The following is a 57,671-nucleotide window of genomic DNA, read 5'->3' as shown; positions in this document are numbered from 1 at the left end:
TTAACAATTTCTGGATGCTTTTCCATTTGCTCACCAATACAGAAAAAGCAAGCCTTAGCATCATATTTTTCTAATAAATCCAAAATCATAGGAGTAACTTCTGTTGGACCGTCGTCAAAGCTTAAACATACCTCTTTTCTTGGATGATTTTTTTGATCATGAAATCCTTTAACGAAGACATTCCATCTGATATTTGTAGAAATTGTTATTAAAAAAATAGGATACAAAAGAGAAATAATGGCGATGGGCCACAACGGGAGTCCGTTTACTCCGCAATACATCGCCACTGCGATTAATACGATCCAGATAAAGAAATTTAGAATGCGGAATTTCAAAGACTTCGAAGCAAAGTTAGACTGTGATTTTTACCAAGATACTGATTATAAATTAAAATCGATTTTGGTTTTTTTACTGAAATTGCATTCAATTTTAATTGCTGCGGAATTATATTTCTTTTTAAAATTTCGGCGCCTAACCAACATGCATAAGCAGTCACCGTGTTATAATCGCCTACCAAATGCTTATAGCCTAATTGAAGAGTATTTTCAAAAATTCCTTTTTGTAGTTGATGATAAAAATGATCGAATCTTGCGTCTCCATTATTTCCAAGAATAATCGCATCAAGATCTTCAACTTCAAGATTGTTTTTCTTTAAAAACCAGCTAATCTCTTCAGAAAGCTTTTCTTCAGAAATAACCCTATAAATTGCACAATCTGAAATTTCAGCATACGAATTTTGAGTTCGAATTTCTGAAAGTAAAAAGAAAGCAGCACCTTCCGAAGTGATCGTACCACCCGATTGAGATTGTAATAATTCCGAAGAATTTATTTTGCCCGATTTTAACTGTTCATCTAAATTATAAAATGGCGTACTGGTTTTTGCAAGTTCATCTACTCCCCCAACCAAAACTGAGCGCGTATCCATACCTTCAGTAAATTGAAGTTTTGCGTCAATCAAAGCCGACTCGAACGATGCGCTGTTTTGGGTGTAGGTCATATTATATCCGGTACATTTTAAATCTAACGCAATCTGCCCACCAACCGTATTATGCGTACTTTGAATGAACGAGGTTGGTGTTGAAAATTGCTCATTTTCGTTTAAGATATTCTCCAAAAATTTTTCAGTATCCTGTTTGCAGCCCTCACCTGTTCCAACAATAATACTATCGGGAATTTCTACTGAAGCTTCATTTAAAACGTTCTTGGCGGTAACCAAACCCATTTTAATCGCTTTCGACATGCGACGAAGCATCATAGGTTTGATGTGCTCTTTATAATTTACTTCTCTGGCAGGAAAGATGTTTTCGCGAAAAACTTTAGCTTTTTCTGAAAAAATTTCTTCTTCGGTTTGTGCAGATATACTTGCTGCTCCATTGATGTAAATCTTTCTATCCATTTTTACTGAAGATTAAAGAAGTACAATTTCCACCGAAACCAAAAGAATTAGATAAAACATGCTCAATATTCGCATTCTTAAGCTGAGTTACCGGTTCTAATTTGGTATCCTCTACCTGAGTTTCAAAATTAAGATTGGGATATATTTCCTGGTTTTTTATGGCTAACAAACTAAAAACCGCTTCGATTGCTCCGGCCGCAGCTAGCGTATGCCGGTAAAAGACTTAGTACTACTAAAAGCCGGCATTTCTTTGAAGGTTCTTATCAACGCTCTACTTTCAGAAAGGTCATTGTTTAGCGTCGCCGTACCGTGTGCATTAATATATTCTATGTGATGCGGATTAAGATTGGCCGTTTTCAATGCCTTCTGCATGGCAAGATAAGCACCTTCCCCATTCTCTGAAGATGCTGTTTGATGAAAAGCATCATTCGCATTTCCATAACCAGAAACATAACCTAAGATCTCCTTATCACCAACAGAAGCTTCAGATTCTAAGATTAAATAGGCCGCTGCTTCTCCCAGATTCAATCCCTCGCGATTTTTATCAAAAGGTTTCGGGAAGTTTTCAGAATAGATCTTTAAAGAATTAAAACCATTAAGTGTAAAACGAGAAAGGCAATCGGTACCACCCACAATTACTTTATCTAAGCGACCGGATCTTATAAGTCTCGCGCCCATCATAATGGCATTTGCGGCAGAAGAACATGCGGTACTTATAGTGGTCACGTAAGCATTAATTCCAAAATAAGCTGCAATTTTTTCGGTAGTAAAACCTGGATGCTGCGCTTGTATAAACCGATGATTAGTACTGTCTTTTTCGTATTCTCGATAAAAACGCTCGGTCATATCCATCCCACCAACACTCGTACCGTTTACAAATCCAATATTGGTAAAATCCTTAATTCCAGAAGCTTCCACAGCTTCCTTTAAAGCTAGCGTTCCTAAAAGAGCTGCTCTGGTAAATGCATGATCTTTATCCAAATTAAGCATTTCAGCAAGATCATTATTAGAAGACTTAATCTCGCCAATAGGCAAATTTCGATGATTAGTTTCTAAAATTGTAGGATTTGAAAGTCCATGTTTTCCATGAACGAGCGATTTATGGTTTTCCTCTACATTTCTTCCGATAGAAGAAAGAATCCCCATTCCCGTAACGGCCACGCTCCTATTCATAAATTATTTTGTGCGATTCGCTTCAATAAAATCGGCCATTTTATTAATACTTTCAAAAATCTCCCGACTTTTTTGGGGATCGGTAAGCTTAATTCCGTAGTCTTTTTCTAATAAAACGATTAATTCTAACGCATCGATAGAATCTAAACCGAGACCATCACCAAATAAAGGTTCGTCATTTTCTATATCGCTAACCTCCATATCTTCCAGGTTCAGCTGTTCTATTATACTGGCTTTTAACTCGGTATGCAAATCAGTCATAATCGGCATCGTATATTTTCCTTATTTGTTGCTCAGAAATTTCCGTTTTCGGAGATTTCGAATTAAGCCACAAAAATACATCATATTCATCGTTTTGCAAGTTTAACCAACCACAAACCACTTTTTCTGCTTTTTCAGTTTCAATTAATTGCTCAGAATATTTCAATAATAAATTTGCATTAAACTGATCTTCAATAAAAAACGCATTTTCGCTTTTCAGATTAAAATAGATACTAATTTCTCCCAAAACGATATTCGGTAATGTATACACAAAAAGTGATGGTGAAGGAAATTCGTCAATTGATTTCTGATACTTTATATCGCTCTCTAAACTAGAACTATTATTGCTGAAAATTAGTGCGGTATCTTCACTAAATTCGGTTTTTGAAGCTATTATTGCTGAAGCTATAAAGCCTAATTTAGAAAGTCGATCCATTTTATGGAATTTCGGATATTTGATATCCAGGAATTTAAAAGCAGCTTTGATAAATTTCCCAGTTCCTTCTTCCGAAGAAAAAATAACTTCATCATCACAAATTATCTTTCCATTTTTAATGCGTACCCAATGTTCTAATTTAAGATTCGCCATTTCCTGCTTCTTTTTTAAAAATCATAGCCAAATTGCAACCGCCAAAACCCGAAGCTGTTTTTAGCATATATTCGATAGGCACTGATTTTTGATATTCGGTTACCACATTTATTTTTTCTGAAACGCCGAGCTGAGTGAAATTCAGACTTTGATAGATCTCATTATTCAGCATCATGTGTTTGCAAACAATTGCTTCTATTAAAGCTGAAGCTCCTAAAGTATGCCCGTAATATCCTTTGATACTATTTAAGGGAATTTCGGTTAAATTATTTCTTGAAACCGCAATAGCTTCCATCTCATCATTATAAACCGTTGCGGTACCGTGAGTAGAAATTGCATTAATTGCTTCGGAAGAGATCTTAGCTTCTTTTAACGAATTCTGAATGCTTTTATGTAAACCTTCACCCGTTCGTGATGGTCCTGAAATGTGATTAGCATCATTCGCTGAAGCATCTCCCACCAAATTTATACAATTTGAATGTGCTTTTTTCCTATCACTTACCAAAACCGCTGCCGCCGCTTCGCCTAAATTAATCCCGGTGCGATCTTTAGAAAAAGGCTTGCAAGCCGTATCGCTTAAAGCCTGAAAAGAATTAAAACCAGAAACTATGAATTTGGATAACATATCGCCACCTACCACAATCGCTTCTGAAAGTTGACCGGCATTTATCATTTTCTTTGCGACAGATAGTGCTAAACCTCCAGAAATACAAGCATTCGAAACCACAATCGGCTTCAGTTTAAAGCCAAAAAAATCCCGGATAATTTTACCCAATTTGGATAATAATATGCGTTCTTCCTTAAGACCTTTTAAATCGTCTAAAAGATGAACATTGCCTTTAGTTGTAGAAATTATGAGTCCGCTTTGATTTCTATCAAAATTTGGATTTTTGTTTAAAATATCCTGGATTGCAAGCAACATCATCTGCTCTAGCTTCGTAAAGTTCTCAGGATTTCCAATATTAGCAAATGCTTTCGATAATTTATCTGAAGCTATAATCCCGGCACAAATTGGAGATTCTAAAAATTCATTATCAGCACATGTCTGTAAACCGGTGGTACCACTTCTTAATTTTTCAATATTTTCTGAAGTGGTAAAGCCAAGCGGAGAAATTATGCAATCATCATGTAGGTAAAGGTTCTTCATTAAATCAGCTTCATTTTCTTTTTCCAATCTAGAAAAAATGAAGGATTATTCAGTACTAATTCTCCATTTTTATCAATAAAAACCTGAGTTGTCTCGCCGGTACAAATTAATTGTCCCGCTTTAAAAATCTTACAGCTATAAATTATTTTTGCGGCACTGGCATTTACAAAAGTGGTTTCTACTATAAATTCATCACCGTATTTTAGAGGTGATTTATGTTCACAAGACGATTTTACAATTGGTGTTGCAAAGCCATGTTGCTTGGCATCTAAATAAGAAATACCGTGTTTACGGGCAAAATCTTCGCGACCTTCTTCAAAATACTTCAGGTAATTACCATGCCATACAATCTGCAACGAATCGCACTCACTAAAACGCACCTGCAATTTAGTTTGTACGGTTAACTCTTTATTCATTTTAGAAAATTTCAGGAATTAATCTACCGTTACGGTTTTCATTTCTGAAGTTGCAATTACCAAGCCATTCTCATCTAAAGTTTTTGCAGTCACCAAAGTCACTTTCATCACTTCATTCAAAATTTCAACATGGGTGGTAAGCTGCTCTCCTACGTTTGGAAGTCTAAAAATCTCAACAGACTTGATTGCGCCAATAAATCCAGTTTTTGGCTTTTTTAGTCCGCTTGAATATCCTTGATAACCACGATGCAAAGACATACTTTGTGCCATATGTTCGATAAGTCCGGGTTCAGAAAATATACCATCTTCGTCTACCAAAATATTATCTTTTGGCACCATAAAGCCGGTGATTCCGGTAAGATCGGTATAATCATGTAAACTATCTACCATCACAAATGGCGGTTTTTGCGGAATAAGTTTTATTATCTCCTGTGGATCTAAAATTGGAGCCTGAAGTAAATTTTCTGCCATAAAAATTGTTTAGCTGAAATCTTTCCAATAGTCATAAAAATTATACCACTGGTGTGGATACTTTTTAACCATTTTTTCCAGATTTTCAAGATACGCTTTTAAAAGTTCTTTTGGTGTATTTTTTTGCGGAATATAGGGTCTCGCATAGAAATGGTATTCATAATTTCGCTCTCGCATAATGTGCACAAACAGGACCGAAATATTATTGCGAACCGCCAGTTTAAAAGGCCCCTGCGGAAATTGACTCGTAGCTCCCAGAAAATCAGCTTTCCAGGTTTTAACTTCTTTCATATAACGATCTGCAGCAAAAACCAGTAACTCATTATTTTTTAAAGCTTCATTCATTTTAAAAATATGAGATAGATCTTTCTTTAAGACGATTAGCTTTACACCCGATTTTCCGGTAACCGATTCCATATAATTTTTTATACTTTCATGCTCAAAATCACTAATTATAAGATTGATTACCGTATTGTTATGCTTTTGGTCAAAAAAGTGCTTCGCTAAATTGAAATTACCGATATGGGCGGTTAATAAAATTCCGCCTTTGTTTTGTTGCTGAAGATTTTGAATATGGCTTATCCCGTCAAACTTAAATTTATAACGTTCTTTCGCTCCGCCCGTAATTAAAACACGGTCTAGCTGCACTTTCCCATATTCAAAATAGGTTTTATAAATATTCCATATTGATTTTAGGGAATTATAACCATGTCTTCTTCGGAAATAATAATAGATACTTTTAAAAGAAGTAGGAGCAAAAAGAAAGAAATAAAATGCAATAAAGGCCAGTAAAAAATACGCAGGATATAAACCGAACGTTCGAATTATAAAAACATAAATTCGAATAGTAAAAAGTGTTCCGCGTGATTTTCCACTCCAGCCGGCCATAACTTAAGAATATAATCCTCCGTTAATGTTTATGACTTCTCCCGTGATATACGATGCTTTTTTTGAAGCCAAAAAACTGACTAAATCGGCAACTTCTTCAGCATCACCAAAACGTTGCATAGGAATCATCTTTTTTAGCGTCTTTTCATCAAAATCGGCAGTCATGTCTGAAGTTATAAATCCCGGTGCTACTGCATTTACCGTTACTTTTCGTTTTCCGATTTCTTGTGCTAAAGCTTTTGTTGCTGAAATTACTGCTCCTTTTGCAGCTGAATAGTTTACCTGTCCAGGATTGCCTTTCACTCCAGATAATGAAACGATATTGATAATTCTGCCATATCGTTTTTGAAGCATCCCTTTGACGAATTGCTGAGTTACATTATAAAATCCATTAAGCGAAGTATTAATTACCGAACTCCAATCTTCTTCCCCCATCCACATAAACAAGCCATCTTTAGTAATCCCGGCATTATTTACCAGGACCTCTACCACGGCATCTGGGTTCGAGATTTGCCAATTTTCAATGGCTTTTTTTGTTGCTTCAGGATTAGCTACATCAAATTTTAAAAGCTCACAATTTACGCCTAGATCTTCAATAAGTTTAGCGGTTTCTTCAGCAGCCTCGGTATTCGAATGATAATTCAGTAAAATATGATATTCAAGATCTGCTGCCAGTTTCATGGCAATTGCTTTTCCTATTCCTCGTGATCCTCCTGTAACTAAAGCGTATTTCATTTAATAAGCATCGTTTTCTTTTAAAGACTTTGTAATATCTTCAATAGATTTGTATAAAGGGAAATCTTCTTTTTCCAAGTTCAATTTATCATTAAATTTTTCGAAAATTTCTATAGACTTGTTACTAAAGCTATCTAACTTATCGATATGCTTGATTCCCTGAATAATCGCCATCATTTCTACCGCCAACACCTGGTAGGTATTGTCTATAACTGTTTTGGTTATATTGGCTGCATTAGTTCCCATACTTACAATATCTTGATTATCGTTATTATTTGAGATACTATGCACGTACATGCTATTAGAAAGTGTCTGATTTTCTGCAGTGGTTGAAACTGCTGAAAATTGTGCTCCCTGCAACCCAAAATTGAGTCCTAATTTGCCTAAATTCACAAATGGAGGGAAAATTTCGTTCAATTTACTATTCAGTAAATAATTTAATTGTCGCTCGCATAACATCGATAAACGCGTCATAACCAACTTCAGTTTATCCATTTCTAAGGAAATAAAATCGCCATGGAAATTTCCGCCGTGATAAACCATTTGGTCTTCTACCGAAACAATCGGATTATCGTTAGCCGAATTTACTTCATCTATTAAAATTTTCTCTGCGGAATTAATAGTAGCCAAAACCGGACCTAATATCTGCGGAATACAACGTAAACTATAATATTCTTGAACCTTTTCTGAAAAAATTGCTTCTGAAGTTGACGTTTCTCGGTATAAGTGATCTTGACGATTTTTGATCCTGTGACTATCGTGTAAATGATCGCGCATCATTTTGGCAATTTCATGCTGACTTTCATGTAATTTGGAATTATTTAATTCTGAAGAATAATGATCGGAATACGCAGAAACCAACTCATTAAGCATCGAAGAACAACAAACCGACCAATCTAATAATCGCTTAGCATGAATCAGGTTTACAATTCCGATTCCTGTCATTACCGAGGTACCATTAATCAAGGCTAAGCCCTCTCGTAATTTAATTTCGATAGGTTTTATACTTAACTGCTGAAAAACCAATTTTGTAGCTTTTCGCTCTCCTTTATAAAATACTTCTCCTTCACCAATTAACACCAAAGCCAAATGCGCTAATTGTACCAAATCTCCCGAAGCTCCTACTCCGCCATGTTCAAAAACAAGAGGTGTAACATCGCGGTTTATTAATTGCTGCATGGTTTCTAAAACCGACGTATTTATGCCTGAATATCCCAATGAAAGTGAGTTTAGGCGCGCCACCATGGAAGCTTTTACACATAAAGGATCTATTGCTTTTCCTGTTCCAGAAGCATGACTTCTAATAAGATTGTATTGCAATTGTAATCTATCCTTATCTGCTATTTTATACTGCGCCATCGGCCCAAATCCCGTATTTACACCATAAATAACTTTGTCTTTTGCAAAATTTTGTAGGAAAGAAAAAGAAGTTGTTACTTTTTCGAGAATCTCTTCTGAAATTTCAAGTTGTTGATTTTCAAATAATACCTGACGAAAATCGCTTAATTTTAGTGTTGCTTTGATGCTAAGCATAGTATTTTGGTAAAATTCTGCATGTTTGGGTACAAGCGCAAATGTAATATAATTAGTACAAATTTTAAGAAATACTGTTAAATCCCTATGCCATGCCATCTAAATGGAAAAGCATCAGGAAGCGAATTGCGCAATCCAGAAGAATAATTATATTTTTTACTTTTACTTCAGAAATATTTCCGCAGGGATAAATCTAAATTAGACGAATGACTAAAGAATTCATCGATATCTTAATTATTGGTGCAGGACCATCAGGAATGGTTTCTGCCGGATATCTTCAGCAACACGGTGTCAATATAAAAGTCGTGGAAAAGCAGTTATTTCCTCGTTTCAGCATTGGCGAAAGCCTTATTCCCAGATGCATGGATAATTTTGAAGAAGCCGGTTTGTTAGAGGTGCTGAAAAATGCTGGTTTTCAGAAAAAATTCGGAGCGCGTTTTATTAAAGATGAAAAAATTGGAGAATTCGATTTCAGCCAGAAATTCGGCAAAGGTTGGGATTGGACCTGGCAAGTACCAAGAGCCGATTTCGACAATATTTTAGCCACTGAAGTGCAATCTCGCGGTGTTGATATAGCTTTTGAAACTGAAGTAATAGCCGCTGATTTAAGTAGTGAAAATCCTATTATTACAATTCAGGATAAAAACGGGAATAAAACACAAATTGAAGCGAAGTTTGTTATTGATAGTAGTGGCTATGGTCGAGTTTTAGCCGGTTTATTAGATTTGGAAAAACCTTCTAAAATAGAATCACATTCCTCCATGTTTACGCACATCGAGGAAACCAACCGACCAAAAGGAAAAGAAGGTGAATTAATTACTTTTGAAATTTTAGAAACTGAAGTTTGGTTTTGGTACATTCCTTTCTCGAATGGGAACACCAGCTTAGGTTTTGTAGCTCCTACCAATTGGTTTAAACAATTTAATGATGATCCTGAAATTGCATTTTCTGAAATGCTTAGTAAACTGAATTACTATAAAACAAGATTCGACGATTATAGCTTAGATTTTACACCGAAAAAAATTAATCATATCGCCAAAAGTGTTATCAGGCTCTACGGAAACAAATTTGCTCTAACCGGTAACAGCGCTGAATTTTTGGATCCTGTTTTCTCTTCGGGAGTAAGTTTCGCCACAGAATCTGGCCTGAAAGCAGCAAAATTAGCTTTAAAAGAACTCAAAGGCGAAGAAATTGATTGGCAGCTGAATTATGAGAATTACATGAATCAGGGAATCGATGTTTTTTCCAGTTATGTTAAAGCATGGTATAACGGTGACCTACAAGATATTATTTTTCACCATGCCCCTAATCCAGATTTCAAAGAAAAAATATGCGCAGTTTTAGCAGGCTATGTATGGAATCAGGAAAATCCATTTGTCAAAAAGCATCAAAGAATATTATCTACCGTATCCAATTATCTTAAACTTGAAAATATTTAATTTTTTTATAAAATTTTAATGAACTGAAATGAAGAAACTTAAGTTCGAAAATCAGTTTATCACTCAAAATTAAAACTAAAAAAGCCTTGAAAGGCTTGCATGGTTCGTAAGTATGGCTTACATTTGCAACCGCAAAAATACTTGCAAAGTTCTTAAAAAACGGAGAGGTGGCAGAGTGGTAATGCAGCAGCCTGCTAAGCTGTCATCCTTTTTGGATGCCTGGGTTCGAATCCCAGTCTCTCCGCACTATCGCGCCGAAGTCGCGATTCATAAATTACTCGGGGTGTAGCGTAGCCCGGTTATCGCGCCTGCTTTGGGAGCAGGAGGCCGCAGGTTCGAATCCTGCCACCCCGACCAAGACCATATTGAAATGGTATAAAAAAACCTTGTTAATCTGTTGATTTTCAAGGTTTTTCTGTTTTTAGACGGTTTTTCATATCATTTGCAATCATTGTAAATGAGTCCGATTCGGTGACCTATTCGGTGACCTTTTTTTTGGTTATCTTGTTGTTCATATTGATTTGACTTTCGTTTTCACGCCTTTTGTCTAATTTGAAAACGAAACACTATGAAAAATGCAGTAAGCTTTGGAATTCTTTTTATTCCAAAATCATCAAAAGCCAAAGATGGAACAGTTCCCCTTTATGCACGAATTACCGTCAATGGAGAACGTATTGAACTCAGCCTTAAACGAAGGATTACCTTAAGTCTCTGGAACGAGAAGCGTAGCCGTTTGAAAGGCTATAGCGAAGAAAGCCAACAGGTCAATCGATCTTTAGATCGTATATACAATAAAATTTATGAGGCTTTTAGACAACTTCAAGAAGAAAATAAGCTTTTAACTGCTAAAACTATAAAAGCCCGTTATTTAGGCTTAGATGATTCCTATAAAACCCTTGCGGAACTCCTGACCTATCACAACACCACGATGAATTCAGTTTTAAAACCCGGAACAATGAAAAACTACTATACTACTGAAAATTATGTTTTGGAGTTTTTAGAGAAAAAGATGAATAGCAATGATATCTATTTAAAGCAAATTAATTATGGCTTTATCACTGATTTTGAACATTTCCTTCGTAACTATAAACCAAAGACACATCGAGCCAGACCAACAAACAACGGGGTCATGAAGCATTTGGAACGCTTAAAAAAACTTACCAATCTTGCGTTAAAAATGGAATGGATTAATAAAGACCCATTTAGCAAATACTCCTTGCATTACAAGAAAAAAGAACGGGACTATTTACTACAGAGTGAAATTGAGGTTTTAGAAAACTTAAACCTTGATAGAATAACTTTATCCAGGACAAGAGACATCTTTTTATTTTCATGCTATTCCGGCTTATCCTATGGTGATGCAAAGTCATTAGAAGCAAAACATATTGTTACAGGAATTGACGGCAATAAATGGATTGTAAAGGAAAGGGAAAAGACAGGTAAACTTTTTAAAGTGCCTATGCTTCCAAAAGTAAAAGCTATTCTGAAAAAGTATGAAAAGGAAGCTACAATAAGTGGTTTTTTGCTTCCAGTATATTCCAATCAGAAAACTAACCAGTACTTAAAAGATTTGGCGAAGCTTGCCAAAATCTCCAAAAAGCTTACGTTTCATGTCGCCCGTCATACCTTTGCCACGACCGTTACATTATCCAAAGGGATTCCTATAGAAACAGTATCTAAGCTTTTGGGACATACCAAGCTTTCTACCACTCAAATATACTCTAGAGTATTAGACCAGAAGCTTAGTGACGATATGAAGAAGATTATGTGACTAAACATAATTAATTTTAAAGATTTGATATATTACTTGGAAAAGATTCGTATTCAATATTTAGGGTTCTTAAGTGTTTTTTATTTATTCTTAGTGTTAAATTACTAGAGTAGTCTATTATGGTTTAAAATACATTATTTTTTAGACTCAATACAAATAATTGGAATGGCTGTGTTTTTGTTTTGAGGTTCTTTTTTTATTAAATAAACTGTTTTAAATTAGAGAATATTTGTTTATGTAGACAACATAAATATTCAATGGTATTATGGTATTGATGCATTATTAAGCTTTTTTGTAATTAACTCTCTAAGCGTTCTTATGAGTTTATTACTTCAGTTTTGTTAATGAATTATTAAGATTACAAAATTTATTTATAATTTGACTAGGGAGTAATTTTTATTATCTGGAGATTATTAACTCTACTAAGAGGAAATATATAGTTTTGATGATTTTCGACATCTCTAAGAAAAATATAATCAGTGGTTTTTCCTACAAATACTCTCTTTGCAGAACTCTTAATATTTCGCCCATCATATCCAAACTGTACGTCGTAAGTTTTATGATTTAATGTTTTTTCTGCTTTGCCTTTTTGATAAATTGTTATTGAAAGAAATATTAGGAATATAAGAGGTATAATCTGTATCGTGATTATAGATGATTTGGATTTATCTTCCTTTGTTCTACTTATCATTGCATATATTATTGCGCACCATAATGATATAGAAATAATTGTAGAGGTGTTATTGATAAAAAATGGTTTATAAAAATCCAGATTATACTCAAGCGGATAAAAAATAACTAACATGCCGGCGGCAGTGAAAAAAAAGAAAAATAGCCATAATGTAATTTTAAAAAGGACAGCTATAATATTCAAAAACATCAAAAAAAGATGAGAGGTCGCCATAAAATATTTCTGCAATTTCAATTTTCTATGAAATAAGAAGGCTCTTTTACTTATTAGATTATGATAGTTATTGTAAATAAAACTTGTATTGATACCCTCTTTTTCTTTAATTCGTTTTAGCCTTTCAAATTTTGGATCCGAATTGATTTCCTTTTCTTGTCTTTCCTCTGATTTCACCTTCTTTTCCTTTGTTTTAACTTTATAAAGGGGTAGTATTATCATGAACATTATATAGCAAAATGCTAAGAACACAGTTATAAAGATTGTAGTAATTTTGGAAAGAATTGAAAAAAGAATTTCGTAAATAGTCAAATAAGGAAAAATTTCAATATCAAAAAATCTATAATAACTAAGATAATTGTAAAATCCGAAGAATATTAGGACTGGATAAATTATAGGAATTAGTTTATTTAGGTTTTCAATATTTTTTTTCAATTGTAATTAGTTTAAATTCATAGTTTAGTTGGTGAATGCATAAATTGTCCGTTACTTATGTGTTTATAAATAAGATAAAGCAATTGAGCAATTCACTAACGACTTTTGTACTTATGCAATAGTATTCCTAAGGCAAAAGTCCTCAATAGTTTGTTTTTAAATTTTGTCAAGATGTATTTACCTTTGTTTGGGATATGACGTTAAAAAGCTTAGAAATTTAGGAAGAAACCACTCTCTTGTAAGTTCTTCGTAAATATTATTCAAATTAGATAATTGATTCCAGGTTATTATTACAGTTTCTATTAATTCGGATTCTTTGAGTTCATTTCTTTCTATCCTATCTTTTAAATCGCAAATTTTAACATTCATTTCTTCTAATATAACCCATTCGGAATATTGCCAGATTTCTAAAAATTCAATTTGTTTAATAAAAAATAAAACCTGTTTTTTAAATTGCGATATTGATTTAATTTCGTAATTCGTTAAAAACGATAATTCATTTTTTTGATAAGAAAATTTAGAAAAAGTAGATAGTAATTTAGCTCTTTTACCATAAAGTTTTAAAGCTGCTTCACTAATTTCTTTATTAGATAGATTATTCAAAACCGGTATATTTAATGTAATAAAGTCTTGCTCTACGTAATTTGGCTTTTGAGGCAATAGTAATTTATCTATATAGTCGTTAAGACAAAGGAAATATACATTCTTTAATTTTAAATCAACAAGAAAAAGTAGCACAGAAATACTTGAGCCCAGAGATTGGATTGTAAAAAGGCTATTCGAATCCATAACAAATTTGACTACCTCAATATTTAGACTTTCGGTTTTATCTTCCCTCCAGTTTACTTTTGCTAAATTTTCAACTGGAAAAATTTTCTTGGATTTTATTTCAAGTTCTTCAACAGATTTTACTTGAACATTTAGATACTCTCCTAATACTTCCGATACTTTTTGGTCTACATTCTCAAATAATTCAATAATTAAATCAATTCCATAATCTAGATTATTAAACTCTCTTATAACCCAATGTTTTGGTAGTAAATTCTTAATAATTAAAAATGATTCACCTTGCATTATATGTTGAATCACTCTCTGTTTCTTTCGAACCATATTTTTTAGTGAAGCACAAGGGTCTTCTTAATAATTCGTTGCCCATTGTTAAAAAACTAAAATAGATAAAATAGTTGCCTTTTACCATCGCTTAATTGGGTTTGCCTTAAGCGATGTCGCCGATATTACTATATAATTATTTAGCTAGTGCTTATTTCAGTTGAAATTGTTTTAGAAAATCATTAATTTTTCTTTGAGCGTCTATTTTTCGAGCTTGCTTTTCTTCTTTAGTAGGAGATGTATCCTTTATTTTTAGACTACTAACCCCAGACTTGCTAAAAATTAAGGTTTCTCTTTTGTTATTATTGTAAACAAATAAATATCCATTAGTTTCTCCAATAAAGTTTAAGCTGTCGGATTTAGTATTATACTTTGTCTCTTGCTCAACAAATTCTATTTGTTGTCCAATATCGCTATTCTTAAGTGTTATTCCATCCTTGTAACCCCAGAACGCAAAGCATAAAATAAGTGTAAGTGTTAAAAGTCCTAAAAAAAATTGATTCAACTTAATTTGCCTTTCTCCCTTCTCCTTAGGAATTATTTGGTATAATTTTATAAAAAAAAAGGGAAAAAATATGGAAAAAATCAACGTTATTTCATCACTGAAATACAGTAATAAAAAAACAATCAGCATGAATAAAAAAAAAGTAATGGCTATTATATTATCGGAATAGTGTTTGTAACTTCTAAATTTTATGAATTTCTGAACTCTTGCGTTATTTCCCAATCTATTCGAAAATTTGCTTTTAAGGAATAAGTAGAAAATAGTTTTGAGAATTATGACTCCAATTAGATATAAGAAAAACTCTACAAATAAATACGCTAATATCAATATTGCTAAAGTATTGATTGTGGCAAAAATTATATCTTGTAGATTGATGTAGTTTACTATTATAATGTCGAATTGATAATAGTACATGCTTAGATAACTATAGCCTAATACATAGAAAAATAATGTAACAATTGTCAAATTCGATTTGAAAATTTCTAAATATTTATTCATTCTCCATATTTTCTTAGATTTTATTTGGATTACTAACTTTATTCTCTAACAAATGTTTTATTTCTCTATATATGTTTGAAGTTGCTCATTAATCACAATCAATTTGAAGTTCTCCGATAAGTCTTTTAATTCTTGTTCATCTCCAATAGGATAAAATGTTTCTAATCTGGAGAATTCTATTTTACCAATTCCTTTTTTAAACTTAACTCTTTCTTTTAACCAAATTCTATAATCTTGGTCGTTATAGCGGAAAGCTATTTTTTCAGTGTTTGATATAGCTACTTTCTTTTCTTCGATTTGATTAAGTATATCCTTAAGTTTTATATGAAGTAAGTCAGGTTCAAAATCTTCTATATGATAAGTTTTATCAGTATTTTCTTTTATTATTTCCGCGTAATGCCTGTTAATAATATGTATTAAGGAATAAGCATCTATTTCTACATTTTTACCCATAAACTCAAACTTAAAATCTGATTCTTCATAATTTTGAATTGTTTTCTTAACGAGTAAATAAATAAATTTTGAATGTAGAATCTGTTTTTCTTTTTTTAAAGCATATTGCTTCTTTTGCTTTTTGAAAAATAAAGTCCCTTCTTTCCTTTTTAATTTTTTTAAATCGTTTCTAGTTTCAGAAGCTAATGTTTGTAATAGCTGGTCTGAATGATTTGTTGTTTCAATTTTTTTCAACCATTTTATTTGCGTGGAATACAAAAATTTTAGGTCTTTGATTCTTTCATTTAATGGAACTAAATATAGCTTTCCTTTATGTGGCTTATAAACAGCATCTGATTTTAAACCAGAGCTGAAATAAATCGGATATAAATGCTTAAATAAAAAATCATTACAAACTTGATAATCTTCTGGATTACCATCAACGACGTAATCACTAAGTTTCAAACACCTACAGAAGAAGTCTTTTTCCCGTTCTAAAAGTGGTTTTTCTGCTTTAGCCCTTTTTTCCAGTTCTTCAAAAATTTCCCTTGTTCTTTTTTGTTCTTCATCGGAATCGCGACCAAAGTAAAATTCCAATTCATGTTCTTCGAAATGCTTCATATAAAATTGATTGAAACAACTTTTATAAAAAAAGTGCCAATTTACTCGAAGATTAATCCGGTTATCGACACTTTTTTCAAATCTTTAATATTTTTTCTTCACTATTTCTTATCTAATAGTTTCTCTAAATAAGCCACTTTCTCCTTTTCAGCTTCTAATAACCTTTCATAAAGCTCAACTACTTTATCTATTGGGTTAAACGTAGGATTATTTAATATGGCATTTAAAGTCGAATTATCATGGAATGAATTTGAAATAATATTTAAGATATTATCCTCCGAAAACTTTTCAATTGCTTCCTTACTTACACCTAACACTTTAGCTACCTTTTCAAGCTTTTCATCCTCAATATGCTCGCTTTGCTCTAAACTGGATATACTTTGTTGGCTGATTCCTAATTCTGCGGCAAGGGCTTCCTGCTTCATTCCTCGAAGTTCTCTGATTCGGCTGATCTTTCTACCGATATGACTGGTTTTTGTTGCTGTGCTCATAATCTCAAAGATAAACATTCTTTTTAAAAGTTTCGCTCATCACCCTTTGGAGTAAAAAACAAGTTCTCTATTGTTTTTTACTGGTCATTCTGGTTCGCTACGGTCGGTTCTTTTTAAAACTTGAAAGCTCATTAACCATCACTGAAGTTTCATTTTAAAACCTTTTGATCTATGCTTACCAACTTGCATCCACCCAAAGTTATAGAATTTGCATTATCCCAAATTACGGAAATCCTCAAAAAGCATATCGAAATTACAAGTTTATACTATTTCGGTATGCAATCATCGGCACAGGGAACTCATAATTCTTTGAATAATGGTGCTTCCAAGCAACAGCAACACTATCATTTTTATTTGCTGCTATTGAGCAAGCATATTAGCACAAATGCCTTAGCTAACCTTTCAGATATTGTTCGTCAAGATTCCGGCGGTAAATATACTGTTAGTTTGTTGCTCTATATGCCGAAGCAACTTATAGCGGCTTCTGATCATCATAAATACTTCTTTTGTAAAATAATCCAATCAGGTGGTTTGGTTGAGGGTTCTCCTTTTGAATTAGCTCCTTTACAACTCAGCCAAATCCCTAAACTGGATATTAAGGGCATAACGAACTACACACAAGATCGAATAGCAATAGCAAAACATTGTCTACACTTAAGCGATATCAAAGAAAACGCAAGCATTTTAAGCGCACATTTAATACGATTGTCTTTTGAGCAACTTCGCTTAAGCACTATTTATGCGTTTCTAAATTACCATCCGCAACATTATCATCCGTTATACCTTTTTAAACTCGTTCTATTTTGCCATGAAATCCCTCCCAACATTTTTTCAGAACATCTATTTGAACAGTCCCTACTAAAAAGCATCTTTTGCTTTCATCATACGGAGCTTCGCTATCGAAGTAGCGCTTTATTTTCATCGGCAGACCTTCACATGGCATATTTTTATAGCCAATGTCTTCTAGATTATCTCTTACCCATTGTAAATCACCATCTACAAACTTTAAAAACAGCATCTCATGAAAACGAAAAAACTTGATCAACTAAAATTGAAACAGCTAAAGAAAATCGGAGCTACAGCTTATGGTTTAAAAAAAGAAGAAACCAAAAGGCATACTTTTAGAAATGCCATCATTCGCTTTGAAGATTATACCGATTACATCATGCGTATTACATCATTACTGGAAGTCTGTGTCTTAGCCTTAGATGGTGAAGGTGATTTTTATTCGAAAAACTTAAGCCACCAAAGTAAAACTTCCAGTGTTCAATTAGTTATAGAAATGGTCATTGAACTAATGCCCGATGGTGATATGTTTCAATTGGAAAAAATTATAGCCATACTGGAAAATGATACAGATTACGTTCATTTCCCCAAGCAACTCAAAAAACAAATCCTTAAAAACCAAGAACGTTATGAAAAAGGGAAAACTCATCAATAGGCTTCAGGAACTTAAGCAATATCATATGTTGCATTTAACCCCGGATACCAGTAGAAAAGGAAAATGTTATAAGGGCTCTTATAGAGTTGATAGCCACTTGGATCTCATATTTTTGATCACAAACCTAATTAAGGTCTGTGTTGTAGCATTAGGAGAGAATGAACAATTATGTGATCTGGAAGTGCCCAACCCTAAATATAATGTTATGGAAGTACTTCGTTTTGTAACCCAACTCATACCGTCGGAAGAATTTGCTTTAATCGATAAGCTCTCGGAACTATTGGAAGATATAGAACTAGAAAAGAAAGTAGCTACTGAAAATTCCTAAAATTGGTTGTCAGGTAAGAAGTGTACACGAATTTGAAATAGGTGCTTTTTATCAAATTGCGTACTAATTCAAGATGTGTGTCTGTGGACACAATCTTGGTTGCGCCCCATGGTTGCAACAAAAAAAAAGAGATGTTTAAGGGGATATAATCAGAATAACTGATATGACTACTTAAAATTTGATCCTAATAAAAGGATTATGCTTTTGCAATAAAATTGGTAATTGTATATCCAGCATTTAAAAACTACATTTGAATATGCAAAAGCTTAAACTTAATGAGAGAGGTTGATTTAGTAACAATTGCGGGGATAATTTCCACTTTCATAACATTACTTTTGGCTATTTTTATTTTTTCGGTAGAATCAAAAAATAAAAACAGTAATAAGCTTTTCGCCTCTTTTTTGCTATTAAATGCTTTGGAATTCTCCAGCTGGTTTTTGCACCTTTTTATCGAAGAGCCTAATAATTTGGTGAATAACCTTCTAATAGCAAAGGATTTATTAGCTTATTTACCAATGCCACTATTTTATTTGTACATATTATCTGTCTGTTATTCGGACTTTAAACTAAAATGGAAGGACTTATGGCATACCGTGCCTTATTTAATAGCAAATTTGGTGATGCTCCCGAGATTTTATCTGACCAATACCGATCAAAAATTAGAACTATTCGGGGAGTATAATCATCTCCACGAAATTATCTTTTTATATATTTCGCTCCACCTGCAAGCTATTATATATTTAACTGCCGGATTTATAGTTCTAAACAAAGCCAGAAAATTATTCCTGGAAAATTATTCCAGTAGTACCATAGCAACCTATAAATGGTTGTTTCAGCTATTGCTTTTTACCTCACTGCTATATGTAGTCGCATTAATAAAGAATATTTTAAAGTATTACGGTGAAGTAGCTATATTTAATAATGCTCAAACTATAGTAGTTTTGTTTGTGTTAGGTATTGTTTGCTGGTATGTATTAAAAGCCCTTCGCTACCCCAATCTTTTTAGCGGGGTAGATTCCAAATTAACATTAACCCCAAATTTAGCTGATGAAAACAATAATACTGGGCAGGACCCGAATTACAACAACCAAATTGAAAATTTAATTTCTTATATGGAAACTGAAAAACCATATTTAAACCCTTCTTTATCGCTTAGAAATTTAGCTGACCAGATGGGAATGAATTCCAGGGAGCTTTCCATCATAATAAACCAGAAGTTGAATCAGCATTTTTTTGATTTTGTAAATGGATACCGCATTAAAGAAGCCATGAATATATTAGTCGATCCGACTAAAAAAGACGAAACTGTGTTGGAGATTTTATATGAAGTAGGATTTAATTCTAAATCTTCATTTAATACTGCATTCAAAAAACATACAGGAAAGACGCCAACCGAATACAGGAAATCATTTTAAAATCAGTTACTTAACGTAAAGTCGAACGTTTGAAAAACAAAGTCGAACTCATTTATAGTCATGAAATGAGTTCGACTTTAGGTTTTCGGTCGCCCCAAATAAAGGAGTATCTCATTTTTGTTTCATCAAAAATATAATGTAAGATGAAAACACAAATGAGCACCTTAGCATTCCTAATGCTAGTATTAATTCCAAGCTTTTTATATGCGCAAACCATCACAGGTAAAGTCGTGGATGGAACTGGGGTAATCCCTTTTGTCAACGTAACTATTATTAATGATAAGGACCAAATTATAACCGGAACTACTACGGATGAAAACGGTTTATTTTCAATAAAAGTGGAGCCTGGAACATACAATGTTGAAGTAAGCTTTGTAGGCTATGCTACAATTGTAAAAAGTGTATCTGTAGAGGATGATATTAATTTAGGTACAATTAATATGAAAGCAGATGCACAATCCTTAAATGAAATTGTGCTTGTATCTGAACGAAGGATTATAGAACAGGAAATTGACCGGCTAGTTTTTAATGTTGAAAAAAGTATAGCTTCTACTGGAGGTAATGGAATGGATGTTTTAAAAATAACTCCGGGTGTCCAAATTCAAAATAACACGCTAGAAATTTTAGGGAAAGGGGCTACTCAAGTAATGATTAATGGCAGAATTTCTCCTTTACAAGGTGATGAATTAATGAGCCTATTAAATGGAATTTCAGCAAGTGATATCAAAAAAATTGAGGTTATCACTAACCCACCAGCAAAATATGAAGCATCTGGTAATGGAGGTCTAATCAACATTGTATTAAAAAAAGGCGTTCAAAATTCTTGGAGAAATTCAACAACGCTTTCCTATAATCAAAACAGGTTTAACTATGGCGTACTCAATAATAATTTCTTTTTTAATAAAGATAAAATTTCACTTTCAGCAAATATAAACGCCACCAAAGGGAATGTTGAAAATTTAGAAGGGCTTTTAATAGATTATCCAACTAATTTTTGGGATGTAGATGTAAATTCAAAATTAGGTAAAAATCAGTTTTCTGGCCGTTTGTTTATTGATTATAATCTTTCGGATAATACCACCATTGGAGTGCAATATTTAGGAAATAATACAAAGCCTAATATAATGGCTACCACTACTTCCTCAATTTTTGATAATGATGATAACCTAGAACGAACCTTAATTAATGAAGGTGATAATATGGTAGATAATCAAAATCATAGTTTGAATTTTCATGCGATAACTCAACTAGATTCTTTGGGCAAATCCATCTCTTTCGATGCGGATTATTTTACATTCGATTCGGAAAACAGCCGTGATTTTTTTAATGAAGAATTCAACACAGCTGGAGTTTCACAAGGAGTCAATTCTGCTGCCCTAAATATCTCCAACCAGGAGATAGAAAATTTTAGTTCAAAAATAGATGTAGAGTTTCCAATAAATAAGATAAACCTTTCTTATGGGGTTAAGGCAAGTTTTACGAATACTAACAGCGATGTTTTATATTATGATAAAACTTCTGGCTCTGAGGTTTTAGACCCGAATAGGTCTAATGAATTTCAATACAGGGAAGATGTATTAGCTTGTTATATTTCTGGAAATACCAAGTTGAGTGAAAAAATACAGATGCAATTTGGTTTACGCTGGGAAGACACGAAAACCAAAGGTATTAATGAAGAGCTGGATCAAGAGGTATCTAATAAATATACAAAATTGTTTCCGACATTTTACCTTTCATATGCCAAGGATGATAACAATAATTTAGCTATGACTTATGGAAGAAGAATTAACCGGCCAAATTTCAGAAATTTGAATCCTTTTCGTTTCTATATAAATGCAAATAGTTATAGTGTGGGTAATCCTTTCTTACAACCATCATTCTCCCATAATATTGAACTATCACACATGTATAAAAGAAAAGTGAATTCAAGTGTTTTCTTAAATATAACTTCAGATGGGTCAGGAACAGTCTTTACCACTGATGCAAATGACCAGACTCAAATTATAACTAGGGAGAACTATTACAAACAATATAATTACGGATTAAAAGAAAGTTTTTCTTTTACTAAACTCAGTTGGCTAAAAAGTCAAAATAGCATTAATGTTTTGGGATATCACACCGAATTTACCAAAGATTTTGGCACTACGCCCAAAAACGGGGTTCAGATTTACTTAACTACGAACAACACTATTCCATTAAGCGATAAGACAGGTCTTCAAGTAAATTCATATTATAGTTCACAGCATGACAGAGGCTTATTTAGTGTCGGGGAAATGTTCGATTTGTCCTTAGGCTTACAGCATAATTTTAATGATAGCCTTACTATGTCCTTATTATTTAGTGATGTTTTTAATACAGCCAGTCTTAATAATTATGTTTCTTCTGTAAACGGAATAGAACAAATTTACAGGCAAAATGAGAGTTCCAGAAATGCTAGAATTTCACTTTCCTATGAATTTGGGAATAAAAAAGTAGATGTGAAAAATAGAAATTTTGGAAATAATGAGGAACAAAATAGAAGTAATTAAATAATCTTGATTTTAATTAAGAGGATCCATTTACTTTTTTTATCCAGAGCATTTGCCTTTTTGGTTCCATTGAAGCATTACTAAGGATCAAATGAAATAGGCTTTAGGATTATTTTATTTACTTCTTTTAGAGCCGTCACATTACCTTTTTGATATTGATTCTTCTACAGGATTTAGGATTAGGAAAAGGGCTATAAATAGGAAAGCGTAGCTGACCGGTTTATGCGCCCGCTAATTCTAAATCCTGTTCTTTTGAGATCAAAAAGGTAAGGCAGTAAAATTCAAAGTGAACTTATACCTATGAAATGTAGATCGGTCAACGTTTCCAGAATGTTGCTAAAGCGAACGTGAGCCAAAAGCAAATTTTGCGCTTCAATCCATCTGTATTTTTGTTTGCTTTTGGCTTATGTTCAAGATCATTTTGACGAACCGTTTTGACTGTAGCGTAGTGAAAGGAAATATGGTGAGAATAGTTCGATTTTCGTTTTTTCCTTAAATAGTTAAGAATAAAAACTTTGAAAGAGAAAAATTATGAAAATGCTAGACAGCTTAAATTTTCTTCAACAAGTAAAAGTTTTCATTTAAAATCAGTGTTTTTTCTTTAATGACTTTATGGTCATATTTTTTCGAAAGGCTAAAATAATCCTGTTGGTCTATTAAGGTATAATTGGGTACAGAGGTATAATATTGATCATCAATAGTTTGATAATCATCTTTACTTGTTTTTGCGACTTTTAAATTAAAGAAGTGAAGGAGATTCTTAAAAGCTTGGGTATTCTTTATCGTTTCTTGAAAAGAGGCACTGCCAATATAGTCGCCAGAGTTTTGAACTGTTTTGAAGAGTTCAAATAAGTCATTCGTCTCCTCTCTGTTTAAAAAGAAAAGCACCCCTTCGATTAAGATAAAACAAGGTCTATTTCCTTTAATAGCATTTAACTTTGTGATTAAACCGGACTTATATTCTGAAGTGAAATCGACACCGATAAAATGAATATCCCGTTTAGCTAGTACATTCTCTTGTTGCCAATGTTCTAATTTCTGCCTTTTATACGTTACTATTTCAGGCTTATCGATTTCAATATGTATTAGTTTCTTATCAAGTAAAAAAGGATACATACTGAATCCACTGCCAAAATTGATCAGTACATCAATTTCATTCTTTTGTACTAATGCATTAATTTCATCCAGAAAATATCTATTCCTTAAACAGTGTGTAAAAGGCTCTTCTGAAGAAACCATTTTAAGATATTCGATGATCCATTTTTCAGTTTTAGAATTCTGCCATAGCCGGGCAAAAGTATCATGACTCAAATTTTCATCGGTTGCTCGGAAAGCGGAAGTCACAAAAGCAGTTTCATGAACCCTTATGTTTTTTTGATGTCCCATTTTGATTGATGTTTTGATGATGTCTTATTGGTCTAAATTAAAAAATAATAATTTAGCCACAAATTATAGTATTGAAATAACGAACTGAATTTCTTTAAAATTAATTATAACCACCCTTCGCCCATTTTATAGTAGGTAAAATCCATTCTTTTAAAGGTTTGAAAAGGAAAGCATGATTTAAGCCTGTATCTATTTCAATTTATTTAAAATGGGATATGTTACATGTGGAGTTCTTTATTCTTTCTAATGCAGAAACCCCAAATGGATCTGTTCTTTCATAGATCGTCAGGATATTGCCACAAAAATTAATTTCAGGAATAGTAACCAAGTCACTTTCCCTTAAAGCAAGCTATAAAAACAAAATTTAAATCTTGATTATTTGTTAACGTTGAAACATATTGCGCTATATAGCCTCCTTTAGAAGTTCCTACAATGGTAATTTTTTGGCATCTGTACCGATTGCTAATAAACTATCTATCTGTTCAATTATTCGTAATGCATATTCCCGAGCATTTACATTACCATTTTTTGTAGCGTAGTGAAAGGAAATATGGTGAGGACTGCTGGAATAATACCCCAATTTCATTTTTTACTAATTTTTCACGAAAAAAATTGCCTGTCTATAGGGGCTCAGTACATTTTTCACGAATTTTTAGTAAAAAACATTTTGTGCTAAATATTCAAATATCTGATAATCAATAAAATGAATAATTATAACATCGCGTAGCGTGTTATCCTCTTGCTATTCAATCTTTTTTTTAATTATCTTTCCAAATAAACTTAAGCGTTAGATTAAATTAATTAATGTGTTAGATCAGTCTTTTTCTCCAGATAATCTTAGAATCATTCTAGACTTAGAAAATAGAAAGGGAGTATATATTGAAAATAAAAGTTTTTTCGAAAATGATTATTTCCAAAAATCGCGAAAAGTTTCTGAAGAGATAAAATCAGTAAACGAAAAGATTAAAAGAGAGCTCGGTAAGGATCCTTCAGATGAAGATTTATTAAATAAGTTGGAAAATGAAAAAGATATTCTTAAAAAGAAAAGGGATGATGTACTTTATGAAATTTTGAATAAAATTAATAAAAATATTAACAATGATAAATTTACCCTAAAACTTGAACTAGGCGAAATAAAGTTTAAATCTCAATTATATAAATTCAGCAATACGGCTGAAAATTTTTTTGCCTCTAAACAAATTCAAAGGAATATTCTAAAGACATTCAAAGTTAAACAGCAGAATAGAAGAGCCATACTTTCCCAATTAATTCTGCATTTAGAAGATAAATTCCCTAAAGTCATTATTAGAACTGATATTAAAAGCTTTTACGAATCTATTCCGCATAATGATCTTCTTAATAAGATTGATAATAACAATTTATTGAGTTTTCAGACTAAGTACCATATAAAGCATACATTAAATCAATATTGGAAACTCGTCGAATCTCAATTTCCGAATAAATCGTTAAGAAAAGGTATTCCGCGAGGTATAGGTTTTAGTGCATACTTAGCTGAACTTTACTTGAAAAAAATTGATGATTTAATTAAAACATCTGATAATGTAATTTTTTATAAAAGGTATGTAGATGATATAATTATTATATATAGTCCATCAGATAAATTTGAAAATAAATCAATCGATCAGTACAAAAAGAAAGTTTCAAAAATTTTTGAGAACACTACTAAATTAAGATTGCATCCAAATAAAACTAAATGTTTCGATCTTAAAAATAAAACTAAAATAGGCAGAACTTATAAATTAGATTATTTAGGATATCTGTTCATTTTTGGGTGGAAAAAAAATAAAAAAGATGGTGTAATCTTAAAAAGAAAATTGGAGATAAAAATGTCTGAAAAAAAATTAAACCGATATTCTGATAAGATTAAAATGGCATTTCTAGATTATAAGCAAGGGCTAATTAAATACAAAGGTAAGGAAACTCAAATTCGTAAATTATTGATTTCAAGGATTAAATATTTATCAACTAATTCCAGATTGAACAGTAGGAAACAAAATGTTTTGATAGGTATATATTTTTCAAACGAATTCTTGACTGAACCATTTTCTGATCTTACTTATCTTGATACGTTACTTAGAAATGAAATAAATAAATTGCCTACAATCAGGGATAAGGACAAAAAATTAGTAAGAAGATTAAAAACTTTTAATTTTTCGAAAAGCTTTAAGCAGAAAAAGTTTTCAAAATTCAATAATGCTCAGTTTGAGAATGATAAATTATTGAAAATCTGGAAATACTTATGAGAAAAAAAATAAATATCAAATATCCCATTGAGAGAGTGGTTTTATCTGATGTTCTTCCGTATGAAACACCTTTGACTTTCACCAACAGATATTTTTACGATTATTTAATACATAGAAAAAAGATAATAAATAATAGCAATACAACTAAAGCTTTCAACGCAATAGAGAATATACTATTCGGAAGTGGCAAAAAAAATAATCCTTTTTCTTTTAAAGTAAGTCATAAGAAAAAGGAGTTTCGAAGTTTATCTCTTATCCATCCTTTAAATCAGCTTGAAGTAGTAAACTTTTACGATAAGTATAATAATTTGATTATAGATGCTTGTTCGAAAAGTCAATTTTCGTTAAGAAAACCAGCTGTGATCGCAAGACATATTTATTATGATGATCTATTGCATAACAAAAATAAGGATGGTGAACTAGAAAATTCTGTTATAGAACAAGAAAATAGTGAATATGAAAATTTGAAATCATTTTTTAGTTATAAAAAATATAGCAATATTCATCGATTCTTCGAATCCTATGAATTTCATAGATCTGAAAAGAAATTTAGGAGTTTGCATAGGACAGACATTTCAAAGTGTTTTGATAGTATATATTCTCATACTATCTCTTGGGCTTTCTATAATAAAGAAATTATTAAACAAAATATTGAGTTCTCTAGGACAACGTTTCCTGGTAAATTTGATGATTTAATGCAGAAGGCTAATGCTAATGAAACAAATGGAATTTTAATAGGACCTGAATTTTCAAGAATATTTGCAGAAATTATTCTCCAAAGAATCGATATTGATGTTCAAAAAAAAATATATAGTAAGTATCAGTTAGCCCATAAAAAAAATTATGAAATTTTTAGATATGTAGATGACTATTTTATCTTCCACAATTCCGATTTTGACTTAGATAATATATTGAAAACTTTGAAACACTGCTTAAAGGAATATAAACTTTCTATCAATTCTAGTAAATCTAAAAATTTTGAAAAGCCAATCATTACTGAAATTAGTATGGCGAAACAAAAAATAAGTGATTTATTTATAAATCACTTAAAATTCAAAATAGAAGATCCCAAAGAAACAGATATTGCTACCGACACTTCAGATAATTCAGATAATTCAGACGAAAGCAAAGTATACTTTTCATCAAACAATATTATAACTCGTTTCAAGTCAATTATCAAAGAAAATGATATTGAGTATAAAGAGGTGATGAATTACAGTTTGGCTGTGCTCGACAATAAGACCAAAAAGATTATAAAAAATTATCAATCATATTATAAGAAAGGAATTGAGTTAGAAGAGAATCAATTCGAAAAAGCTTTTCTAGAAATTTTAGATGTAAGCTTTTTTCTTTATTCTGTATCTCCTAGGGTCAATTCAACAATTAAAATCTGTTTAATTATAAATAAGATCTTAACCTTTGTAAAAAAGAACAAAAAGAATAAATATCAGGCTCCCTTTTCAATTAGTGCAGAGCACAATATCTTAAAAAAAATATCTGATGAAATTTATCACATACTTGAAAAAAATAAATCAGATGAAGATACTCAAATTGAGAGTCTATATTTATTGATTGCTTTAAGTAATTTAGGAAAAGAATATAGACTATCAAAAGAGTTATTGTACTCCTATTTTAATATTGAAAATAAGAATTCGAAAATTAGATTTAAGAATGATCTCAATTATTTTTCTATAACAGTGCTTATCTTTTACATTAAAAATATTAAAATTTATGCTGATCTGCTCGAAGAGCTAAAAAAAATATTACTTAAGTTATTTTCATCACAAACTCACGAATGGAGAAATGAAACTGAAATTATCTTATTGTTATTAGATGTATTATCTTGCCCATATTTAAATTCCGATACTCCTGAATGGTTAGATTCTAAAATTCAGAATGCAAGTACCCCAAAAAGTAAGAAAAAATACATAACAAGTAAAAAAAAGAAAAAGTATGCTTTCAAAATTAAATTGCTGAATTCCTTGGGATTTAAAGAAAATTGCATTGATATTATAGAATACAGAAAATATTGGTTTACAAAATGGAATAATTTCGATTTTGGACTAGAATTGCAAGCAAAGAGAAGTAAAGAAGTTTATTAACCGCATACGAGCAGCCCTTATAAGGCATCACACACTATAAAAGCGGTTCGAGGTACTCCCTAAAAAGAGTTCTCGCTGGAGTAACATAGTCTCGGGTTACTCCTTTTTTTTATATTTGTAAAACGTGAAATTGACTATATGAAGTCAATTGATATTGAATAAAATGATTCCGATTCGGTGACCTTTTGAAAGCGACTTTCGAAACCTCCCGATTGACAAGGCATACAAGAGCTGGGTAGCGTTCTGCCACCCCGACTTTTTAAACTATCAAATTTTGGTTAATTAAGGGTAATTATATGGTTTTCATGTAGTTACCCTTTTTTAATGCGTTAAATTCTACCAAACGGCACCAGCTATAATGTGAGTTATTCGTGAGTTTTGGTCTTTTTCGTGAGTTAATCGTGAGCTTATTTTTTGTATCTTGATTAGCCCCATGACCCTTAGTACATATTGATCGTTTTGGCTTTCAACCCTTAATTATTGTTTCATTTAAAAAACAAAACGATGCGTACCACTCAAACATTTATGATTTCTTTTTTCATCCGCAAGAAAAAAAACAAACCGGAAGAAGCCCTCCTTTATGCCCGAATATCAGTTAACGGCATTTATATTGAAATGAGCCTAAAACGTAGCTTAGATGTAAGCCGTTGGAACCAATCAGCCTGCAAGCTAAATGGTAGTAGTATGGAAAGCCAACAACTCAATAAAAAGATAGACGATACCAAGGCACTTTTATATAAAGCCTATGACAGCCTGCAAAAAGAAGATCAGGTGATTACCGCCAGTGCTGTAAAGTCAAGATACCTGGGCATTGATAAAAAACACTACACCTTAACCCAATTACTGGACTACCACTCCACTAAAATGAAAGGTGTTTTGAAATATGGAACATTAAAGAATTATACGACAACAGAAACCTATCTAAAGAATTACCTAAAAGAAAAACGTAACATATCGGATATTTATCTCAAACAGATTGATTACCAATTTACGCTAGGTTTCGAGCGATTTCTGGGTGATTTGCCATCATTGAGTAACAATGGCGTCATGAAACATATGGAACGCTTTAAAAAGCTTATGCGCCTTGCTGAAGATCTGGATTGGATTGAAAAGAACCCAACCAAACGGTTTAAACTTCGGTTTCAACATGTGGATATGGTGTATTTATCCAAAGCAGAATTACAAAAGATCAAGGAAAAGAAGTTTAAACGTTCTACGCTTGGCATAAACCGTGATATTTTTGTGTTTTGCTGCTATACCGGATTGCCTTATGGGGATGTCTTGGAACTGAAGAAAAAGCATATTCAAATCGGATTTGATGGTAAAAAATGGATTTATACAAGGCGAATGAAAACAAATAAGTTACTTAGAATCCCACTTCTGGAAGAAGCTGAACGAATTTTAGAAAAATATAAAGAGCATCCACGTGTAAGTAATAGTGATATCTTGCTTCCGGTGTATTCCAATCAAAAAACAAATCACTACTTAAGAGAGATTACCAAAGCTGTCAAAATCAATAAAGCTCTTAGTTTCCATGCGGCAAGGCATACCTTTGCTACAACGGTAACTTTAGCTAATGGTGTACCCATAGAAACAGTCTCCAAGCTTTTAGGGCATACTAAACTATCCACTACGCAAATTTATGCAAGGGTGATCGATTCAAAGATTTCAAACGATATGGATAAGTTGAGGGAGAAATTATAAAGTTAGGTAGCTGAATGCTACCTAACTTTAAACTTAAAATATTACAATTTATGTCTAAGTTGTAATATAGATAAATGATGTTTCTGACTTCACTTAATACATTAATTTTAAAATAGAGTATGACGAAGCACTAAAATTAGAAAAATTAAAAATAATAGTGAATTGCGAGTATCGAATCTCTTTTCTTTTTTATAAATAGTAAACAGATTAAATCCTGAAATAATTAGCCCACAGAAAAAAAGTATTAGTCTTATATTTTCCCACATAAAATTCAATTATTAAATTAAATCCAATCCATACAATCAACAAAATCATATACTGCAAGTGCTGCACCAACATACCCTAAATATTTAACTGCAACTTTTCTAATTACTTTTTTAATCGCTTTCTTTTTCATCTTTTTATTTAATCCGTGACCAAAAAGTTCGAATACCGCCGCAATACCAACAGCATCCATTATACAACCACCCAAAGTATCTCCTTGATATGAATAGGCTTTGGAAATTCCAAATAGGCTTGCAAATTCTATGTCTGTTTCATCCATAAAATTCACCTTCTGGTCTTGATCCAGTTTATCTTCTAGGGCTACAACAATATTAGCAACTACAGAAATTTCTGGTGAATCCATATTTCCAAATTCCTGAATAATGTCGGAATTTGAAAATTCATAAGCTCTTAAAATATTTATGGATGAGTTATGGATTCCTTGTTCAAAATTTACAGCTAATTGCGCCATTGGATCTGGGTTATCATCTATAAAATCAATTGGCACGTCATTATTAGTTTTATAAACCGCATTATTAGATTTCTCTAATTTAGAAAGTTCAAGATTATAAACTTCACCTTCTTTTTTAATTGCATTTTTAAATTCTTGAATAGCAAGATCAAGTTTCTCGTCTCTTCCATCTTCCAGTTCATTATCACTACTACATGACTGTATTGAGAACGATACGGCAACGATAATTAAATTTAGAATAAATAAGCCTAAAATACCTTTTAATAATTTTTTCATTTTTTTGAATATAAGTTAACCCCTACCTTGATATCAGGCGTTTTCGAGATTATTCGCCTAACTAAACAAAACATTATTAATTAGGTCTTATGATTTTACTGATCATATGATAGATGAATCATAATTAAATATTAATGATATTAAATTTAGATAGTTCCAAAGAAAGTTTATTTTTTAAATATTGAAAAGAGGAAAAATACCTTATTTTTTAATATTTAAACCTTAATAATATCAGACTTTGACAATGCAATATATTAAGGAAACTTTCTTTAAGGTAAAGAATATAATTTAGGAATAAAATCGAAAAAATGAATAGCAAGAGGATAACACGCAGAGCGGTGTTATTATTTTTTATTTTACTGATTTTCAATACCTTATAATTTTAACATAAAATATTTTTTACAAAATTTCCAGGAAAACCTTTGGAAAGCCCTATAAATAGGTGTTTTTTTTCGTGAAAAATTAATAAAAATGAAATTTGGGTATTATCCCACCAGTCCTTACCATATTTCCTTTCACTATGTTGCAGTCAAAACGGTTCGTCGAAATGGTCTTGAACATAAGCCAAAAGCAAACAAAAATATTAATGGATTGAAGCGGAATATTTGCTTTTGGCTCACGTTCGCTTTAGCAATATTCTGGAAACGTTGACCGATCTACATTTCATAGGTATAAGTTCACTTTGAATTTTACTGCCTTACCTTTTTGATCTCAAAAGAACAGGATTTAGAATTAGCGGGCGCATAAACCGGTCAGCTACGCTTTCCTATTTATAGCCCTTTTCCTAATCCTAAATCCTGTAGAAGAATCAATATCAAAAAGGTAATGTGACGGCTCTAAGAGAAGTAAATGAAACAAATCTAAACCTATTTCATTTGATCTTTAGTAGTCTTCTATGGAACTAAAAAGGCAAATGCTCTGGATAAAAAAAGTAAATGTGTAGTCGTTTTTAATATTAAAAAAACAATATTAAATTTATACAATATTTTTTTCTATGAAGATTTTCAAGATTTTACAATTTATAATTTTAGCCATTGTACTCCTAACAATGAAAGGATACAGCAAAGGATTAGATGATTCTGAACCTTTTGTTCAAAAAGAAGAAAAAAAAGCCTTAGAAGATACTATTAGAAATTTTGAAGAATCTATACTTGATGGCAAAACAAAAAGAGAAAGCAAAGTGTGGGGGAGCAATGCCGAAAAAGCCTGGTTAGATTACCGTCTTTTTGAGAGCAGTTTGAGAGAAGATTACGATGCCAAAAATTATCTAGAGCAAACCAAGTCTTATTTAAAGGATTCTACTCAGATTTTAATAGTCAAACTTAAAGGCCTTGAAAGTTTAAACGAAAAAGGACTCTTAGAAAAAGATATTTTACAGAATCAAGAATATTATTTAGCCTTACTTGTCGAATTTGAAAATAGTGAATTACCTCCACAAACCTATTTATACTTTGAGAATAAAATAAGGAAAGTAAGCCTTAATAAGACCAATGAAAAATACAAAACAAGCCTTATTCTAAATTTTGTCGGTTTGATAGCTATAGGTGGATTGACCTTCGGTTATTTCAAAAATAAAAAGGAAAAACCTTCTTACACTCTTTTGAGTAGTCAGGAAAAAAAGATTAAAAACTTGATACTGGATGGCAAAACAAATAAAGAAATAGCAGAAGCCCTTTTTATAAGTCTAAGTACCGTTAAAACGCATATTTCCAATATCTATAGTAAATTAGGGGTTAAAAATCGAAAGGAACTACAAACCAATTCTTAATATCCTACCAGTACTAATCCTTTTTTCAGCCCTGAAATTTAATTTTTTTACACCCTCAAATAGTTACTTCGTTTCAAAATTTTGAAATGAAAAAATTAGCTATTATTCTTTGTTTGATCAGCACTTTCTCTGGCTCAAGTCAAAATATATTTACATTATCGGGAAATGTGGAAAATGAAAAGGATGAAAAAGTTTCCCTGGGACAGGTCTATTTATTAAACGAACAAGAACAACTTATCGATTTCAGTGTAATCGAGAATGGGGATTTTTCTTTGGATGCTGAAAGAGGTAAATATCTGCTAAAAGTTGAAGTACTCAATTATGAAATTTTTGAAGAAACTCTTGATTTGGATGAAGATCAACGGCTTGACATTAATTTGAAAAGCCTTCCCGATAATCTGGATGAAGTAAAAATAACGACTAAGCGAAAAACTTTAATTTATAAAAATGGAAGCATCAATATAAATGTTGAAAATTCTGTTTTTGAAACATTGCCACAAGCAAAAGATGTGCTCGCGAAACTTCCTAAAGTTCAGATCAGTCCAGATGGCGAAAATTTGAGCATATTAGGACAGGGAACTCCGTTAATTTATCTCGGAAATCAACAAATTCAATTTCAAGAATTGAATTCTATTCCAGTGACCAATATTAAGAATATCGAGATTATAAATAATCCCAGTGCGCAATATGAAGCCGACGGAAGAAATGTGATCATAGTTCACCTGAAAGATCAGCGCGAAAACGGATTTAATGTGAGTTTAGCTGAAACAGCATCTTTTAAAAGAAGGTTTAATAATTATTCTTCAACCGCACTAAATTATAGAAAAGATAAATTTGCTTTTACTGCTAATTTTGAATATAACCGCTTACATCATTGGGAAAGTAATCAATCAGAATTTACGCTTTTGGATGAGGATATTTATTCCAGCTATAATGTGGTTACATCTGCACCAAGACCACAAATCGTTTCCGGGCTTAACGTATCCTATGATCTTGATGAAGACACCAAACTATCAACTAGCATCAATTTCAGGACGCAGAGTGAGGATTTTCCCATTGAAACAGAAACGTTTTTGAAAGACGGTTTTGAAAGTACAGATATACTTACCCTTACCCAAAATAATGGCGAAAGAAACTATATGACTTCCCAATTAAATTTCAGTAAATCATTTTCTGAAAATCAAGACCTCTTTTTGGGTGGTCAATATTCCTGGTACGGACAGGATTTACAAACGGAAATTTACAATAGTATTAACCAGCAAGAATACCAGTTTGCAGGTTTAAGAGATCAGGATTTTGGTATCAAACGGGGCAGTATGCGGATTGATTATGAAAATAAAACTAGTTCGATATTTACTGTTGCTTTAGGAGCCAGCCTGGCATTGGCTAAGGCAAATGCATATACATATATTAATTCAGAAGCAAAAAACTATGGTTATGAAGAATCCATTTATGCTTCTTATGCCGATCATTCCGGAAACTTTAAAAATTGGGACTATCGCATAGGATTAAGAATAGAGGAAAGCCAAGTGAAGGGAAATTATGAACAAGAACAAAATTTAGTTATAGATCGGAATAACCTCAATTGGTTGCCATCAGTACAATTTAATTATACTCTGGAAAATGAAAATACACTGTCTATAAATTACAAAAAAAGCCTTCAAAGACCCAATTATTCAAATGCCAGTTCAATTAGAGCCTATCTTAATCCATTCCTTGAATTCTCAGGGAACATAAATTTAAGACCAACGTATACTGATGAAGTTTCCCTGAATTACCAATGGAAAAAAATGTCATTTGAGGTGGGTTATTATACCGAAAAAGATCCGGTGTATTATAGCGTCGATTTTAATGAAGCGATGGAGCGTTTAATTATGTCTCCCAATAATTTGGAAAGGGAAAATGGAATATACCTGGAACTTGCGGCACCCGTATCCTATAAATTCTTAACTTCTACCAATTCCCTTTTATTTGCATATTCTGAAATAATGGATGCAGCCGGAATTCAGACATTGAAAGCCAAACCTTTTTTTTATTATTATTCCCATAATGAGATTGATATAATCCCCAAAACTCAATTCGCTATTAACTTTCGGGGACAGACTACCAGACATGAAGGAATTTATAAAAGAAATTCCATGTTTGTTTTAGGAGCATCCTTTTCCAGAACTTTTTTCGAAAAATTGCAAGTGAGTTTAAACTTTAATGACATTTTTCAACAAATGAATTATGGGGAAACCTATCAAATCAATAACATTTATACCAACAGCCTGTTTTTTGCAGACGGACAGGAAATAGCCATAGGTTTAAAATATTCCTTCGGAAAAAATATAAAAGACGCAACTCTAAAGAAAAATGTAGACGAAGAATTGGAGCGACTTAAATAAGTTCATAATTTATGCATAAACTATATTCTGCAAAAATACTACCTTCTTGATGGTCTTTTGAAGTTTTAAATCAGTATTAATGCACCTAGATTGTTCCTAGATAAACAACTTGGAAACCTTTCTAGCTTCCCCCCATAAACATCTCTATTTTTCATTGCGACCGTGGGGAGCAATCAAGATTGTGTCCACAGACACACATCTTGAATTAGAACGTATTTTTGATAAAAAGTACCTATTTCAAATTCGTGTACACTTCCTATGTAACAACCAATGTTAGGAATTTTCAGTAGCAACTTTATTTTCTAGTTCTATACCTTCCAATAATTCCGAGAGCTTATCGACTAAAGCTAATTCTTCGGACGGTATAAGCTGGGTTACAAAACGAAGCACTTCCATAACATTGTATTTGGGGTTGGGTACTTCCAGATCACATAATTGCTCATTCTCTTCTAATGCTACAATACATACCTTAATTAGGTTTGTGATCAAAAACATGAGATCCAAGTGGCTATCAACTCTATAAGTACCCTTATAACATTTTCCTTTTCTACTGGTGTCAGGTGTTAAATGTAACATATGATGTTGCTTAAATTCCTGAAGCCTATTGATGAGTTTTTCCTTTTTCATAACGTTCTTGGTTTTTAAGGATTTGTTTTTTGAGTTTCTTTGAGAAATGAATGTAGTCCGATTCGTTGACCGTTTTTTTGGTTATATTGTTATTCATATTGATTTGACTTTCATTTTCATTGCTAGTTTTGGGCTAAGGGATTTGGAAAATATAACGTAAAATTTTTTTTCGGGAAACATTTTAAATATTTACGAAAAAACCGATCCATTTGGCGTTTCAGTATTAGAAAGAAAAAATAGATCAAACTGTTTGATAACAAATTTTAAAGAAGTTGAAATTAATATAGGCTTAAATCACGGTTTTATATTTAAAGCTTTAGACGAATAGATGAAGCCAACAATTAAATGGACAAATGGAAACTACAAGTAGCTCAAAATGCAAAACTCCCTTATTACGAATTGCTATTCTACTTTGTTTTCTCTGAAATTATTGTAAAGTTTATTTTGGTGGTCTATTACTTTTAGCTGATAAAACTGATCAATCTTTCTTGTGAAAATATCCAGTTCGTCAGTAACTATATTTATCAAGTCGGCATACTCCCTTAAATCAGTTTCATCCAATTCTGAATGATTTTTTAAGTTCTCATTCAATCCCATTAAAGTGGTTAAAGGTTTCCTTATTACATGTGAGATATCATAGGTTATCTGTTCTAGAATAGTTTCATATTCCATGATACCCGATATATCCATAAGAGTTCCAAACCAAACAATTGTTTCTCCATCAATACGCTTAGGTATAACTCTAACTTTATACCATTTAATCTTAGTATTAGGGGATATAACACGAAAATTAAATTTATAAGGACTTAGAGTAGTTGCAGATTTTCGCATACTCTTTCTAAATTCTACTACATCTTCAGGATGAATATAGTTTAAAAAACTCTTCGGCTCATTTCTCATTTTTTCGAGAGAGAGATCTTCATGTACATCTTTTATTCCTTTACTTATAAAATCGAAACTAATTTCAAAATCATCCTGAATTCTCAATTGAAAAATTACGCCAGGAGTATTATCAAGTATTTCCTTTAATCTGGTAGCGCTAAATTCAATATTTTTCTGTTGATCGATTAATACTTTTCGAGTATTTAAGTACTCTGTAGTCTTATTTGCTAAAATTTTTAAAGCCTCTTTTTGATTATCTTTTAGACTATTAGGTTTTTGATCGATAACACAAAGTGCACCAAGAACGTGACCGGAAGAACTTTTAATTGGGGCTCCGGCATAAAAACCAATATGTGGATAACCGGTAACTAATGGACTCGTTTTAAAACGTAAATCTTCTGATGCATCTTTTATTTCGAAGAGCGAAGAAGTGCCATCTATTAGGTAATGACAAAACCCGTCCTTTTTTAAAGTTTGTTTAAGATCAATGCCATAAACCGATTTAAACCATTGGCGATCCTTGTCTACAAGGCTAATTAAAGAAACAGGTGTTTCACATATTAATGAAGCAAGCTTTGTGATTTCATCAAATTTCTCTTCTGGATCGGTGTCTAATATCTTATAACTGTATAAATCCGTGAGCCGTGCAAATTCGTCCATAGATATAAATTTAATAACGCATTTTAATAAAAAATTATATCAAAAATAAATAATATTACATTTTAATAAATTTTTAAGATAAAATTTAAAATACCTTAATTCATGTATTTGTTAGTGATTATATATAATTACTTAGCTAAGCACCACTCCTACTCCAATTTTCTGTAATAAGTATTGATTATGGTCGATTACTAATAAATCGTTGGTCTGACTAAGTTTTAAAAGCATTGTAAATAATAAATCGATATCTGCATAATGCAACCCGGTGCTGGGTTCATCCAAAATCAATAATTCATTTTCAGTTTTATTCTGAAACCAATTTAAGAGTAATAATCGTTGTTTTTCCCCAGAAGAAAGCGATTTTACCGGTTGCTCTAAACGAAGATGAGCTAAGCCTATTTCTTCTAATTCTTCTATTAACTGAAGTATTTTTGAAGGCATATCTGTAACTGCTAACCACTCTTTAAATTCTTCTAAACTCATTGCTAACACCTCAGCTATATTTCTTGAGGCTACCTTATACCTTAAAATTTCTTCTCTATAGCGATTTCCATTACAGACTTCACAAATCTCGATATAATTAGCAGCAACATCTAAACTTGTTTCTACATACCCTGATCCTTTGCAATTAGGACACTGACTCGATTTTGTTTTATAAGAAAAATCTTTTGCTTTTAATCCGCTTTCTTTAGCGAATACTTTGCCGATTACTCTTAATAGATCTAAATACGAAACTAATAATGTAGCATTATGAGCTTGTAGCTTTTTAGGCTGGAAATATTGAGCGCCTCTATATTCTTTGGGGAATTGAATGGTTTCGCAGTTTATCGCTTCTCCTTCCTCAATGCTTGGTATTAAAATATCTTTTACCATAGTAGTTTTCCCTATTCCCGATTTTCCGGTAATAGCAGTAATTCCTTTTGCCGGAATTGCTAACGAATCTTTCACAAGCGAATGTTTAGCTAATTTCTGAATTGAAATTTTAGAATCTGCCGATTTTAATTCTAAATCGGTTTTCGATGATTTCAAATAGGGATGACATTCAGCCGTTTTTAGATACTCTTCTGGGCTGCCTTGGAAAGTAACTGCTCCTCCGTTTGTTCCTGCATTTAGTCCTATTTGCACTAAATTATCGGCTGCTAAAAGTAATTCTTTATGATGCTCAATAACAATTACTGTATTTCCTTTGGCCACTAATCCTTTTAGCAAATCGATTAAATCGGGTATATTTTGTTCCGATAATCCTGCAGAAGGTTCATCCAATAAATATGTAATTCCTTTTAGCGGACTGTTGAGTTGTTTTATAAGCGAAACTCGTTGTTGCTCTCCTCCACTAAGTGTACTCGATTTTCGGTTCAATTGTAGATGATCGATATGTAACTGTCTTGCTCGCTTCAAGGTATGTGAAAGATGCTCCTGAAGTTTTTCAAGTAATTGCTTATCTATTTCAGTACTCGGTTTAGCTTCTGAAATCCATTTTTCAAATTCATTAAAATCCATCAACTTTAAATCGTAAATAGATTTTTTATCTATGAGAACTTTTAAGCGTTCCAGTTTCAAACCACTTCCTTCACAATGGCTACATTTCGAAGTAGATAATAAACTTCGTAAATGTTGAATATTCTTATTCTTCCGTGTCAAAAAATATTCATCCATCAAATACGTAAATAGTCCTTTCCAGACCATTTTTACTTGTTGTGTTCCTTCCCTAGATTTGGTTTTAAAATGCCATTCGGCTTCCCAAGTCTTATCGGGTATTCCCTTAAAAATTATATCTTTTTGTACTTCATTTAAATCTTTAAAAGGAGTTTGTAAACTAAAACCATAAGCTTTGCCGATTACTTCAACAATTGCCATGTACTGTCCGCCGGCTTGTCCGTAATAAAACAAGGCTTTATTATGTTCAAATAAACCTTCAACAATACTTAAATTTTCATCTACTACAAGTTTAGAAACATCTGGTAATAATTCTTCTCCTAATCCATCACAAACCCCACATTTACCCAATTCATGATTTGTAGAAAAATGGCTTGCCGACCATTCGTGGCCATCAAATTGTGCTTTTCGAGAAAAAACAAAGCGCCAACTTTTATCAATATCGGTTTGTTTGGCAATATCAGATCGATCTGAAAAGTTTTTTTCTTTACGAGTCACACAAATACTCGGAGTTAATCCATTAATATGGTCTACTTCAAATTGATAGTTAACTCCTACTCGATTTTGCTGATAGCTCGAAAATTGTTTACTCATTTCTTGCATTCCGTAACCATGCAGGGTATCGATTACTAGAGACGATTTTCCCGAACCAGAAATTCCGGTTACTACACTTAATTGCTCTTTCGGGAAACTAATATTTATATCTTTTAAAGCATGCGTTCGAGCTCCTTTAATAGAAATATGCTGAGTTTGCTCAACCTCATCAATAATCGATTCTTTCTCCTTATTTTTTTCTGAATTATCAACTAAAACATCGCAGCTTGATTGAAATAAAGCATGATTTTCAAAACAAACAATTCCTGCAGTTTGGATTTTAAGCTGCTGCAGCGCCTCTAATAATTGTATCACATTTAGTTGATGCAACCCAATACTAGGCTCTTCTAATATTATAAGTGTATTTTTAGCCGGTTTTGCGAAATGTTTAGTCAGTTTTATTCGTTGAGCTTCTCCTCCTGATAAGGTGTTTGAAGGCTGACCAAGTTTTATATAGCCTAATCCTAACCGAATCATTAACGATAGTATTTCGGCTAACTTTTTTTCTTCTTTAAAAAATTCAAAAGCTTCTGAAATACTCAAATTGTAGATTTCAGCGATATTTTTTTTATTCCAGGAAACTTTTAACACTTCAGGTTTAAACCGTTTCCCATTACAAGTAGGGCACGTTTGATTGATGGTTCCCATTACACTCATTGATAATGTAATTACACCCGCACCTTCGCAACGCTCGCAACGTCCTGCTTTATTGTTGAATGAAAAAGCACTTTTAGTAAGTTGTAATGTTTTTGCTTCTGAAGTTTTAGCTAATAAATCGCGTATTTTATCGGCAATTCCAGTATACGTTGCCGGATTACTCCGCGGAGTTTTCCCAATGGGCTGATCGGATACGGTAAGCCGATTTACATTTGCTTTCTCACAATAATCTTGCAGATGCTGTACAACTGCTGCTGTTTTTCTACTTATAACCGAAAGTCCATTTGTTTTTGGTTGAAAATCGTCAATGCTGACTATTTTTTGTTCGGAACTTACCGCTGAAGGTTCGGCTTTTAAAACTTCTAAAGTAGGACTATTCGTTACATCTGCTTGAAGAAATTTTTCTGTTGAACCATTAAAAATAACTTCTCCACCTTCAATTCCCGCTTTAGGTCCTAATTCCAAAATCCAATCCGATTTCTGAATTAAATTCAGATCATGTTCTACAACCATCACCGTATTCCCACGGCTAATTAATCGATGTAAAATATGGTATAAATGCTTTTGATAAGCAGGAGATAAACCTATAGATGGTTCATCAAAAACATATAAAATACCTTGCAAACTGCTATTTACTTGTTTTATAAGTTTAATACGCTGCCCATCTCCAGATGAAATTTGCGTACTTGGCGTACTTAACTTATAATGATCCATTCCTAGCCGAATAAAATCATACAACTGTGTACATAATTTTTCAACCAAAACCTTCTCGCCACCATTCAGCGTCAAGCTTTTCAGTTTATCAAACAACTGCTGAAGCGGCAACTCCATCCATTCCTGAAAATTTAGTCCTTTCCATTTAAATTTCAAATGCTCAGGCTTTATTCTCGCACCATTACATTTTGGACATTTTTTAGAGCTTACAAAACGTAGAATACTTTTGTTCCTATCTAAACGAAGAATATTGATCATAATAGGTAATATTCCTTTGTAATAGCCTATTTCACGGGGTTTTGCTTTAAAACCTTCCCACCGCAGTCGAGACTCCAAGCTATGTTTTCCGTAGTAAACCTGAATACGATCGCTTCCATTCAAAATTACATTTTGTTGCTCAGCGCTCAAATCTTTCCAAGGAATATCTACATTAAATCCATGTGCTTCACATACTTTATTTAGCTCCTCTACGGTAACCTGTGAATATACAATGTAACCGCCTGGCAAGGTAGTCACAATAGCTCCTTCCCGCAGCGTTTTGTTTTCGTCGCCAACCAATTTTTCCAAATCGATATATTCAGCTTCTCCTATGCCTCGGCAGTAATCGCAAGCGCCTTTTGGATGATTGAATGAAAATAGTGATTTACTCATTTTTTCTTCTGCGGAATAACGAGCAAATAAAATCCTGAAAATTGGAGTTAATTCTGAAAGTGTTCCGAAAGTAGCATTTATCGACTGAAATCTTTTGGACTGTTCAACCTTAATCACCGGAGGAAGTTCAGCAATTGTATCGACTTCTGCCGTTGGAATACCAGTAGCATTTTGCTGATTATAGGCTGGTAAACTTTCTAAAAAATAGCGGTAACCCTCATTCCCAATTACGCCCATCGCTAAAGATGATTTCCCAGAACCCGATAATCCGGTCACCACGATTAAGCGATTTTCGGGAATTTCTAATGATATATTTTTTAAATTATTTTGATAAGCGTTTTGTATGCGCATAAAGGGTATTTTCTTAAAGGAAATCAAATATATAAAGATTTAAAAGGCTTGTGAAAAAGTGACTTTATCTTTAGATATGTCAATTATAGAATAGGTTTAATAATTACTTTTTTTTATAAAAATCAGAAATGATCTTTCATTGCTTGTTTAGCAGCATTCACGCCTCCCATTCCGTGTACGCCTCCACCCGGGGGAGTTGAAGATGAACAGATATAAACTGTATCGATAGAGGTTTTATAAGGGGAAATTTTCGCTACAGGTCTCGTAAAAAGCTGTGTAATATCCTGTCGACCACCATTAATATCTCCACCTACGATATTAGGATTAAAGATTTCTAATTGTGCCGTATTCATAACCGAACGTTTTAAAATAGTTTTTTTAAATCCAGGAGCTGCTTTTTCAATTTGCTGTTCAATTAAATCGGTACAATCTTCTTTGCTCCCGTGAGGAACATGACAATAAGCCCAAGCTGTATGTTTGTTTTCAGGTGTGCGAGTAGAATCAAAAATACTTGGTTGCACCAGTAACACATAAGGTTTCTCCGATATTTTTCCTTCAGAAATTACTTTTTCTGAAACTTCTATTTCCTCAGGACTAAAACCAACATGTATGGTTCCGGCTTTTCTACATTTTTCATTCAAAAAAGGAATAGGTTCATCTAGTGCCCAATCAATTTTAAATACACCAGAGCCATAATTAAAATTCGATAATCTTTTGCGATATGTGGTACTAAAGTCCAAACCTTCAATCTCTAAAAGCTGTTTAGGAGTAAGGTCGAATAACTGTATTTTTGAAGGAATCTGACTAGTTTTAGTAATTGTCTTATTCAGCAAAACTGTACCTCCTAAATCTTTATAGTAAGCAAGTAACACATTAATTAAAGAGGAGACCCCTTTTTCTGGAAAAGGCCAACCATTTTGGTGCGCCATAATCGTTAATACTAAACCAAAAGATGCGGAGGCTAAATTGGTAAGCGGCAAGGTAGAATGCGCTGCTGCACCGTAAAATAAAGATTTAGCTTTTGAAGTTTTAAAAGTAAGATTTGCTAACGTCTTCGCCGGAAGTAACGCATGTCTTCCGAAGTTCATAAATTTTATAGGATGCTCGGGTATTCCTAATGGGCCTAAAATATCATTAACTATTTTTGACCAATCTTTAACTAAAGGCTTCATCAATTTATTATAAGCCTTTTCGTCTTCGCCAAGATCACTTGCAGTTTTAGCAACATCTTGATAACAGGCTACTGCATCGCCATTTTCTAGCGTTTGTACGAAAGGAATTTCAGGAAATATCCATTTTAATCCATATTTTTCTAAAGGCAATTTTTCGAAGAAAGGAGAACTATAGGCCATTGGTAATACCGCAGATCCTATATCATGCTGAAAATCTGGTAAAGTTAATTCTCCTGTTTTTGTAGCTCCTCCTGGTTCAGGCTTCGCCTCTATAATTAATGTTTTTAATCCTTTTTGCTGAAGATAAATTGCAGCTGCTATACCATTCGTACCGCTTCCTACAATTACAGCATCATAATCCTGCATAATTTTTACTTTTCCAAATTTTATTTAATTTCGTTCAGGTCTACATTTTGCAGATAATCATCAAAAGTCAAAAATCCTCTTTTTGAAGCAATCATATCGTGGGTCATGATATATGTAAAATATGATAGTTTATGCCCAAATTGCTCTTTGCTTATTAATTTTGAAACATTACTTCCTACTTTAGCTAAGCCAGTAGGTAATTTAATAATTTTTCCACCAACATGTTTCTGAATCATCTCTGCCATCTCTTCTCTCGTATGAATGGATGGACCTCCTATTTCTATAAGCTTAGGAAGATCCAAAAAAGTTGTCATTATATAATTTGCTAAATCGCCATGATAAATACTATTTGTTTTAGCTTGGCCATCTCCTATTAACGGTATAACTTTTCTTTTAGCCATAATAACCAGATCATCTAATCCCGAAAAAAATCCAACGGGACGTATAACGGAATAATCTAAACCAGATTTCTCTAATTCATCCTCTACCTTCTTATGCATTCTTGGGATAGTAAATTCTGAGGCACTATCAGCTCCTTTCATCGACACATAAAAAAACCTTTTTACATTATTTCTTTTGGCATCGGCAATGATATTTGCATTTGCTTTATAGTTATTTTCATAAAAAGAGTTAGGAGTTGGGTGAAACAAACTAATAGATTTCCCTAAAGCAGAAACGATATATTCCACTCCTTTAGTAATATCATGAAGTTTATTTTTTTCTGAGCTGGCATCCACACGCCAAATATCGTCGGTGTGTTCTCGTAGTTTTTCAAAGCCTTCTTCAGATCGTGTTAGTGCTCTAACTTTAAATCCTTTCTTTTTAGACTCCTGTACCAGATGCATTCCTAACTCTCCGGAAGCTCCCACTATTAAAATTGTTGTTTCCATACCTCCGCTGATCTCTAATCAATGTTCACATAATAATCGATACAAGATATAAAAAGGGAAAGACGCAGATTATAGCATTTTTCCCAAATCATTTATAAAAGTATCGAAATCTATTCTTAAAATAGAAATTGGATGTTTTCGGTATCACTTTTAGCATTTAAACTGATTTTTTTTTGAAACCTAAACGTAGCAGTATATATTTGCCTACGTAGATTTAATCTAAATAAACATGATTACGCTTTCTATTGTATTTTGCTTGCTGGGATGCTGGTGTCATTATAACCTGTCTAGAAAAATGAGGATAGAAAAGACTTCGTGGGAGACAAGGTTAGCCGAGCAGATTGGGATATCTAAAATAGCAAGCATTACTTTTTCGGCGTTATCTTACTTTCTTCTTTATTTAGTTTTTGGTGTAGTTAGCGGTTTAATTATTTTTATTTGCATTTTGAGCCTGGTTTTTAGTTTGTTTATTATCTGCAGACCTATTAAAACTCCCACTTTCGGTATATTATCATTGGTTCTTCTTATATGCTTATTTTCTGAAATTCTAGTTTAACTATGCCGGCAAACAAAAAGCATCTTACTAAATCTTTTCATCAAAAATTTGCAAAACTAACCGCAGGATTTCTTGGTGGCTACGCTATTTCAGCATTATTTCATATGCTATTAGCCTTTTGGCTTCCAGACCATAAATTAGTGCTAATTACTTCAATTTTCACGCTGTTTTTATTGTGGATGGTATTACTTATCATTCCGTATTTATTCAAAAACGGATGGAAAATTTGGGGAATATATTTTCTTATTACGCTTCTACTCTACGGCGGAGTTTATTTTGGTAAACTGTATCATCCTATTATTTGAATATGGCAAAAAGAAATTACAACGTATTTTTTCATTTACATACAGTAAGCGGCATTATAATTAGTGCTGCACTATTTATCATTTTTTTCTGTGGCGCTTTTGCTCTTATAAAAGATGAAATTACCGCATGGGAAAAAGGGGAAAACGTTGATATGGAAATTGCTTCGGATGTGGATTATGATCGTGCCATGCAAACTTTAGAGCAGGAAGGTCTTAATTTGAGCGGGAGAGATATAAGAATGATTCCGCCAGATGTGAAGCAGAAAATGTTTGTAGGACTTACAGGTTCGAAAGCCAAAACTGCGAGTGATGAAGACAAAATCGCTACTTATTATAATCTGCATACCCGCAAATACGAATTATCTACTTACTATGAATTTTATAGTATTGGAGAACTTATATATCGACTACATTTTTTTCATCAAATCCCAACTTACGGAATTTTTATCGCCGGTTTTATCGCCTTCTTTTTTCTACTGGCCATAGTTAGCGGAATTATAATTCACTGGAAAAAAATAGTTTCTAATTTTTACGTTTTTAGACCTAAAGCGAAACTGAAGACAATTTGGACAGATGCTCATACCGCCTTAGGTGTTATAGGTTTACCCTTTCAATTCATGTTCGCTCTAACTAGTTGTTTTTTGTGTTTATCTGCTTTGGTGCTTTTGCCTATCAATTATGTATATAATGGTGATCAGGAAGCTGCGCTATCTGAGCTCCGCCCAATGCAAAAAACTTACGAGTGGGAAGCAGAAACTATCAAGAATATTCCAAGCCTAAATGATCTCGTTGAAAAAACCGAAGCAAAATGGCCAGACTTTGAACCTGCACAGGTGTACATAAAAAACTATGGTGGCACCAACATGAAGTTTCAAATTGACGGACTTTTAAATCCAAAAGAAGCTTTTCTTGGCCACGGAAGGATTGTTTACGACGTTATGACCAACACGATTACTGAAGAAAAAAATCCAGAAGATCCCGGCTACGCTGAAGTAGTTGAAGTGGCGATTAGGAGACTTCATTTTGGTGATTTTGGAGGCCTCGCTCTCAAGATTATTTATTTTGCTTTGGCAATAATTACCTGTTTTGTGATTCTAAGCGGAGTTCTAATTTGGCTTGAGGCAAGAGATAAAAAGCATATTGCAGATAAGAAGCGGAAATTTAATCGAGGTTTAGGGTATTTTTATATTTCAGTGTGCATGAGCTTATATCCTATAACTGCTTTAGGCATGCTCGTGGCTAAATCTCTACCAAGAAGTTTAGATTTAAGTCGCCAATATATTCTTTACGCTCTATTTTTTATCGGCTGGCTACTTTTTACGCTTATATTTAGTTTGAGAAAAAATAATTATATCACAACCAAATACACTTTAATTCTGGGAAGTATCTTCGGAATTTTTGTGCCTATTGTAAACGGAATTGTCTCCGGAAATTGGATATGGACAATGTATCAGCAGAATCAAACTGCGATCTTATTTGTTGATCTTTTTTGGATTGTAGTTTCCCTAATTAGTTTTGGAATTCTAATGAGAATGAAAAAACCAGTTTAAATAACTCCCTTCTAAAAGGTATAATATAGAAATGCGTAAGAGCTACCAACGTAGTAATTTCTGTTTTCTATATCGGGTTTTATATCATCTCTTTTTTCGAAATTAAATTGTATCCCTATTCTAAAATTACTATTTAAAATATATCTCAATTCTAAGTCTATCGATAAGTTTACAAATTGATCTGATTCCAAATTATTATTTAAAGGATATTCGCGATTAACTATACCTAAATCTCCTCCTGCAAGCGCTTGTATCTTATTATTTAGAAAAATGGTGTAAATGCTTCCGCCAATTCCAAACTGTTGATAGTTCACATCTTCAAATCGTTCGTAAAACAAATTTAATTCTATAGGCACGAAGAAACTATTCGTACCGTAACCTGCTTTGAAAACTAAATCCAAGCCATCTGTGGTAAATTCTGGATCTTGAACATTTATCCATTTTTGGTTAGGAATCGGATCTGCCCCAGCAGCTACAAAGAAATAAGAATCATTATTTTTTCGTTTAGGGCCCAGGTCATAACATTGTGAAAAGCAATGAAAGCTGGTAAAAAGCATAATCAGTAAAACTCTTGTTTTCAAACCTAAATAATTAATTGAGAAGTATAAACTTAAACAATTTTAGCAGAATCCACTTGCTTTTTCTTCTCAATCAATATGGCGCTCCTTCTCTTTTCGATAGTCTCATCTGATTTCTTCAATCTTTGCCAATCCATTTCATTTACTATCGTAACGCCCTTACTTTTAGCCTCATCAACCACCAACCAATCTGGATTTTTTCCTGTTACTAGCAAATGTGTATCTTCAGTCATTCTCTCTTCAACAAGAGCGTTTCTAGTTTTAAGTTCATTTTTAATACTAGATTCTCTATTTATATCTAAGTGCCCATCGAACACCACTTTCTTCCCTTCAAAATCATCCAACTTTGAGGGTTTAGCTTGATGCTCATCAGTGTCTTCAGGAGTATTGAAATAATTCCAGGAAATAAAAATAATTCCTACAAAAATGAAAAGATAGATAACAAGTAATATTGGTGCCATAATTAATGTAGAGTTAATTATTTTAAATTAATAACGAAACAAACTTACAGGATTTTAGTGCTTCAAGAATAAATTTAAACAGCTTTTAACGATTTTAGGAATTCATTATAAATTTGTAGACCACTGTAGCTTTTAGAATTCTTCATCAGTTAAACATAACTTAAAACTCAGCTCTAATTTTTAATGTTTTCAGGAAGTGCATAATTTTAAATAAAAAGATATGCAACTAAATAATTTAGGTAACACCGATCTAAAAACGCCGAAAATCATATTCGGTGGAAATGTCTTTGGCTGGACACTAAACGAAAAAGAGTCCTTTGCAATGTTAGATGAGCTTTTAGAAAAAGGATATACTTGTATTGATACTGCAGATGTATATTCACGCTGGGCAGACGGAAATTCTGGTGGTGAATCTGAAAAGATCATTGGTAAATGGATGAAAGATCGCGGCGTTAGAGATAAAATTACGCTGGCAACCAAAGTAGGTTCTGATATGGGACAAGGCCAAAAAGATATTTCTGAAGAATATATACTTAAAGCAGCTCAAGATTCCTTAAAAAGGTTACAAACCGATTATATCGACTTGTATTATACTCATTGGGACGACGATCGTACACCCGTGGAAGAAACTTTGGGAGCTTACCAAAAACTAATTAAAAACGGAGATGTAAAATACATTGGAGCTTCAAATTTGAGTCCGGCGCGATTAAGAGATTCTTTGAATGCTTCAAAAAATAAAAATCTTCCTAAATATCAGGTATTTCAGCAAGAATATAATTTAATGAATCGTGATAAGGTTGAAGGCGATATTCTTGAATTATGCCAGCAAAATAATATAAGTATTACCACTTACTTTTCTTTAGCAAGTGGATTTTTAACTGGAAAGTATCGTAGTGAAGATGATCTTGAAGGCCAGAATAGAAAAGATTTTGTAAAAAACTATCTGGACGATCGTGGCAAAAATATCCTGAAATCTTTAGACGAAGTTTCCGAAGAACAGGGAATTTCTAATGCCGGTGTTGCTTTAGCATGGATTATTAACAAACCTGGAATTACGGCTGCTATTGCAAGTGCTACAAAATCTTCACATCTAAAAGCTTTTGAAGAAGCTACGAACGTGAAATTAAGCAAAAATGATATGAATAAATTGAATGAGGCTAGTAGTAAATAAAGTGTTCAGAATTAATAATATCCAATTATAAAACGAAAAGCCCCAAATTGGGGCTTTTTCTATCCTATTTTTGTAACAATTTCTTTTAAAGTAAGGCGATCCTGTTCGCCAGTTTTCATGTTTTTCAGGGTGTATTTCCCTTCTTGCATTTCTTCATCCCCCGCTAAAATAACAAACGGAATATTTCTTTTATTTGCGTAGTTCATTTGCTTCTTCATTTTCGCAGCATCAGGAAAAACTTCAGCATTAACTCCTCCCGCTCTTAAAGCATTAACTCCTTTAAAAGAATAAAGTGCTTCTTTTTCTCCGAAGTTTATAAATAAAGCTTTCACATCGTCAGCGACAGCATCTGGGAATAAACCTAATTCTTCTAAAACCAGGTAAATTCGATCTAAACCGAAAGAAATACCTACACCACTTATATTTTTAAGACCAAAAATACCGGTAAGATCGTCATAACGACCTCCCCCACCAATAGATCCCATTTTCACATTCTCGGGCGCAGCAACTTCAAAAATAGCACCCGTATAATAATTTAAACCACGAGCTAGTGTAACATCTAAATCAAGATTCGCAGTTTTCAATGGCATTTCTGAGAGCGCATTTTGAATAAATTCTAGCTCTTCGATTCCTTTTTTACCAACTTCAGATGTTGCTAATATTCCTTTTAAAGCCTCAATCTTTTCAGCAAAACCACCTTCTAAACCAAAAACAGGTTTAATTTGCGCGATAGCATCTTCAGCAATACCTTTAGAAAGCATTTCTTTTACCACACCATCTTCCCCGATTTTATCGAGCTTATCCAAAGCCACCGTAAAATCAATCAACTTATCTTGTTCGCCGATTACTTCAGCAAAACCTGAAAGAATTTTACGATTATTGATTTTTATAGTTACTCCTTCTAATTTTAATGCTGAAAAAACAGCATCGTATAATTGCACAAACTCAACTTCCTGCCATAAACTATCGCTCCCAACAACATCGGCATCACATTGATAAAATTCTCTGAAGCGACCTTTTTGTGGACGATCTGCGCGCCAAACAGGTTGAATTTGATAGCGTTTAAATGGAAAATCAATTTCGTTTTGATGCTGAACCACGAAACGCGCAAACGGCACCGTTAAATCGTAACGCAATGCTTTTTCTGAAATAGATGGAGTTAGTTTTAAACTATCTTTATCGTCATAAGCATTTTGATCGGCTTTCTTTAAAAAATCACCAGAATTAAGAATTTTAAAAATAAGGCGATCCCCTTCATCTCCATACTTTCCCATTAAAGTATCAGAATTTTCAAAACTTGGCGTTTCAATAGCCTGAAATCCAAACTTTTTAAATTCCTTTTTTATAGTGTCGAAAATAAAGTTTCGCTTTGCCACTTCCTGCGGAGTAAAATCTCTGGTTCCTTTTGGGATAGAAGGTTTTTGTGCCATAAAATCTATATTCAGGAATTGTCCTGATTTTTTCAGTTTATCGTTTTTTACTTAAAAATGAGATTTCAAAAAATATTGAATATTCATCGAAAATGAGAAATCTCTATATTCAAAAATTCAGAATTATTCTAAATTCTTAAAGAGCTGCAAATATCTTAAATTTTGCCCGAAACAAAACAATTTTAAAATTTTAAGTAACATTCTCACTAAATTGAAGTCTAACCTGTAGTGTTTGAAATTTCATAATATGTTTACACTCCTACGCGAGAACATTAGTATCGCTTTCGATTCGATTAAAGGTCAGCTTTTAAGAACCATTCTTACTGTGCTAATTATTGCTATTGGGATTACCGCTTTGGTAGGAATTCTTAGTGCTGTTGGTGCTTTAGAAAATACTATTAGTGGAAATTTTGCCTCTATGGGCGCCAATACTTTTAATATTCAGCGATACGAATATACCTCACAACGTGGTGATGAAGTAAATAAAGTAAACCCCGTGATTACCTTTAGAGAGGTAAAAACCTTTAAAGATAATTACCAATTTCCGCTAACCACCACTGCGATTAGCTTCACCGGAACTGCTGCGGCAGAAATTAAATGGGAAAACGAAAAAACAGATCCTGAAATAAATGTACTCGGAGTTAACGAAAATTATATAACAAATTCTGGTCTCAATGTCGAAAAAGGCCGGGAATTTAATTATTTCGATATTCAGAATAATAGCAATGTTGCGATTATAGGAGCAGATTTCGCTAATGATAACGGACTTTTTAACGGGGCTAATCCTATCGATAAAACCATAAGTGTAAGAGGCGCTAAATTTAAAGTTGTAGGTATTTTAGAGTCTAAAGGATCCACATTTGGTAATAACGAAGATTTGAGGGTTTTAATCCCAATACAGCATGCACGATCTATTTTTACCAATCCCGGCATTAATTACAATCTGAGTATTAAGGTTGAAAACAAAGACGCTTTAAATGCTGCGCAGGATGAAGCAATCTTAACTTTTAGAAATATTAGAAAATTAAATCCAATCGAACCGAATAATTTTGGCCTTGAAAGAAGTGATAGCTTACTAAATGAAATTGCAGAAATGTCTGGCTATTTAAACATGGCAGCCTGGATTATTAGTCTGGTCACCATTTTTGGATCTTCGATTGCGCTAATGAATATTATGTTGGTAAGTGTGACTGAAAGAACCCGAGAAATAGGCGTTCGTAAAGCACTTGGCGCGAAGAAAAACACCATAGCTGCCCAATTCTTCATGGAGACTTTAATTATTGGTCAGTTTGGTGGAATTTTAGGTATAATCTTAGGAATATTAATTGGAATGGCAGTTTCAGCCGGTGTTGGATTCGACTTCACAACGCCGTGGTTAGCCATGTTTTGGGCTGTTGTAGTGACTTTATTCACAGCTTTGGTTTCTGGCCTCTATCCGGCTATTAAAGCCTCTAAGCAAGATCCTATTGAATCGCTTAGATACGAGTAAGCTTTAAATTAAATATCTTCTTCGGAAGAAAACACAATTTTTCTTAAAAATGAATAAGCTAATATTGAATTTATAATTTACAATATAACCTACGCTGAAATAGAAATTAAAAATCAGATCATTAAATTTACAAATTCAGTTTTCGGAATTGAAAGTGTTTTAGTAAATGAAAAGAATGTTTCTAAGAAATTTACTATTTCTGGATGCCGACATCAACTTAGGCTAAATTCAGGAACATTTATTTTGAGATCTAAATACGATCAATTGCGCAAAAAAGAAATCCAGTTAGAACTAATCAAAAATGACATGAATATTGAAAAGCATGCTGTCCAGATTGATAAAAAGCAGAGAATTTACTGGATACTACTGGGAACTGCGATGGGTATTGGAGCTTATGAATTATTAAAATACACACTTGCGTTTCTATATGATAAAATATAGGTATAGGCGCTAGTATAGTTCATAATCATTAAAATTCAATTGAAAGGCTTTTTTCTGCTTTTCAGTTTAAAAAATTAAATACAAAGTTTAGCCAAGCCATATTTAGGCTTGACATCACCTGCAATATTTTCCAAAAAAATCAAAATTAACCTTTTACGATACCAGCGAAATATTGGTATAACTCACCTTTGGTTATACTCGCGCCTTGTTTTATTAATGCGAAAATATCCTTATTACGATCATCACTCATCGCTTTAGTTGATGTATAAATGTTTACAGCATCATCCATTAAGTTCGCTCTAAGCCAATTGTAACCTTCACGAGTGGTAATATCAATCGCTTCATTTTCAATTTTGACAGCTATTAAATTAATGGTTGCTGTAGTTATTTGAAACAAAAACAGTTGCTGCTTAGAAAAATGCTCTAAAAACTCAACTTTATTTAAAACGCCTTCCCAAATAAGGTCACTAAAAACATCAATTTCCTTTTCGGCTACATCAGGCTTGTTTGTTTTAATATCTGTCCACTCTTCCGCAGTAATAGATTGCGTGGCTAGAAAATTTATAAATTCCTGATGCATTTCTTCTAGCTGCTCTTTTGTAAGTCTTGCGTATTTCATGATAAAAAATTAATTATAAAAAAAGCCCACTCACAGAGTAGGCTTTTTAAAAATTATATAGGTTTCTTAAGCTTCTCCTACAACATCAAATGATAATGTAGAAATTACCTCACGATGGAAACGTAATGTAGCATCGTACTGTCCTAATCTTTTAATATTTCCACCAGCAATACTGATGTATTTCTTTTCGATTTCAACACCTTCTTTAGCTAAAGCATCAGCTAAATCTGCGTTAGTGATAGATCCAAATAATTTGTCTCCAGCACCAGATTTTGCAGTGATTTTGATATCAACACCGTTAAGTTTCTCAGCTTGTTTCTTAGCTTCGTCGATATGCTTTTGCTCTTTGTAAGCTCTTTGTTTAAGAGTTTCAGCTAAAACTTTCTTAGCTGATGGAGTTGCTAATTCTGCGAAGCCTTGTGGGATTAAAAAGTTACGACCATAACCGTTTTTTACAGCTACTAAATCGTCTTTAAATCCTAAATTATCTACGTCTTTTTTAAGTATCAATTCCATAATTGCTTCTTTTTATTTTAATAAATCACCAACGTATGGCATTAATGCTAAATGACGTGCACGTTTAACAGCAACAGCCACTTTTCTTTGGTATTTTAAAGAAGTACCTGTTAAACGACGAGGAAGTAATTTTCCTTGTTCGTTTACAAAACTCATTAAAAAGTTTGGATCTTTATAATCGATGTATTTAATACCCGATCTTTTAAATCTACAGTACTTTTTAGTTTTGGTAGTTTCTATATTAAGAGGAGTAAGATATCTAATCTCACCATCTTTTTTTCCTTTTGCTTGTTGTTCAATAGATGTAGCCATACTTACGCTTTTTCTTGGATTCTTTTTCTTCTTTTCTCAGCCCAGGCAATAGCATGCTTATCTAACTTCACAGTTAAATAACGCATCATACGCTCATCTCTTCTAAAAGCAAGTTCTAAAGGCTCGATAGCCTCTCCTGGTGCTTTAAATTCAAATAAGTGATAAAAACCACTTTTTTTGTGCTGAATTGCGTAAGCTAATTTTTTTAGCCCCCAATTCTCCTTTGATACCATCTCAGCTCCTTTAGAAACAAGAAATTCTTCGTATTTCTTAACTGTTTCCTTTATCTGCTCATCAGATAAAACGGGATTCAAGATGAAAACAGTTTCATAATGATTCATAAAAAATATATTTTAATAAAATTGGCTGCAAAAATAGAACTATTTTTTGTATTTCACAAGCAAAATTTCACTAGTTGAAAATAGGCGTTTTATCGATGAAATTCAAGCCAATCTTGTCTATATCAATTTTAATGCATATTATTGTTAAAAGTAAAATTAACAAAGAGCTGTGGAAGATATTTTGTTAAAATGTGCAGTGGTAGATGATTCAAGTCTTCAAAGACTATCTATTGTCAAAATGATAAAGGATCATCCCAACCTTACTTTGGTAGCGGAATACAATAATGCTATCGAAACTAAGAATGGTCTATTAGATAATGAGATAGATCTTATATTTTTGGATATAGAAATGCCAATTTTGTCGGGATTCGAACTTCTAGATGATCTTCCTAACAAACCGCAAATTGTTTTTGTTACCGGTAAAACGAAATACGCCTATAAAGCTTTTGATTATAGTGCCGTAGATTATTTACAAAAACCAGTAAGCAAAGAACGCTTTAATAATGCTACAACTAAGGCGTTAAACATGTACAAGCTTAAAACGCAGGCTGTACTTCCCGAAGATGAAGATTTTATCTTTGTAAAAAGTAATTTAAAAAATCGCAAGGTCTTTTTAAATCGCTTAAAGTATATTCAGGCTCTTGGGGACTATGTAAAATTTGTTACTGAAGAAGACAATTTTGTAGTATTGGCTACAATGAAATCTTTTGAGCAAGAATTACCTTCAGAAAAATTTCTACGAACTCACAAATCTTATATTGTGAATTTAGAAAAAGTAGAACGATATAATAGTAAAACCATAGAGATATCTGGGGAGAAGTTGCCTTTAAGCCGACATAAGAAAAATAATCTTGTAGAAGCTTTAGCAGCTACCAAAGCCTAGAACTTTCCTTATATTTATAATAATTTCTAGAAACTTTAAACAGGATCTACATTTACGATTACCCGTACACTGCGATACGCGCCTATCGAATTAAAACTGATTAATATCTTATTTAAAACCGCTTTAGTTTTCCCCAAAGATTGATTTTGTGGAATTTTAAGCATGATATTTTTATAATATTCATTTCGAATTCTCGCTACGGGCGGAAATTCTGGGCCTAATACATGCTGTTTAAAAACATTTTGCATTGCTTTTGCAATCCAATCGGCGGCATCGTTGGTTTTACTAAAATCACGAGACTTTAAACTTAAACGAACTAATCTATAGTAAGGTGGATATTTATAATTATAACGCTCTTGCAATTGTTCTTTATACATGCTCGAATAATCATTTGTAGAAACTTGCTGTATAATTTGATGATGAGGATTATAACTTTGAATCAACACTTTACCTCGCTTCTTTGTTCTTCCCGCTCTTCCGGCTACCTGAAGCATTAGCTGAAAACTCCGCTCGTGAGCTCTAAAATCGGGAAAATTGAGAAGGTTATCAGCATTCATTACTCCTACTAGATTTACATTTCTAAAATCTAAACCTTTCGTTAGCATTTGCGTTCCTACCAAAATATCGATCTCTAAATCTTCAAACGCGGTAATAATTTTTTCATAACCGTATTTTCCACGGGTAGAATCCTGATCCATTCTACCGATTTTATGATCTGGAAATAAAGCTTTCAATTCTGTTTCGATCTGTTCAGTTCCAAAACCTTTTGTAGAAACATCATCACTGTGACAAGCCATGCAACGCTGCTGCATAGCAATATGATATCCACAATAATGACATCGTAATTGATTACTGTGGCTGTGATACGTCAAACTAACGTCACAATTTGGGCATTGCGGGGAATGTCCGCAGGTATTACATTCTAATATTGGTGAAAAACCTCTTCTATTCTGAAACAAGATCACCTGTTCTCCTTCAGCCAGCGATGCTTCAATTTCTTTGAGCAAGCGATCAGAAAAATGGCCGGTCATCCGTTTCTTTCTATGTTTTTCCTTGATATCGACGATTTCGATATTCGGCATCAAAACATTTCCAAATCGTCTTGATAATTCAGCAAAACCATATTTATCATGTTCAGCATTAAAATAAGATTCCAATGATGGTGTAGCAGAACCCAATAAGGTTTTCGCCTTAAACTGGTTAGCTAAAACTATGGCCGCATCGCGCGCATGGTAGCGAGGCGCAGGATCATATTGTTTAAAGGTAGCTTCATGCTCTTCGTCTACTACAATTACCCCTAATTTCTGAAACGGTAAAAATATTGCCGATCGTGCACCAATTATAATTTTAGCATCATCTGTTGCATTCAGCACATTTTGGTAAACCTCCACCCTCTCATTCATTGAATATTTACTGTGATAAACCAAAACCTTATCACCAAAATAAGCTTGCAAACGGTTTATAAGCTGCGTTGTTAATGCAATCTCCGGAAGCAAATAAAGTGCCTGCTGTCCTTGCTGAAGTACTTCTTCTATTAATTTGAAATAAATTTCAGTTTTACCACTAGAAGTTACCCCATGCAATAAACACACGGTTTTATCTTCAAAAGAAGCTTTAATTTGACCAAAAGCTTTCTCCTGAAATTCGTTAAATTCAATATGATTTCGAGTAATTTCACCACCAAAACCTACCCGATCTTCGTTAATGTAATATTCCTGAAAAATATTCTTCTTCAACAGACTTTTTAAAACTGAAGAAGTTGTCCCTGAAATCTTCAGCAACTCCTTCGCCTTGATTGGCTTGGTGCTTTTCGCTTTTATACTGAAGTAACTTAAAACCACTTCTCGCTGTTTATGCGCTCTGGATAGTTCATCCAAAAGCGTGTGCATAGCATCTTCAGATTCATGATTTTCGTGTAGTTTTATGTACCGAACTCGTTTTGGCTTATATTGCTCGTAAATTTCTTGGCTTAGTACAACAATATCTTTAGCCATTAAACGGTTAAGAACTGGCAAAACCGTTTTCTTATCTAACAAAGCTTCAACTTCTTTAATCTTTAATGAAGACTGATTTTGCAATGCTTCGACCACCAAAAATTCATCATCCTTAAGATCAGAATCATCAATTATGGCATCTTTTTTAAGCTGAACTATACTTTCACTTTCTAAAATAAATGCTCCCGGAAGTGCCGCACGCATCACTTCACCTTCAGTACACATGTAATATGAAGCAATCCAGTTCCAAAATTTCAGCTGTTGCTTAGTTGCAAGTGGTTCCTCATCCAAAATCTGACTAATAGGTTTTGCCTCATAAACTTTGGGGTCACGATCATGCACTTCAGCAATAATTCCTGTATAAATTTTAGATTTCCCAAATGGTACGGCCACTCGCATTCCTTCCTGTAAGAAAGAAGCTTCTTCAACAGAAATACTGTATGTAAATCTATTATCTAAGGGTAAAGGTAAAATGACGTCTACAAACTTTGGCATACGCAGAATTTGGTCTAAAAAAGGTAAAAATAAAAACCATTCTCGATTAAAGAATGGTTTTTAAAATATTTTATAAAAATGCTGAGATTTAATTATCAGAAAGTCTTTTCAAAATATCAAAATTACTGAAATACTAACTCCTATTTTGAATCCTGATTAC

At 32.8% G+C, this 57,671-nt stretch carries 49 protein-coding genes, 2 tRNA genes and 1 pseudogene (1 of these 52 running past the window's edge); 20 read left to right on the top strand and 32 right to left on the bottom strand.

All coding sequences use genetic code 11. The annotated features are described in order from the left end of the window. The 11 genes and pseudogenes from QWY91_RS03660 to flxA form a co-directional block, all read right to left on the bottom strand. Nucleotides 1-335: the 5' end (the start) of a polysaccharide deacetylase family protein gene (locus QWY91_RS03660; protein ID WP_290231805.1), read on the bottom strand. Its footprint begins 436 nt before the window's first position; the window shows 335 of its 771 coding nt (coding positions 1-335); the start codon lies at nt 333-335; its stop codon lies beyond the left edge, outside the window. Then, nucleotides 332-1,396, bottom strand: coding sequence for a beta-ketoacyl synthase chain length factor (locus tag QWY91_RS03655; RefSeq protein WP_290231803.1), 1,065 nt, complete (start codon nt 1,394-1,396; stop codon nt 332-334). Before QWY91_RS03655 ends, QWY91_RS03660 begins: the two co-directional genes overlap by 4 nt. Next, nucleotides 1,389-2,569 (bottom strand): annotated as a pseudogene (locus QWY91_RS03650) (beta-ketoacyl-[acyl-carrier-protein] synthase family protein). The gene QWY91_RS03655 and the pseudogene QWY91_RS03650 overlap by 8 nt, the downstream one beginning before the upstream one ends. A gap of 3 nt (nt 2,570-2,572) precedes the next feature. Continuing rightward, nucleotides 2,573-2,830, bottom strand: a complete 258-nt coding sequence (locus tag QWY91_RS03645; protein WP_270061323.1) for a phosphopantetheine-binding protein — start codon at nt 2,828-2,830, stop codon at nt 2,573-2,575. Then, the gene (locus QWY91_RS03640; protein ID WP_290231800.1) at nt 2,823-3,419 is read right to left on the bottom strand and encodes a 3-oxoacyl-ACP synthase; all 597 of its coding nucleotides are present in this window, start codon (nt 3,417-3,419) and stop codon (nt 2,823-2,825) included. The genes QWY91_RS03645 and QWY91_RS03640 overlap by 8 nt, the downstream gene beginning before the upstream one ends. Further along, nucleotides 3,406-4,566, bottom strand: coding sequence for a beta-ketoacyl synthase N-terminal-like domain-containing protein (locus QWY91_RS03635; protein ID WP_290231799.1), 1,161 nt, complete (start codon nt 4,564-4,566; stop codon nt 3,406-3,408). The genes QWY91_RS03640 and QWY91_RS03635 overlap by 14 nt, the downstream gene beginning before the upstream one ends. Next, a complete protein-coding gene (locus QWY91_RS03630) occupies nt 4,566-4,982 on the bottom strand; it encodes an acyl-CoA thioesterase (RefSeq protein WP_290231797.1) in 417 nt (138 codons plus the stop codon). The genes QWY91_RS03635 and QWY91_RS03630 overlap by 1 nt, the downstream gene beginning before the upstream one ends. 18 nt (nt 4,983-5,000) lie before the next feature. Continuing rightward, the gene (locus QWY91_RS03625) at nt 5,001-5,453 is read right to left on the bottom strand and encodes a hotdog family protein (RefSeq protein WP_290231794.1); all 453 of its coding nucleotides are present in this window, start codon (nt 5,451-5,453) and stop codon (nt 5,001-5,003) included. A gap of 9 nt (nt 5,454-5,462) precedes the next feature. Then, nucleotides 5,463-6,341 carry a lysophospholipid acyltransferase family protein gene (locus QWY91_RS03620; protein WP_290231793.1) on the bottom strand — a complete coding sequence of 293 codons (879 nt, stop codon included), beginning with the start codon at nt 6,339-6,341 and terminating at the stop codon, nt 5,463-5,465. Nucleotides 6,342-6,344: 3 nt separating this feature from the next. After that, nucleotides 6,345-7,076, bottom strand: coding sequence for a flexirubin biosynthesis SDR family reductase FlxB (flxB, locus tag QWY91_RS03615; protein WP_290231791.1), 732 nt, complete (start codon nt 7,074-7,076; stop codon nt 6,345-6,347). Beyond that, the gene (gene flxA, locus QWY91_RS03610; RefSeq protein ID WP_290231789.1) at nt 7,077-8,609 is read right to left on the bottom strand and encodes a flexirubin biosynthesis tyrosine ammonia-lyase FlxA; all 1,533 of its coding nucleotides are present in this window, start codon (nt 8,607-8,609) and stop codon (nt 7,077-7,079) included. It abuts the gene before it with no gap. A gap of 206 nt (nt 8,610-8,815) precedes the next feature. Between flxA and QWY91_RS03605 the strand changes: the two genes are divergently transcribed. From QWY91_RS03605 to QWY91_RS03590, 4 genes are all read left to right on the top strand, one after another. Then, complete coding sequence (locus QWY91_RS03605) at nt 8,816-10,048, top strand: NAD(P)/FAD-dependent oxidoreductase (protein ID WP_290231787.1); 1,233 nt, start codon at nt 8,816-8,818, stop codon at nt 10,046-10,048. A 161-nt stretch (nt 10,049-10,209) separates the two neighbouring features. Continuing rightward, nucleotides 10,210-10,292 (top strand) — tRNA-Ser (locus QWY91_RS03600). 35 nt (nt 10,293-10,327) lie between these two features. Next, nucleotides 10,328-10,405, top strand: a tRNA-Pro gene (locus tag QWY91_RS03595). 211 nt (nt 10,406-10,616) lie between these two features. Then, nucleotides 10,617-11,819: a site-specific integrase gene (locus QWY91_RS03590; protein ID WP_290231785.1), complete on the top strand. Its 1,203-nt coding sequence runs from the start codon at nt 10,617-10,619 to the stop codon at nt 11,817-11,819. A 382-nt stretch (nt 11,820-12,201) separates the two neighbouring features. On the opposite strand, the gene QWY91_RS03585 is transcribed toward QWY91_RS03590, so the two are convergent. The 5 genes from QWY91_RS03585 to QWY91_RS03565 all read right to left on the bottom strand — a co-directional run bounded on the left by QWY91_RS03585 (nt 12,202) and on the right by QWY91_RS03565 (nt 16,815). Further along, nucleotides 12,202-12,900: a hypothetical protein gene (locus QWY91_RS03585; RefSeq protein WP_290231783.1), complete on the bottom strand. Its 699-nt coding sequence runs from the start codon at nt 12,898-12,900 to the stop codon at nt 12,202-12,204. 435 nt (nt 12,901-13,335) lie between these two features. After that, on the bottom strand, nt 13,336-14,268 hold the full coding sequence (locus tag QWY91_RS03580; RefSeq protein ID WP_290231781.1) for a DUF4365 domain-containing protein: 933 nt from the start codon (nt 14,266-14,268) through the stop codon (nt 13,336-13,338). A 151-nt stretch (nt 14,269-14,419) separates the two neighbouring features. Continuing rightward, nucleotides 14,420-14,995 carry a hypothetical protein gene (locus tag QWY91_RS03575; RefSeq protein WP_290231779.1) on the bottom strand — a complete coding sequence of 192 codons (576 nt, stop codon included), beginning with the start codon at nt 14,993-14,995 and terminating at the stop codon, nt 14,420-14,422. Nucleotides 14,996-15,328: 333 nt separating this feature from the next. Next, entirely contained in the window at nt 15,329-16,324 is a 996-nt protein-coding gene (locus QWY91_RS03570) for a hypothetical protein (protein ID WP_290231777.1), read from the bottom strand. 101 nt (nt 16,325-16,425) lie between these two features. After that, complete coding sequence (locus QWY91_RS03565; RefSeq protein WP_290231774.1) at nt 16,426-16,815, bottom strand: helix-turn-helix domain-containing protein; 390 nt, start codon at nt 16,813-16,815, stop codon at nt 16,426-16,428. 171 nt (nt 16,816-16,986) lie between these two features. On the opposite strand from QWY91_RS03565, the gene QWY91_RS03560 reads away from it, so the two are divergent. The 5 genes from QWY91_RS03560 (at nt 16,987) to QWY91_RS03540 (ending at nt 22,527) form a co-directional block, all read left to right on the top strand. Beyond that, nucleotides 16,987-17,856: a hypothetical protein gene (locus QWY91_RS03560; protein ID WP_290231773.1), complete on the top strand. Its 870-nt coding sequence runs from the start codon at nt 16,987-16,989 to the stop codon at nt 17,854-17,856. Continuing rightward, nucleotides 17,837-18,256: a hypothetical protein gene (locus QWY91_RS03555; protein ID WP_290231770.1), complete on the top strand. Its 420-nt coding sequence runs from the start codon at nt 17,837-17,839 to the stop codon at nt 18,254-18,256. Before QWY91_RS03560 ends, QWY91_RS03555 begins: the two co-directional genes overlap by 20 nt. After that, nucleotides 18,231-18,584 carry a hypothetical protein gene (locus QWY91_RS03550; RefSeq protein WP_290231768.1) on the top strand — a complete coding sequence of 118 codons (354 nt, stop codon included), beginning with the start codon at nt 18,231-18,233 and terminating at the stop codon, nt 18,582-18,584. The genes QWY91_RS03555 and QWY91_RS03550 overlap by 26 nt, the downstream gene beginning before the upstream one ends. A gap of 416 nt (nt 18,585-19,000) precedes the next feature. Continuing rightward, nucleotides 19,001-19,999, top strand: coding sequence for a helix-turn-helix domain-containing protein (locus tag QWY91_RS03545; RefSeq protein ID WP_290231767.1), 999 nt, complete (start codon nt 19,001-19,003; stop codon nt 19,997-19,999). A gap of 143 nt (nt 20,000-20,142) precedes the next feature. Then, entirely contained in the window at nt 20,143-22,527 is a 2,385-nt protein-coding gene (locus QWY91_RS03540) for a TonB-dependent receptor domain-containing protein (RefSeq protein WP_290231764.1), read from the top strand. A 549-nt stretch (nt 22,528-23,076) separates the two neighbouring features. Here QWY91_RS03540 and QWY91_RS03535 read toward each other — a convergent pair. Together QWY91_RS03535 and QWY91_RS19350 are read right to left on the bottom strand one after the other, a co-directional pair. Continuing rightward, nucleotides 23,077-23,913 carry a class I SAM-dependent methyltransferase gene (locus QWY91_RS03535; RefSeq protein WP_290231762.1) on the bottom strand — a complete coding sequence of 279 codons (837 nt, stop codon included), beginning with the start codon at nt 23,911-23,913 and terminating at the stop codon, nt 23,077-23,079. Nucleotides 23,914-24,340: 427 nt separating this feature from the next. Continuing rightward, a complete protein-coding gene (locus tag QWY91_RS19350; RefSeq protein ID WP_353958645.1) occupies nt 24,341-24,499 on the bottom strand; it encodes a hypothetical protein in 159 nt (52 codons plus the stop codon). A gap of 220 nt (nt 24,500-24,719) precedes the next feature. Here QWY91_RS19350 and drt3a point away from each other — a divergent pair, with 220 nt between their 5' ends. The 3 genes from drt3a (at nt 24,720) to QWY91_RS03515 (ending at nt 29,983) form a co-directional block, all read left to right on the top strand. Next, on the top strand, nt 24,720-26,177 hold the full coding sequence (drt3a, locus tag QWY91_RS03525) for an antiviral reverse transcriptase Drt3a (protein WP_290231761.1): 1,458 nt from the start codon (nt 24,720-24,722) through the stop codon (nt 26,175-26,177). After that, nucleotides 26,174-28,279: an antiviral reverse transcriptase Drt3b gene (drt3b, locus tag QWY91_RS03520; RefSeq protein ID WP_290231759.1), complete on the top strand. Its 2,106-nt coding sequence runs from the start codon at nt 26,174-26,176 to the stop codon at nt 28,277-28,279. The genes drt3a and drt3b overlap by 4 nt, the downstream gene beginning before the upstream one ends. A gap of 504 nt (nt 28,280-28,783) precedes the next feature. Beyond that, nucleotides 28,784-29,983, top strand: a complete 1,200-nt coding sequence (locus QWY91_RS03515) for a site-specific integrase (protein WP_290231758.1) — start codon at nt 28,784-28,786, stop codon at nt 29,981-29,983. A 283-nt stretch (nt 29,984-30,266) separates the two neighbouring features. Here the strand turns inward: QWY91_RS03515 and QWY91_RS03510 are convergent, their stop codons facing one another. Next, nucleotides 30,267-30,995, bottom strand: coding sequence for a hypothetical protein (locus QWY91_RS03510; RefSeq protein WP_290231755.1), 729 nt, complete (start codon nt 30,993-30,995; stop codon nt 30,267-30,269). Nucleotides 30,996-31,989: 994 nt separating this feature from the next. On the opposite strand from QWY91_RS03510, the gene QWY91_RS03505 reads away from it, so the two are divergent. Together QWY91_RS03505 and QWY91_RS03500 are read left to right on the top strand one after the other, a co-directional pair. Continuing rightward, on the top strand, nt 31,990-32,763 hold the full coding sequence (locus QWY91_RS03505) for a response regulator transcription factor (RefSeq protein WP_290231754.1): 774 nt from the start codon (nt 31,990-31,992) through the stop codon (nt 32,761-32,763). A gap of 86 nt (nt 32,764-32,849) precedes the next feature. Beyond that, entirely contained in the window at nt 32,850-35,150 is a 2,301-nt protein-coding gene (locus QWY91_RS03500; RefSeq protein ID WP_290231752.1) for an outer membrane beta-barrel family protein, read from the top strand. Between the two features lie 273 nt (nt 35,151-35,423). Here QWY91_RS03500 and QWY91_RS03495 read toward each other — a convergent pair whose 3' ends face one another. The 5 genes from QWY91_RS03495 to QWY91_RS03475 all read right to left on the bottom strand — a co-directional run bounded on the left by QWY91_RS03495 (nt 35,424) and on the right by QWY91_RS03475 (nt 44,370). After that, the gene (locus QWY91_RS03495; protein WP_290231750.1) at nt 35,424-35,777 is read right to left on the bottom strand and encodes a hypothetical protein; all 354 of its coding nucleotides are present in this window, start codon (nt 35,775-35,777) and stop codon (nt 35,424-35,426) included. A 402-nt stretch (nt 35,778-36,179) separates the two neighbouring features. Next, a complete protein-coding gene (locus QWY91_RS03490) occupies nt 36,180-37,319 on the bottom strand; it encodes a GAF domain-containing protein (protein WP_290231749.1) in 1,140 nt (379 codons plus the stop codon). Nucleotides 37,320-37,451: 132 nt separating this feature from the next. Further along, nucleotides 37,452-41,942, bottom strand: coding sequence for an ATP-binding cassette domain-containing protein (locus QWY91_RS03485; RefSeq protein WP_290231746.1), 4,491 nt, complete (start codon nt 41,940-41,942; stop codon nt 37,452-37,454). A 122-nt stretch (nt 41,943-42,064) separates the two neighbouring features. Beyond that, on the bottom strand, nt 42,065-43,480 hold the full coding sequence (locus tag QWY91_RS03480; protein ID WP_290231743.1) for a phytoene desaturase family protein: 1,416 nt from the start codon (nt 43,478-43,480) through the stop codon (nt 42,065-42,067). Between the two features lie 20 nt (nt 43,481-43,500). After that, nucleotides 43,501-44,370: an SDR family oxidoreductase gene (locus QWY91_RS03475; RefSeq protein ID WP_290231741.1), complete on the bottom strand. Its 870-nt coding sequence runs from the start codon at nt 44,368-44,370 to the stop codon at nt 43,501-43,503. Between the two features lie 558 nt (nt 44,371-44,928). Here QWY91_RS03475 and QWY91_RS03470 point away from each other — a divergent pair. Continuing rightward, entirely contained in the window at nt 44,929-45,231 is a 303-nt protein-coding gene (locus QWY91_RS03470) for a hypothetical protein (RefSeq protein ID WP_290231739.1), read from the top strand. A gap of 2 nt (nt 45,232-45,233) precedes the next feature. After that, a complete protein-coding gene (locus tag QWY91_RS03465; RefSeq protein WP_290231737.1) occupies nt 45,234-46,781 on the top strand; it encodes a PepSY-associated TM helix domain-containing protein in 1,548 nt (515 codons plus the stop codon). Nucleotides 46,782-46,792: 11 nt separating this feature from the next. On the opposite strand, the gene QWY91_RS03460 is transcribed toward QWY91_RS03465, so the two are convergent. Both QWY91_RS03460 and QWY91_RS03455 read right to left on the bottom strand, forming a co-directional pair. Then, entirely contained in the window at nt 46,793-47,362 is a 570-nt protein-coding gene (locus QWY91_RS03460; RefSeq protein ID WP_290231735.1) for a putative outer membrane beta-barrel protein, read from the bottom strand. Nucleotides 47,363-47,391: 29 nt separating this feature from the next. Then, the gene (locus tag QWY91_RS03455) at nt 47,392-47,820 is read right to left on the bottom strand and encodes a BRCT domain-containing protein (protein ID WP_290231733.1); all 429 of its coding nucleotides are present in this window, start codon (nt 47,818-47,820) and stop codon (nt 47,392-47,394) included. 220 nt (nt 47,821-48,040) lie between these two features. Between QWY91_RS03455 and QWY91_RS03450 the strand changes: the two genes are divergently transcribed. Next, nucleotides 48,041-48,991 (top strand): aldo/keto reductase, encoded by a 951-nt coding sequence (locus QWY91_RS03450; RefSeq protein WP_290231731.1) that lies wholly within the window; start codon nt 48,041-48,043, stop codon nt 48,989-48,991. A 59-nt stretch (nt 48,992-49,050) separates the two neighbouring features. On the opposite strand, the gene hisS is transcribed toward QWY91_RS03450, so the two are convergent. Further along, the gene (hisS, locus tag QWY91_RS03445; protein WP_290231729.1) at nt 49,051-50,421 is read right to left on the bottom strand and encodes a histidine--tRNA ligase; all 1,371 of its coding nucleotides are present in this window, start codon (nt 50,419-50,421) and stop codon (nt 49,051-49,053) included. A gap of 247 nt (nt 50,422-50,668) precedes the next feature. On the opposite strand from hisS, the gene QWY91_RS03440 reads away from it, so the two are divergent. Then, complete coding sequence (locus QWY91_RS03440) at nt 50,669-51,910, top strand: ABC transporter permease (protein WP_290231727.1); 1,242 nt, start codon at nt 50,669-50,671, stop codon at nt 51,908-51,910. Nucleotides 51,911-52,153: 243 nt separating this feature from the next. After that, nucleotides 52,154-52,351 (top strand): hypothetical protein, encoded by a 198-nt coding sequence (locus QWY91_RS03435; protein WP_290231725.1) that lies wholly within the window; start codon nt 52,154-52,156, stop codon nt 52,349-52,351. Nucleotides 52,352-52,496: 145 nt separating this feature from the next. Here QWY91_RS03435 and QWY91_RS03430 read toward each other — a convergent pair whose 3' ends face one another. The 4 genes from QWY91_RS03430 to rpsF form a co-directional block, all read right to left on the bottom strand. Then, entirely contained in the window at nt 52,497-52,970 is a 474-nt protein-coding gene (locus QWY91_RS03430) for a DUF6495 family protein (RefSeq protein ID WP_290231724.1), read from the bottom strand. A 66-nt stretch (nt 52,971-53,036) separates the two neighbouring features. Continuing rightward, the gene (gene rplI, locus QWY91_RS03425; protein WP_290231722.1) at nt 53,037-53,486 is read right to left on the bottom strand and encodes a 50S ribosomal protein L9; all 450 of its coding nucleotides are present in this window, start codon (nt 53,484-53,486) and stop codon (nt 53,037-53,039) included. A gap of 12 nt (nt 53,487-53,498) precedes the next feature. After that, complete coding sequence (gene rpsR / locus QWY91_RS03420; protein WP_270061283.1) at nt 53,499-53,798, bottom strand: 30S ribosomal protein S18; 300 nt, start codon at nt 53,796-53,798, stop codon at nt 53,499-53,501. Between the two features lie 2 nt (nt 53,799-53,800). Then, a complete protein-coding gene (gene rpsF, locus QWY91_RS03415; RefSeq protein WP_290231714.1) occupies nt 53,801-54,139 on the bottom strand; it encodes a 30S ribosomal protein S6 in 339 nt (112 codons plus the stop codon). 169 nt (nt 54,140-54,308) lie between these two features. Between rpsF and QWY91_RS03410 the strand changes: the two genes are divergently transcribed. Beyond that, nucleotides 54,309-55,022, top strand: a complete 714-nt coding sequence (locus tag QWY91_RS03410) for a LytR/AlgR family response regulator transcription factor (protein WP_290231713.1) — start codon at nt 54,309-54,311, stop codon at nt 55,020-55,022. A gap of 35 nt (nt 55,023-55,057) precedes the next feature. Here the strand turns inward: QWY91_RS03410 and priA are convergent, their stop codons facing one another. After that, the gene (priA, locus tag QWY91_RS03405; protein ID WP_290231711.1) at nt 55,058-57,511 is read right to left on the bottom strand and encodes a replication restart helicase PriA; all 2,454 of its coding nucleotides are present in this window, start codon (nt 57,509-57,511) and stop codon (nt 55,058-55,060) included. Nucleotides 57,512-57,671 lie beyond the last annotated feature (160 nt).

Origin of the sequence: Zunongwangia endophytica (genome assembly GCF_030409505.1) — a bacterium.
Lineage (GTDB): Bacteria > Bacteroidota > Bacteroidia > Flavobacteriales > Flavobacteriaceae > Zunongwangia > Zunongwangia endophytica.
This window is presented reverse-complemented; position numbering and strand designations above follow the sequence as displayed.

Coding starts and splice junctions, on each gene's coding strand:
- QWY91_RS03655 (WP_290231803.1), bottom strand. CDS start 1,396: ATGGATAGAAAGATTTACATCAATGGAGCAGCAAGTATATCTGCACAA.
- QWY91_RS03645 (WP_270061323.1), bottom strand. CDS start 2,830: ATGACTGATTTGCATACCGAGTTAAAAGCCAGTATAATAGAACAGCTG.
- QWY91_RS03640 (WP_290231800.1), bottom strand. CDS start 3,419: ATGGCGAATCTTAAATTAGAACATTGGGTACGCATTAAAAATGGAAAG.
- QWY91_RS03635 (WP_290231799.1), bottom strand. CDS start 4,566: ATGAAGAACCTTTACCTACATGATGATTGCATAATTTCTCCGCTTGGC.
- QWY91_RS03630 (WP_290231797.1), bottom strand. CDS start 4,982: ATGAATAAAGAGTTAACCGTACAAACTAAATTGCAGGTGCGTTTTAGT.
- QWY91_RS03625 (WP_290231794.1), bottom strand. CDS start 5,453: ATGGCAGAAAATTTACTTCAGGCTCCAATTTTAGATCCACAGGAGATA.
- QWY91_RS03620 (WP_290231793.1), bottom strand. CDS start 6,341: ATGGCCGGCTGGAGTGGAAAATCACGCGGAACACTTTTTACTATTCGA.
- flxB (WP_290231791.1), bottom strand. CDS start 7,076: ATGAAATACGCTTTAGTTACAGGAGGATCACGAGGAATAGGAAAAGCA.
- flxA (WP_290231789.1), bottom strand. CDS start 8,609: ATGCTTAGCATCAAAGCAACACTAAAATTAAGCGATTTTCGTCAGGTA.
- QWY91_RS03605 (WP_290231787.1), top strand. CDS start 8,816: ATGACTAAAGAATTCATCGATATCTTAATTATTGGTGCAGGACCATCA.
- QWY91_RS03590 (WP_290231785.1), top strand. CDS start 10,617: ATGAAAAATGCAGTAAGCTTTGGAATTCTTTTTATTCCAAAATCATCA.
- QWY91_RS03580 (WP_290231781.1), bottom strand. CDS start 14,268: ATGGTTCGAAAGAAACAGAGAGTGATTCAACATATAATGCAAGGTGAA.
- QWY91_RS03570 (WP_290231777.1), bottom strand. CDS start 16,324: ATGAAGCATTTCGAAGAACATGAATTGGAATTTTACTTTGGTCGCGAT.
- QWY91_RS03565 (WP_290231774.1), bottom strand. CDS start 16,815: ATGAGCACAGCAACAAAAACCAGTCATATCGGTAGAAAGATCAGCCGA.
- QWY91_RS03560 (WP_290231773.1), top strand. CDS start 16,987: ATGCTTACCAACTTGCATCCACCCAAAGTTATAGAATTTGCATTATCC.
- QWY91_RS03555 (WP_290231770.1), top strand. CDS start 17,837: ATGAAAACGAAAAAACTTGATCAACTAAAATTGAAACAGCTAAAGAAA.
- QWY91_RS03550 (WP_290231768.1), top strand. CDS start 18,231: ATGAAAAAGGGAAAACTCATCAATAGGCTTCAGGAACTTAAGCAATAT.
- QWY91_RS03540 (WP_290231764.1), top strand. CDS start 20,143: ATGAAAACACAAATGAGCACCTTAGCATTCCTAATGCTAGTATTAATT.
- QWY91_RS03535 (WP_290231762.1), bottom strand. CDS start 23,913: ATGGGACATCAAAAAAACATAAGGGTTCATGAAACTGCTTTTGTGACT.
- QWY91_RS19350 (WP_353958645.1), bottom strand. CDS start 24,499: ATGAAATTGGGGTATTATTCCAGCAGTCCTCACCATATTTCCTTTCAC.
- drt3b (WP_290231759.1), top strand. CDS start 26,174: ATGAGAAAAAAAATAAATATCAAATATCCCATTGAGAGAGTGGTTTTA.
- QWY91_RS03515 (WP_290231758.1), top strand. CDS start 28,784: ATGCGTACCACTCAAACATTTATGATTTCTTTTTTCATCCGCAAGAAA.
- QWY91_RS03510 (WP_290231755.1), bottom strand. CDS start 30,995: ATGAAAAAATTATTAAAAGGTATTTTAGGCTTATTTATTCTAAATTTA.
- QWY91_RS03505 (WP_290231754.1), top strand. CDS start 31,990: ATGAAGATTTTCAAGATTTTACAATTTATAATTTTAGCCATTGTACTC.
- QWY91_RS03500 (WP_290231752.1), top strand. CDS start 32,850: ATGAAAAAATTAGCTATTATTCTTTGTTTGATCAGCACTTTCTCTGGC.
- QWY91_RS03495 (WP_290231750.1), bottom strand. CDS start 35,777: ATGAAAAAGGAAAAACTCATCAATAGGCTTCAGGAATTTAAGCAACAT.
- QWY91_RS03490 (WP_290231749.1), bottom strand. CDS start 37,319: ATGGACGAATTTGCACGGCTCACGGATTTATACAGTTATAAGATATTA.
- QWY91_RS03485 (WP_290231746.1), bottom strand. CDS start 41,942: ATGCGCATACAAAACGCTTATCAAAATAATTTAAAAAATATATCATTA.
- QWY91_RS03480 (WP_290231743.1), bottom strand. CDS start 43,480: ATGCAGGATTATGATGCTGTAATTGTAGGAAGCGGTACGAATGGTATA.
- QWY91_RS03475 (WP_290231741.1), bottom strand. CDS start 44,370: ATGGAAACAACAATTTTAATAGTGGGAGCTTCCGGAGAGTTAGGAATG.
- QWY91_RS03470 (WP_290231739.1), top strand. CDS start 44,929: ATGCCGGCAAACAAAAAGCATCTTACTAAATCTTTTCATCAAAAATTT.
- QWY91_RS03465 (WP_290231737.1), top strand. CDS start 45,234: ATGGCAAAAAGAAATTACAACGTATTTTTTCATTTACATACAGTAAGC.
- QWY91_RS03455 (WP_290231733.1), bottom strand. CDS start 47,820: ATGGCACCAATATTACTTGTTATCTATCTTTTCATTTTTGTAGGAATT.
- QWY91_RS03450 (WP_290231731.1), top strand. CDS start 48,041: ATGCAACTAAATAATTTAGGTAACACCGATCTAAAAACGCCGAAAATC.
- hisS (WP_290231729.1), bottom strand. CDS start 50,421: ATGGCACAAAAACCTTCTATCCCAAAAGGAACCAGAGATTTTACTCCG.
- QWY91_RS03440 (WP_290231727.1), top strand. CDS start 50,669: ATGTTTACACTCCTACGCGAGAACATTAGTATCGCTTTCGATTCGATT.
- QWY91_RS03430 (WP_290231724.1), bottom strand. CDS start 52,970: ATGAAATACGCAAGACTTACAAAAGAGCAGCTAGAAGAAATGCATCAG.
- rplI (WP_290231722.1), bottom strand. CDS start 53,486: ATGGAATTGATACTTAAAAAAGACGTAGATAATTTAGGATTTAAAGAC.
- rpsR (WP_270061283.1), bottom strand. CDS start 53,798: ATGGCTACATCTATTGAACAACAAGCAAAAGGAAAAAAAGATGGTGAG.
- rpsF (WP_290231714.1), bottom strand. CDS start 54,139: ATGAATCATTATGAAACTGTTTTCATCTTGAATCCCGTTTTATCTGAT.
- priA (WP_290231711.1), bottom strand. CDS start 57,511: ATGCCAAAGTTTGTAGACGTCATTTTACCTTTACCCTTAGATAATAGA.